Below are 57,671 nucleotides of genomic sequence, written 5' to 3'. Positions count from 1 at the left end.
TTTTCCACCACTGCACTTGCAGGCCACTGACAACTGCCTCCAATCGTCTGATAAGCACGTTGCAGAGCCATCTTACGGGGAAGCTGGTTAATCGACGGATTTTGCGGATCAGCATTCTGTACCGTATTCATCACAGACTGCCCGATGAACAGAGGGCGATTTTCCGAATGCTTGGCCCACCACTTTACCAAAGTCTCATAATCGGCAGCCGGATGACCTATCTGCCAGTATATTTGGGGGATATTATAATCAATCCAACCTTCTCGCGCCCATAGTAACACATCTGCATACAGATCATCATAATTCTGCAAACCGTTGGTCTTACTGCCCAACGGATCATTCTTTTCATTGCGATAAATACCAAAAGGACTAATACCGAACTTCACCCAGGGTTTCAGTCCACGAATAGTTTCGTGTATCTTCTTGATCAATATATTCACATTACTGCGACGCCAATCTGCTTTATTAGCAAAACCGCCACCAAAACGTGCAAAACTGGCATCATCCGGGAAGTCTGTCCCTTTGATTGGATAAGGATAGAAATAATCGTCCATGTGAATAGCATCCACGTCATAACGGGATACAATATCAGTTATCACTTTACAGATATGATTACGGCTCTCGGGCAAAGCCGGATCAAAATAAATCTGATTACCATACGTCACAAACCATTCGGGATGTTCCCTGTAAACATGAGTCGGAGCAAGTTCATTCTTCAATGAGGTTTTTACCCGGTAAGGATTTATCCAGGCATGAAACTCCATGTTCCGTTTATGACATTCTTCAATCATAAACTGCATCGGATCCCAAAAAGGTTCGGGCATCTTACCTTGCACACCAGTCAAATAACGGCTCCATGGTTCATATTGGGATGCGTAGAGCGCATCCGCCTCAGGACGTACTTGAAAGATGATGGCATTAATACCCGCTCCCTGTAAAGAATTTAACTGGTTTATCAATGTTTGTTTCAAGGTCTCAGTTGGTATACCACGAAACTGTCCATTCACTGCCTGAATCCAGGCAGCACGAAATTCACGTTTAGGATATGCAGATGGTATTTGCACTTGTGCAAAAATTCCTCCTGCCATCATCAACAAGAGGAATAAACATAAAAGGAATTTTACTTTCATTTTTCAGTTACAACTTTATACTTATAATTTATATTCTGTTTCTTCTCTCATTGGCCATTCCAAAACAAAACGGCAACCCTTCCGGTAAGTCTCATCCAGATAAACTCGTCCACCAACCATATCCATAATTTCCTGTACTATGGCAAGTCCCAGTCCTGTACCTCTAATAAAAGTATCCACCTTATAGAAACGTTCAAAAATACGTTTCTTATTCTCCGGCTTGATGCCGATACCTGTATCTTCTACAATGATATCCAACACCCCGCGAACTTTATCTTGTTTACAAGAGACACGGATATAACCTTCATTTGTAAACTTCACAGCATTATCCAGTAGTGCCATCATCACAAGTTTCAACCAGGGACGAACGGTATAAATAGTAAAAGTCTCCGATGAAGGAATACATTCTAATATAACCTCCTCTTTCAGAACCGGATGAAGTAAAGTAGCACATTCTTGACAACATATACTGATATCCACCTCTTCCCGTGACCTATCCAATACCAATGAATCCATATCCGCCATAGTAAGAATATTCTCTATCAACCCCAACAGATAAGTATTATTGTTCTCTACCTGAGCGGCATATTCTTTCTTTTCGTCCTCCTCCACCTCGTCTTCAGCCAGCAAAGTAGAAAAACCTACAATAGAATTCAAAGGTGTACGTATCTCGTGAGTAATATGTTGAATAAACGAGCTTTTCACTTTACTCATCTTTTTCACCGCCTTATGTGCTGCATCCAATTTACGGTTCATCGAAAGAGTACGGATATACAAATAACTTATCACCAACAATAGTATCAATACCACACTTCCGGCTATCAAAGCAATTGTCAGTTTATCTTTATTCAATTTGGCACTCAATTCCAACTTCTCCATCTTCAGCTTGTCTACCTCAAATTTGGCTGTATATTTACTCAACAGTTCATCTTGTTCTGCTTTTCGTACAGAATCATTGACTTGGGCATATTCGGTATAACTTTGATATGCCTTACGATAATCTCCCAACTGCGCTTGCAATTCAGCTTTCATCCTATGATTGTAAGGATAGCAAATACCCAAAGAATGTTGGTAGGCCATTAGAGAATCAACATAAGCAATATTGCCCTTTAAGTCACCTAAAATACGACAACACATTATTTTATATGCAAACCATGCTTCAGGGATCGTACTTTCCGGATTTTGACGGTAAAAATTATCTGTTTCTTTGATATAAGGCTCAGCGGCTATTTTCCCTCTACTTGCCAACATACAGATTACACGGAACTCACTAAAACGCAAATGTAAAGAAGGATCTATTTTCTGCTTTTCCTGTCTCAGCTTTGTTTCCAGTTGCTCCAACTTATTCAGATATATTTCGCCTTCGACATACTCGTTACGTGAAAGATAAGTCTGGATAATGTTGAGCAATACCACATAGACATCTCTATAATACTTGCCTTCTTCAAAATGCTTCAGCGCATAATTATAGTATTCTATACAAACTTCCACATTATTGGCAAATATCCGGTGATTATATCCGATACACATTTCACTGCATGCCAACCCATATTTGCTTTTAGCCTGTTCAGCATCTTGATGTAAACGGGCAGTTTCGGCAATAGCCTCTTCCTGCATACCTTTTTCTGTTACACGCTGAATATACTGGCGCCAGTACATATAACGCATATCCGGCTTGTTATACCTCGTACACCAATCCATATACTCATAAGTCGCCTCTTTTAAGCTGTCAATATCTCCCAAACGATAATAGTGTGATATCAGATTATCATAAGCCGCCTCCATTTGAGTTGTATCATTCAGTTCCCGGGCTATTTCCATCCATTGGGCATTCAGGGCAGGCAACCGGCTGTTTCCCAATAAACCTTGCGCACTGTCCGCCAGAATTTTCATTTCCTTAGGAAGATCAACGGCCTTTAAAGCCCAAGGAGACAGTCCCAGCATCAGCACAATAATAAACCGTTTTACGGCAGCTTTTATCATTTCAGATTGTAGATTAAGTGTATGATGCGAAAATAACGTTTTTATTTAAGGTAAATTTGCAGATATCAGAAAGTATAACAAATCTTAACCTTGCCGGAAATGCCCCCTGCTTTTGTCCTTTTTCTCCGTTTTTTTATAATCCGAACGTGCCATGGCCGTATTTGCTCCGTGTCCATAGCATTGGGCTGGGTATGAACCAAGTATGGGGCAGATAGGTAGTGGGGATGAAAATGGTTTAAATGTCTACTTTATCTGGAGCGCTTCGCCACAGCGGATATTCTTCAGCCACTGTTTTTTATACAAGAATATATAATAAAGGTTTATCGCTATTTCTTCGTCAAGAAAGCTACCGTGGTAGTTGAAAAGAAAGTGCCGGTCGTTATGGTCGAAAAGGATCAGGCTCGTATTTATCAGTTGGAAGATGATTTGCGGTTTGATACAGGGTCAGGTGTGTTGAGCCGAAAGGATACTTGTGTGAAACTGACTTCAATGCCGGCAAAATTGCTACAGGGTTTCTTGGAGGCAGAAAAACGCAGATTATCTGTCAATGAGATTATTGAGCTATTATGGTCTGAGGATGCGGTGGACATCGCAAGGGTATATACTATTATAAAAAGACTTCGTAAAGACTTAATTACTATTTCTGATTGGAAGATAATGAATGAAAATGGCAGTTATCAGTTAAAAATCCCCATTCCATCGAAGAATAGAGCGATAATTGGAGTTTTAGAGTATAGCCTGACAAAGCCTGACAAATGTGTATTTTGCGCAATGTCAGACTTTGTCAGGCTTTTTATTGGGTGGTTTCTTTTCCTGTAACTTTGTATCAACTTCTTAGGAACAAAATTATTAATCATAGAAAACTTGGAAAGTATGAAAAAGAAAATTTTATTTATCGGGATCTTTTTGATTGCAGCCATTGCGGCTTCTTTTCTTTTCAATTCAAAGAAGGATTGTTTGGAGAGTTTGGTGCTGAAAATATAGATGCTTTGGCATCAGGTGAATGGGACAAACCTGCTCACTATGTGGGAACCGGTACTGTAGATTGCCCTTCAACCCATGTTAAGGTGTATTTCGTAGCAAGACACTACAGTCTCGATCAGAGCATGTATGGATAAAATTGAATATTAATGTAGATGAAGAGGAACGGACGGCGAACGTCTTGTTGATGCATTGCGTGCCGTCCGTTCCATAACCCACCAAGAAAGGAGGTCGTGGCAAAGATATAAAATAAAATTGAAATCGGAATGTATTTTCTGCCATTTCGATAGATATGGCGAAAAAAAAGTTCTCCAAGATTCTTTAATCTTGTCTCTTGCACGCAAGCACTATGCTTGTGATATATCATAAAAAGATTAATCTTATACTAATAAAAAATAGAAATAGTATGAAGAAAATGAATAATTATAAAGAGGTATATGTAAGTAATCTTTTGTAGTTATTTTTGCAATGAGTATATCTCCTGGTATGCTCATTGCAGATAAATTTGTTAATAATATTGTATAATGAAAAAAAAAAACAAAAGAAAATAGTTTCTTGTTTATACTACTATTTATATGCATCTTGGGAGCGTGTAAGAATGAAAAGCCTCATTCAGTATTGGATTTATTTTCGGAATCCCGGTTATTATCTCAAAAGAAGAGTAATATTCCGGATGATTCTTTGGCTGTGATAGAAGGATTGGTTTGTGATGAGGAAAATTTGATTGTTTATGATCTTCATTCAGGTGAAAGTTATACCCTGTTTGATAAAAATACGGGAGCATATATTACTCGCTTTGGGACTATAGGACAGGGGCCTGATGAAATAGCAAAATATTAGATTATGGTATAAATGTTTATAATGCTTCTGATGATGCTTTTAATATGTATACCAAGTATTTGGCTAATCAAGGAGATTTAGTTATGCAGCCCGGAAAGAATGTGTTTGCTTACTCTGTCAACTTTTCCTCTAATTTAGATATTGTCGAAATAGTTGGTCAGAAAATCAAATTGATAAAATCATTAAGATTTGCTGATCCGCTATATAAGCCCATGTCAGATGGAATATATCAAAGTGTGGACTTAACGGAAAATAGCAGCGTGGGTTATATAAATCTTAGTGCTACATCCAAGTATATATATGCATTGTATTCGGATAAAAAGTTTTTTGAAAAAGGACGAAAATCTAATGTGATATTGGTTTTTGATTGGGATGGTAATGCCATACAAAAGTATATTTTAGATACCGATGCTTATTATATTGCAGTCGATGATACTAATCAAACTGTGTATGCCGCAGTGAAAAATGCAGAGGGTGGATGGAGCATAGTAAACTATGCTATCTGATTTTGATATATCCGTCACAGCGGATGTTTTTCATCCGCTGTGACAAAGACGTAAGTTCTTGACACTTTGAATTTCCCGCGTTCCGAGAATAGCGTATTTCCACCCGTTGACAGGTGTGAGTGGAAATATGCCAACGGAAAACGGTATCTTCCTCATGGATAGCGGAATACAGAAATATATACAACTCAAATAGACGGGACATAGCCGGTTTTCCATGTAAAAACACCCTTTCCCCGGCAAAAAAAGGATACTCTCAGGAGAAATGTTCATCTTTCCCGGAAGGGAAGTTAACATCCATCACGCCGGAAGTTAACATCCCTCGCATAGGTAGTTAATATCCTTCATGTGGGAAGTTAACATCCCTCCCTCGGAAAGTATAAAAATCAGTGGATATTCGATAAAAACACGGCATATTTATGCTTTTAACCGTGCGCTTTTGTTTTTTCAGAAAGTGATCATATCAGCAAAACGGGTAATTTAGAGACAGAAAGCACCTAAAAAGGAGTATTTTAAAATCAATTTGACAGATTGAAGATGACACATCTTTTCCTAAATTCCAATAAAACTACTTACACCTCATTTCTATTTCAACAAAAAAATCAGTAAATTTGCGGTTTAAAGCGTATTGTATAAGAATTATGGCTGAACAGAAATCTATCATCATAAAAGGAGCTCGCGTCAATAACCTCAAGAATATCGATGTAGAGATTCCCCGTAATAAATTAGTCGTCATCACCGGGTTGTCCGGTTCCGGTAAATCATCACTTGCATTCGATACTCTTTATGCCGAAGGGCAACGCCGTTATGTGGAAAGTCTCAGCAGCTACGCACGCCAGTTTTTGGGACGTATGAGTAAGCCGGAGTGCGACTTTATCAAAGGTATCCCGCCGGCAATTGCCATTGAACAGAAAGTAAGTAGCCGTAATCCACGCTCTACCGTAGGTACTTCTACTGAAATTTATGAGTATCTGCGTTTGCTCTATGCGCGTGTAGGACGTACATTCAGCCCCATCAGCGGGCAAGAGGTAAAAAAGCATTCCGCAGAAGATATCGTGAACTGTATGCTGGAACATCCTGAAGGAACGCGCTACACTGTGCTCACCCCTATTCTGCTTCACGAAGGACGCACGATGAAACAACAGCTGGAGATAGACATGAAACAGGGGTTCAACCGTCTGGAAGTGAACGGAGAAATGATCCGCATCGACGAATATACCCCGGAAGAAGGAGATACCGTCTTCCTGTTGGTAGACCGTATGACCGCTTCCCGGGAAAAAGACGCAATCAGCCGTTTGACGGACTCCGCGGAAACCGCCATGTATGAGGGAGACGGATCTTGCCTGCTACGTTTTTACCAAACGGACGGGTCTACCTGCCTCTACCGCTTCAGCACTAAGTTCGAGGCGGACGGCATCACTTTTGAAGAACCTAACGACCAGATGTTTTCTTTCAATTCTCCGATTGGCGCTTGTCCGGAATGTGAAGGTTTCGGCCGCGTTATCGGTATTGACGAACATCTTGTCATCCCCAACCGTTCACTCTCCGTTTACGATGGTGCCGTGGTTTGCTGGCGAGGAGAGAAAATGGGTGAATGGAAAGATATGGTGATACGTGGCGCGGAGAAAGCCGGTTTCCCTATTTTTACGCCTTACTATCAACTGACTGATGAGCAAAGACGGATGTTATGGGAAGGCACCCGTTATTTTGAAGGTATCAACGCTTTCTTCAAAATGCTACAGGAAAACCAGTATAAGATACAATACCGCGTGATGCTGGCCCGCTATCGTGGCAAAACACTTTGCCCCACGTGTCACGGTACCCGTCTGAAACCGGAAGCCGGTTATGTCAAAGTAGGAGGACGCAATATTTCGGAATTGGTAGACCTGCCTATCACCGAACTGAAGTTATTCTTCGACAACCTGAAACTGGATAAGCATGATACTGATATCGCCCGTCGCATCCTGACGGAAATCAACAGTCGTATCCGTTTCCTTTTGGACGTAGGACTGGGATATCTTACGCTCAACCGCCTCAGCAATTCACTATCCGGTGGTGAAAGTCAGCGTATCAACTTAGCTACCTCTTTAGGCAGTAGCCTGGTAGGTAGTCTCTATATTTTGGACGAACCGAGTATCGGTCTGCACAGCCGGGATACCGACAAGTTGATACATGTGTTGCGCCAGCTTCAACAATTGGGTAATACGGTAGTTGTAGTAGAACATGATGAAGAAATTATTCGTGCGGCAGACTACATCATTGATATAGGTCCTAAAGCCGGTCGCCTGGGTGGAGAAGTGGTATACCAGGGAGATATGAAAGATATTCAAAAAGGTAGTGACAGCTACACCGTCCGCTATCTTCTGGGTGAAGAAACTATTCCAATTCCGGAAAGCCGCCGTCCGTGGAACCAATATATAGAAATAACAGGTGCCCGCGAAAACAACCTGAAAGGAGTAAATGTACGTTTCCCACTCAACGTGATGACCGTTGTTACAGGTGTATCCGGTTCCGGAAAGAGCACGTTGGTACGCGACATTTTCTATCGTGCCTTGAAACGTGAATTGGATGAATGTAGCGACCGCCCCGGTGAATTTGCCTCTATCAGCGGTAACTTACAGAACCTGCGCAATGTGGAGTTCGTAGATCAAAATCCCATCGGAAAGTCGTCACGTTCCAACCCTGTAACCTACATCAAGGCATACGAGGAAATTCGCAAGCTATGGGCCGAACAACCGCTTGCGAAACAAATGGGCTATACTGCCGGGCACTTCAGCTTCAACAGCGAAGGCGGACGTTGCGAAGAATGCAAGGGAGAAGGTACCATCACCGTAGAAATGCAATTTATGGCAGACCTTGTTCTGGAATGTGAATCTTGCCACGGAAAACGCTTTAAAGCCGATACGCTGGAAGTAAAATTCCATGATGCCAATATTTACGATGTTCTTGAAATGACCGTCAACCAAGCCATTGAGTTCTTCAGCATGCATGGACAAAAAAAGATTGTAAAGCGTTTGCAACCACTACAGGATGTAGGATTAGGCTACATCAAACTCGGCCAGTCCTCCTCTACCCTTTCCGGTGGTGAGAACCAGCGTGTGAAACTGGCTTATTATCTCAGTATTGAAAAAGCAGATCCTACTCTATTCATTTTTGATGAACCGACTACCGGACTACATTTCCATGATATCCGTAAACTACTTGAAGCTTTCGATGCCCTAATACGCCGTGGTCATTCCATTGTCATTATTGAGCACAATTTGGATGTAGTGAAATGTGCCGACTACGTCATAGATCTTGGTCCCGAAGGTGGTGACAAGGGGGGTAACATTGTAACTGTGGGTACTCCGGAAGAAGTGGCGGAATGTGCGGCAAGCTATACGGGGCAGTTCTTGAAAGAAAAGTTACGGGAGAATGATAATTTATCGGTATAATGACGGAACAAGGCTTCCATTCGTGTGAGTATTTTATTTCACCACAAAGGTCACAGAGAGCTCAAAATTCAAATCCTTTTTTTCTTCACGAAAACCTGTGTGAGTCTGCGTTTGAATAAAATCCATCAGTGACCTCTGTGATGAAATAAATTTTCATTTATTCATCAGAAATAGAATCCAAATCCTACCTTCAATCCCAATACGGAACGATCCTTATTAATATCCCAATAAACAGCCGGTTCAATGGTTACTGTACGCGTGAGAAAGAAAGCATAACCAGCTTCCATACCGAATCCAAAAAGAGTTCTGTCACCTCCATCCCAATCATAACGATTCAGATTGACGTCAGCACCCAGATAAATACCTATTTTATCAAAGTAATAACGACCGCCTACACCAAGGGTATAAACATCCTTTCGCAAATCTCCTTGATTCCAACCTGCACCGGCTTTTACCAATAAGGCAACATTATCCATCAAAAATGCACCGCCATTGGCCTCAATACCGAAACTAACCTTGTCCGCTTCCGTATTGTATGAAAGGTTAAGGCCGGTTACAGAAGGATTTACAAACCATTTTCCTTTTTCAAATTGTGCCTGGACAGCCATTGTGGCAACAAGCAGACAAATAAGTAATGCAAGTCTTTTCATCTTGTTTTTATTTTTAAGTAAATAATTATCATTTCATTCTATTTTTATCCTCCTCACAACGCTTTCGTTGCAAATCTTCCTTTTTACGGAGTACCAACCACAGTACCAATACAATTACGTACGATACAGCTACAGTCACATATTTCTCCGTATTGCTGATTTCCGTATTACGGGGCAAGAAGTAGGCAGCGGTTGCAGTAACATAGATAAGTAAAGCTAAAGTCAGGCCGGTTGATTTCTTAATCTTCTTCATTACCAAAGTTTTTTAGTCGTTTTAAAATACCAAATCTTAAACCAAATAGCGGCTACCAATGCTGCAAAGATAGCGACAAAAGGAGCAACATGCAGTTGCATGCCAAATCCTTCGGGAGCAACGCAGATATACGTCGTACAAACAGCCGTCATAAAAAGAGCCGGTAAATAAGTTACATAAAAATAATGTCCCTTTCTCTCACGCACAAGATATACCGTAATAGCCCACAATGTAAAAACGGACAATGTCTGATTGGCCCATGCAAAATAGCGCCATATCGTTTGAAAGCCATCCGAATCACGCAAATTATAGAGTAACAATCCCACTGCTACAGCAAACATCGGAATACAAATATACAAACGTCTCCGCATTGACTTTTGTTCTAATCCCAGAAAGTCAGCTACAATGAGACGTGCCGAACGAAATGCCGTATCTCCGCTGGTAATCGGTGCAGCCACTACACCCAATATGGCAAGTACACCACCGAATGTCCCCAACCATCCCTTACTGATATCAAATACCACTATCGACGCATCGGTTATTCCCATCCCCTCCTTATGGAAGAAATAAGTTGCGACAGTTGCCCATATAAGAGCTACGATACCTTCTGTAATCATAGCACCGTAGAAGATAGGACGTCCATAACGTTCACTGGTCATGCAACGTGCCATCAGCGGACTTTGCGTAGCATGGAAACCAGAAATGGCCCCACAAGCAATCGTGATAAACATCATCGGGAAGATAGGATTGGAAGCTGCTTTCGGATGCGTATTCTGTAATCCGTCCCATATTTCGGGCAGTGCAGGATGATATACATAAAGCATCACCAGTATTCCTACCGCCATAAATATCAAGGCTATGGCAAACAATGGATAAACCTTACCGATGATTTTATCAACGGGAAGTAATGTAGCCATTATATAATAAACAAATATAACTATTATCCAGAATGTGTTATCCAAAGCACCCGGAGTTAATTTGGCAAGTAATCCCGCTGGAGAAGCCACAAAAACCGCACCCACCAACATCATCAAAATAACAGTGAAACCGCGCATCACTTGTTTGGTGGGCAACCCCAGATAACGTCCGATAATTTCGGGAAGACTCTCTCCACCATGACGGAGAGAAAGCATACCTCCCAGATAATCGTGTACCGCTCCCGCAAAAATAGAACCAAATACAATCCAAAGGTAAGAAGCCGTTCCGAACATAGCTCCCATAATGGCACCGAATATAGGGCCGACTCCGGCGATATTAAGGAACTGTATCATAAATATTTTCCAGGTAGGCAGAGGCATGTAGTCCACTCCATCGGCCTTAGTCAGAGCAGGAGTTTTACGGTCGTCAGGACCAAAGACGCGTTCGATAAAATGTCCATAAATGAAGTAGCCCGCAATTAATGTCAACAGGCAAAGCGTAAATGTAATCATGGCGTGTTAGTCTTTTTAATGCACGCAAATGTAACAGTTTCCAAGCAAACATCACAAAATTATCAAGTGTTTTGCTTAACTTCGCCGCTAAATATAACAGAAATAAAGAAAAAAGGAAGACTATCCATGAAACGTATCTGTATTCCACTTATATATATATGTGTACTATTATTACCCCTATCATCTCTTGTCGCCCAGCCTCCCAAACACGAAGTCCGCGCTGCCTGGGTCACCGCCGTTTATGGGCTTGACTGGCCACAAACCCGTGCCACCTCTCCCGCTTCCATCCGCAAACAACAAGACGAGCTGATTGAAATCCTCGACAAGTTGAAAGCCGCCAACTTCAATACGGTACTGTTTCAGACCCGTACCCGTGGCGATGTTCTATATAAATCCGCTATCGAACCCTATAACCCGATATTGACAGGAACAACAGGAGGTAATCCCGGTTACGACCCTCTCGCTTTCGCCGTAACCGAATGCCATAAACGAGGATTGGAATGTCACGCCTGGATGGTAACCATCCCTTTAGGTAACCGTAAGCATGTGGCCGCTCTTGGCAAACAATCCGTCACCAAACGTAAACCTGCCATTTGTGTACCTTATAAACGTGAATATTTCCTCAATCCCGGCCATCCGCAAACAAAAGAATATCTAATGAGCCTCGTCCGTGAGGTGGTTGAACGTTACGATGTGGATGGTGTACACTTCGACTACCTTCGTTATCCCGAAAACGCCTCACGTTTCCCGGACAGTTATGACTATAAAAAGCGTAGTAACGGCCGCAGCCTTGCCCAATGGCGGAGAGACAACATCACCGACATTGTCCGATACATCTACAAAGGCGTAAAAGCGCTGAAGCCTTGGGTGAAGGTCAGTACCTGTCCCGTTGGTAAATATCGTGACACCTCTCGTTACTCTTCCCGTGGCTGGAATTCTTTCAATACTGTCTATCAGGATGTACAAGGTTGGCTTGGTGAAGGTATCCAAGACCAAATTTATCCCATGATGTACTTCCGTGGTAACGGTTTCTATCCCTTCGCCCTCGACTGGCAGGAACAGAGCAATAACCGGCACATTATCCCCGGTCTCGGCATCTATTTCCTTGATCCTGCCGAAGGCAACTGGACAGTAGACGAAATAGAGCGCCAGATTCATTTTATCCGTGCCCACAGACTGGCTGGAGAAGGTCACTACCGCGTAAAATACCTGATGAATAATACGCAAGAGATCTACGACATTCTGGAAGAAAATTATTATGCTGCCCCCGCCCTGCAACCTGCCATGCCGTGGATTGACAACATCCCTCCCACTTCCCCCACTCATCTCAGTGTGGAAAAGCAATCCGAAGGGTATACCCTTTTACGCTGGCAACCTTCTACCGACAATGATAAACGAAATGCACCGTTTTACGTTGTCTATGGTTCGGACACCTATCCCGTAGATACTTCCAATCCTGAGAATATTTTAGCGCAGCGGGTAGCAGGTACCGAATATATATACGCCCCGATACGGCCTTGGACTGCCAAAAAATATTTTGCGGTAACGGCCATAGACAGATGCGGAAACGAAAGTGAAGCCATCCAATGAGTTCTACCGCTTCCTCCGTGAGTGGAACCGGTTTCCATCACGACAGAGAAACCCGGCGCTTATAATGGCAAACCTTTTAGACTATCTACATTCGCGCCATTACCTCCACAAATGCCCGATAACGGCTCTTTGGGGTGATTGGTACCAATGGCAGATATCCGGAAACCAGTTTACCAGCTTCCACTACCATCGGGAATTCGCGCATGTCCTGTTCGTGTTGTGCCCGTAACGCTTCATTGGTAGGGAAATATTCGATATTGAAACGCCCTGTATTACCGGGTAACACGAAGTTATCGTAGAAAAGGCGGGAGACAACCCCCATATTCATTCGCATATTTATTTCAACACAAGGATAAATGACGTACCTGCGTCCGCTATTCCTGCGGCATACCATCATGTCTACACCCAAATAACCGGTATAAAAATCACCATAAGCGGTTGCCAAGTTACTTTGCAAGCATTCGCGGATACGTATCAATTCCGTGAGGGGAATATATTGCTCGATCCACTCCTCCACCCACTTATCCGAAACGAGGACATTACCTGCATAGGCACCTCGTCCGTTGGTGGAAAACAAGGAGTAACCCGCAAAAAGAACTTTTCCATACCCGTCGGAATAAAATTCGATGGCAAAATCCTCCACCTTATCATATATAGGTTCTGCCACAAGATACCCTTGCTCTTTTATAACCCGTTCGCACCAATCGGACAAGTTCTTGGTGAAACCACAACGGCACCAATTCAAACCTTTGCCGCTACCGGACCAAGGAGCTTTAAACAGACAAGTATGCATTTCTTTTACCACCTCCCTGCAACTTACCATCGTCTCGATAAGATAATGCCTGCCGCAAGTATATTCGGGATAATTGCGCCTTACGATTTCTGTCAGCCAGATACATTGAAGACGGGAAGAGAGCAACCGGTATTCTGCAAGAAACCGCAAGGTGGGAAGTTTCCGTTCCAATACTCCTCCTTTCAGTAGATACTTGCGCAGAGCAGGGTTCCATCCCCACGGCATAATCTGCGCCTCGGTATAATCGGGCAACTCAGGTTCCGTGACCAGTTGTACCTGCAACGGAAAATATTCTTTCATTCGTTTCAGGAAATCCATATTATAAGCAGAAGGTGCCAATACCGCACTGCCGGGCTGGGCATACCACATCGGCAGTAATGCCAAATCTTGTATCATGCGGCGGGCAGATGCCGGAGCCATGTAGTTTTCTTCGTTACTGGCCAACGCAAGATCGGAATCGGGATTGAAAAGATATAGTTTCATTAATTAGAGTTCGTTATCATTAAAGACTACAAACTTACAGAGAAAAAGGACAGGATACAAAATATATAAAACTTAACTATGAAAAATATATTTTGCTATCTCTACTTTGCAAATCTATAAAAAAGGTGTATATTTGTCGCCCGATAAACCGAATTTAAAAGCATGGAAGCATTTTACCGAACACACGCTTATCTGGTAGAGCATACGAATGCCCCTGTCCGTCGTGACCTCATGGATGAGATTGACTGGAATGACCGGCTCATCGGTATCAAAGGTACTCGAGGCGTAGGTAAAACTACTTTCTTATTGCAATATGCCAAAGAGAAATTCGGTACTGACCGTTCTTGTCTCTTCATCAACATGAATAATTTCTATTTTTCCGGGCACAGTATTGTGGATTTCGCCTATGAATTCCAGCGTCGTGGCGGAAAGGTTTTGTTGATAGATCAAGTTTTCAAGCATCCTGACTGGAGCAAGGAGTTACGTCTGTGTTACGATCGTTTTCCGAATCTTAAAATTGTATTTACCGGTTCGTCGGTAATGCGGTTGAAAGAGGAAAATCTGGAATTACGCGATATTGTGAAGAGCTATAATCTGCGTGGTTTCTCTTTCCGCGAATATCTGAACTTGCAGACAGGCATGAAATTCCACGCTTACTCTTTGGAGGAGATATTAAGCAACCACGAACAGATAGCTAAAGGTATCCTCTCGAAAGTACGTCCTTTGGAATATTTGCAAGATTATATGCATCACGGGTTCTACCCCTTCTTTCTTGAAAAGCGTAATTTCTCGGAAAATTTATTGAAGACAATGAACATGATGGTAGAGGTAGATATCTTACTCATTAAACAAATTGAGCTGAAATACCTCTCAAAAATAAAGAAATTGTTATATTTGCTTGCCGTAGATGGGCCGAAAGCTCCGAACGTAAGCCAATTGGCAAACGATATACAGACTTCCCGCGCTACGGTGATGAACTATATCAAGTATTTGGCAGACGCGCGGCTCATTAATATGGTCTATCCGAAGGGTGAAGAATTCCCCAAGAAACCATCCAAAATAATGATGCACAACTCCAATCTGATGTACTCCATCTATCCCGTAAAAGTGGAAGAGCAGGATGTGCTGGATACATTCTTTGTAAATACTTTGTGGAAAGATCATAAGGTGAACAAGGGTGACAAGAACATTTCCTTTATGGTGGATGAAGTGATGCCTTTCAAAATTTGTCCAGAAGGAATAAAAATAAAAAACAATCCGGGAGTGACCTATGCACTGCATAAAGCGGAGATAGGCCGGGGAAATCAAATTCCACTCTGGTTGTTTGGTTTTCTATATTAAATTCGAGAGATTTTTTTATTTAATAAATTCAATTTAGTTATGACTAAACAGAAGAAATTCATTACTTGTGATGGTAACCAGGCTGCTGCGCATATCTCGTATATGTTCTCTGAAGTAGCTGCTATCTACCCCATCACTCCCTCTTCTACGATGGCTGAATACGTAGACGAATGGGCTGCCGCAGGTCGCAAAAACATCTTCGGCGAAACAGTATTGGTACAGGAAATGCAGTCTGAAGCTGGTGCAGCCGGCGCTGTTCACGGTTCTCTGCAGGCGGGCGCGTTGACTACTACGTACACTGCTTCACAAGGTTTGTTGCTGATGATCCCTAACATGTACAAGATTGCCGGTGAATTCCTGCCTTGTGTATTCCATGTATCTGCGCGTACGCTGGCAAGTCACGCACTATGTATCTTCGGTGACCACCAAGATGTAATGTCCACACGTCAGACCGGTTTTGCCATGTTGGCAGAAGGTTCTGTACAAGAAGTTATGGACTTGGCAGGTGTAGCCCATCTGGCTACTATTAAGAGTCGCGTACCGTTCGTCAACTTCTTTGACGGTTTCCGCACTTCTCATGAAATCCAAAAGATCGAAATGTTGGAAAATGAAGATCTCGCTCCGCTGATTGATCAGGAAGCTTTGGCTGAATTCCGTGCCCGCGCATTGAATCCGATGAATCCTGTTGCTCGCGGTATGGCCGAAAATCCTGACCATTTCTTCCAGCACCGCGAATCATGTAACAACTTCTATGAAGCAGTACCAGCTATTGTAGAAGAATATATGAATGAGATTTCTAAAATTACAGGTCGTAAATACGGTTTGTTCGACTACTATGGCGCAGAAGACGCAGAACGTGTCATCATCGCTATGGGTTCTGTAACAGAAGCTGCCCGTGAGGCTATCGACTACCTTGTAGCTAATGGTGAAAAGGTTGGTTTGGTTGCAGTTCACTTGTACCGCCCATTCTCCGCTAAGCACTTCCTCGCTGCTGTACCTAAGACAGCCAAGAAGATTGCCGTACTTGACCGTACGAAAGAACCGGGTGCCAACGGTGAGCCTTTATATCTTGACGTAAAAGACTGCTTCTACGGTGCAGCAGATGCTCCGGTTATCGTAGGCGGTCGTTACGGTTTGGGTTCTAAGGATACGACTCCTGCCCAAATCATCGCCGTTTACAAGAATTTGGCTATGCCGATGCCTAAAAACCACTTCACTATCGGTATCGTAGATGACGTTACTTTCACTTCTCTGCCCCAGGAAGAAGAAATCGCATTGGGTGGTGAAGGTATGTTCGAAGCTAAGTTCTACGGTCTGGGTGCTGACGGTACGGTAGGTGCCAACAAGAACTCAGTGAAGATTATCGGTGACAATACCGACAAGCACTGCCAGGCTTACTTCTCATACGACTCCAAAAAATCAGGTGGTTTCACTTGTTCTCACTTGCGTTTCGGTGATACTCCGATTCGTTCTACATATCTGGTAAACACTCCGAACTTCGTGGCATGCCATGTTCAGGCTTACCTGCACATGTATGACGTAACCCGTGGTTTGCGTAAGAATGGTTCGTTCTTGCTAAACACTATCTGGGAAGGCGAAGAGTTGGCTAAGAATCTGCCTAACAAAGTGAAGAAATACTTTGCACAGAATAATATCTCTGTTTACTATATCAACGCAACTCAGATTGCACAGGAAATCGGTTTGGGTAACCGTACCAATACAATCCTCCAATCTGCATTTTTCCGTATCACAGGCGTAATCCCTGTAGAACAAGCTGTTGAGCAGATGAAGAAATTCATCGTTAAGTCTTACGGAAAGAAGGGTGAAGACGTAGTCAACAAGAACTATGCTGCCGTAGACCGTGGTGGTGAATACAAGACTTTGACTGTTGATCCGGCTTGGGCTAACCTGAGTGACGACGCCAAAGCTGAAAACAACGATCCGGCATTCATCAACGAAGTAGTTCGTCCTATTAATGCACAAGACGGTGACTTGTTGAAAGTATCTGCATTCAAGGGTATCGAAGACGGTACTTGGTATCAGGGAACTGCAAAATATGAAAAACGTGGTGTAGCAGCTTTCGTTCCAGAATGGAATCCGGAGAACTGTATCCAATGTAACAAATGTGCTTACGTTTGTCCTCACGCTTCTATCCGTCCGTTTGTACTCGATGCTGAAGAACAAAAAGGCGCTAACTTCACTCAGTTGAAAGCTGTTGGTAAAGCATTCGATGGCATGACATTCCGTATGCAAGTAGACGTTCTTGACTGTTTGGGCTGCGGTAACTGTGCCGATGTTTGTCCGGGTAATCCGAAGAAGGGGGGTAAGGCTTTGACCATGAAGCATCTTGAAAGCCAATTGGCTGAAGCTGCCAACTGGACTTACTGCGTAGAGAATGTAAAGAGCAAACAACATCTGGTTGACATTAAAGCTAACGTGAAGAATTCTCAGTTCGCTACTCCGTTGTTTGAATTCTCCGGTGCCTGCTCAGGTTGTGGTGAGACTCCGTATGTAAAATTGATTTCTCAATTGTTCGGTGACCGTGAAATGGTTGCTAACGCTACCGGATGTTCTTCTATCTACTCTGGTTCAGTACCTTCTACTCCTTATACAAAGAACGAAAAGGGTCATGGTCCTGCATGGGCAAACTCTTTGTTTGAAGACTTCTGCGAATTTGGTTTAGGTATGGAGCTTGCTAATGAAAAAATGCGTGCACGTATCGTGAAAGTTATGCAAGAGGCTATCGCAGCCGATTGTACTCCGGCAGAAGCAAAAACTCTGTTCAGCGAATGGATCGAAAACATGTACGATGCCGATAAAACCAAGGAATTAGCTGAAAAGATCATTCCTTTGGTTGAAGCAGGTAAGGACAAATGCAACCATTGCAAGCAAATCTCCGAATTGTCTCAATATCTTGTTAAACGCAGCCAGTGGATCATCGGTGGTGACGGTGCTTCTTACGATATCGGTTACGGTGGTCTCGACCATGTAATTGCCAGTGGTAAGGATGTCAACATCTTGGTTCTGGATACTGAAGTTTATTCTAACACAGGCGGTCAATCTTCTAAGGCTACTCCGGTAGGTGCTATCGCTAAGTTTGCTGCTGCCGGTAAGCGTGTACGTAAGAAAGACCTCGGTTTGATGGCTACTACTTACGGTTATGTATACGTTGCCCAGATTGCAATGGGTGCTGACCAAGCTCAGACATTGAAAGCTATCCGTGAAGCAGAAGCTTATCCCGGTCCGTCACTCATCATCGCTTACGCCCCCTGTATCAACCACGGTTTGAAACAAGGTATGGGTAAGAGCCAAGCTGAGGAAGAAAAGGCTGTTAAATGTGGCTATTGGCACTTGTGGCGTTATAACCCGGCTTTGGAAGCAGAAGGCAAGAATCCGTTCACGCTGGATAGCAAAGAGCCGGATTGGAGCGGCTTCCAAGACTTCTTGAAAGGTGAGGTTCGTTATGCTTCTGTAATGAAACAATATCCACAGGAAGCTGATGAACTGTTCAAGGCTGCTGAAGAGAACGCTAAATGGCGTTATAATAGCTATAAGCGTCTGTCTAAAGAAAATTGGGGCGCTGAAGTTTCCGAATAATTTTAAATTCTGAAATAATAAACTAAAATAGAGGCTGTTCCGTGAACCGGATACAGCCTTTATTTGTTTTGAGAAACAAAAACAACGAATGTTATGATAGGATTTATCATTTGGATTATCGGTGTAATACTGACAATCAAAGCAGCCATGGAAATGTGGCAATGGAAAGATATTGCTGCCGAGAAAAAAATAGTAGCAATCATACTCATAATCTTAACCAGCTGGATAGGCTTGGCCGTGTATTACTTCTGGGGCAAAGAGAATTTGCCGCAAATGCTGAAATAGTGTCCTATATAGTTAGACATTATCAACAGATTTGGAATTCCGCCGCACAGGCATACCCCTCTTCGTAAAGATCGGTCAGCTTGCGGATATCCCGCTCAATACGGTCTACAATAACCGGTTTTTGCGGCCGGATCACGGTGATCTCACCTGCATCCTCCATGCGTTCCACCAAATCCAGCTGCGCATTATAGACACGGCTACGCATATTGATGGCTGCACGCAAACGGGGATATTGGCGATAAATAAAAGGGGGTACTTTAGTTCCCTGGATGTCCTTCCGGTAACCACGGTTACGGGTCAGTACTACAACATTACGGGTATAACCATCCTGCCGGGCACGCATCAGGGGAATACTGTCTACAATCCCCCCATCCAGCATAGGAATGCCATCTACATAGACAATGGGGCAAACAAACGGCAAACTACTCGAAGCCCGGACAATATCAATCACACGATCTTTATTTCGTTTTTCCTCAAAATAATTTGCTTCACCGGTCAGGCAATTGGTAGTCACCATAACGTAACGTTCGGGACAATTGAAATAAGCTTCATAATCATAGGGCAAAATATGTTCGGGAAACTTCCGAAACAGCAAGTCAAAATCCATGATGTTCCGTTTCTTCAGAAGATACTTCAGACCTATGTAATTATACTTCTCCAACAAATCTATATTACTGTATTTGGCACGTCCACGCTGGCCGGACAGATACGAAAGTCCGTTACATGCTCCGGCACTTACACCAATGGTATAAGGAAACCGGACACCCCGATCCATAAAATTGTCCAGCACACCACAAGTGAAGACGCCACGCATACCGCCGCCTTCAAGAACAAGTCCGCTCAAATTGTCTATTTGTATAGTTTTCATCATACAGTGTGGGAATTAACGCCCCAAAGATAGCTTTTGTTTACGATATTCTGCCTATATTTGCGGTCACAACTAATAAATCAAAAATATTTTAATCATGATGAAAAAATCGATATTAATTGTCGCAATGGGATTGTTGAGCCTGCACACAACAGCTCAAGACACTCTGAAAGAAGAGGGATTTGTCTTTACAACCGTCAAAGAAAATCCTATCACCTCCATCAAGAACCAGAATCGTGCCGGTACATGCTGGTGCTACTCCGGGCTGGCGTTCATCGAGTCCGAGCTGCTCCGTATGGGCAAGGGAGAGTATGATTTGTCCGAAATGTATATCGTACACAATACTTACCTGGACCGTGCCGACAAGGCAGTACGCACACACGGCGACATTTCCTTTTCTCAAGGCGGTTCATTCTACGACGTGATATACGGCATGAAAACTTTCGGGCTGGTACCCGAAGAGGAAATGCGTCCGGGAGTAATGTATGGTGATACCCTGAGCAACCACACCGAGCTGTCTGCCGTGGCCGATGCCGTAGTGGCAGCCATCGCCAAAGGAAAACTCCGTAGCTTGCAGACCGACAAAGATAAAAACCCGCTTTGGAAAAAGGCCGTTACCGCCATCCATGACATCTACCTGGGTCAACGTCCCGAGAAGTTCACCTATCAAGGTAAAGAATATACCCCGCAATCTTTCTATGAATCTACCGGACTGAACGCCGATGATTATATCTCACTGACTTCTTATACCCATCATCCGTTCTATCAGCCGTTCGTACTGGAAATTCAAGACAACTGGCGTTGGGGACTTTCCTATAACCTGCCCATTGACGAGCTGATGCAGGTATTTGACAATGCAATCAACAACGGCTACACCATTGCCTGGGGTGCCGACGTAAGCGAACAAGGCTTTACCCGCGACGGTATAGCCGTGATGCCCGATGCAGAAAAAGTACAGGAGTTGAGCGGTTCGGACATGGCACACTGGCTGAAAATGAAACCCGAAGAGAAGAAGTTGAACAGCAAACCGCAACCACAGAAATGGTGTACCCAAGAAGAACGCCAAGAGGGTTACGACAACTGGGAAACAACCGACGACCACGGTATGCTGATTTATGGTATAGCTAAGGACCAGGCAGGTAACGAATACTACATGGTAAAGAATTCCTGGGGCAAAGCCGGCAAGTATGAAGGACTGTGGTATGCCTCCAAAGCGTTTGCACGCTACAAAACGATGAACATCGTTGTACACAAAGACGCGCTGCCTAAAGATATAAAGAAAAAACTGGGCTTGAAATAAAGACCTGACATAAAGAGCAATACTTACCGAAGCATCTCTTCTCCCGATATCAAGAGAAGAAATGCTTCGGTTTTATTTATATCACCGGCCGGAACGTAATGAATAAATAAAATTTCCGAAAAAAATACTCCGAAAAGCATTGCCGCTTCTTTATAATACTTAACTTTGTGTTTTAATAATTCTAAAAATTGCCGTAATGAGCCACTCACGCAACAAAACAAACTACACCGGCGTATATATTCCTCTCCCACTGCCTTGCAGCCGGAAAAGAGCTTTTACCCCCCCCCCGCATTTGTAAACATTATTAACCTTACAATACTTGCAGTCCCGTGCTGCGAGCGAAGTTTCCGCCCGTAAAGTAAGCCACAAGCCTACTCTACGGGCGGCAATCGTAGTATCCCTCCTGCCAACAATAGCTTAGGAACACCAGGCACCGTAATCAATTAATCAATATTTTATACTACTATGAGATTGAAGAGTTATCTATTAACGGCACTCACGGCAATACTCCTTGCCGGGTGCAACTGCGACCACACCGACCTGTGGAAGAAAATCAACAGCAACGCCGACCGCATCAAGGCGCTCGAAAAGTGGCAGGAAGAGGTGAACAGCAACCTTGCCTCCCTGCAACAACTGCTCAGTACCACGGACTACATCACCGGCGTCACGCCCGTCACCCAAAGCGGCGTACAGGTGGGCTACACCATCCAGTTCCTGCACACCGCCCCCATCACCATTTATAACGGTGAAAAAGGAGAAAGCGGCGCGCAAGGCGAAAAGGGCGAAGCGGGAAGCACCCCCAAAATCAGCGTCGCGCAGCAAGCGGACGGCAACTGGTACTGGACGCTGAACGGCGAACCGCTGAAAGACGAAGCGGGAAATGCCATACAGGCCAACGGCACACAGGGAGAGCAAGGAGAACCGGGCACTTCCGCCCCCGCCCCGCAGATACTTCTGGGCAGCAGCCTGCCCACAGGCATCACCATCAAGACCGACGGCGGAGCAAAGAACGACGATGCCTGGTACCTGAGCGTAGACAACAAAGTGACGTGGTATCGCATCAACGGAACAGACGGTGCAGACGGTGACGTCCTCTTCGCCAAGAACGGCGTGGACTATACCACCAGTACGGACTACGTCACCTTCACCCTGGCGGACAACACGCCGGACGACCCCGCAGACAACCCCACCCTGCGCATCCCCCTCTATAAAGGCATAGGCATCACCCTGACCTTGCAAGGCTCCGCCACCGCCCTCGACCTGACGCAACCGCTGAACGTGATACAGGGCAACGTGCTGACTTATACCCTGACCGGCAGCGACGCCAGTGTAATGCAAAACGACCTGACCGTGAGCGCACTGATGGCGGATGGCGAAGGATGGACGGCAAAAGCAGACCGCGCAACGAAAACCATCACCCTATCCAGTACCTACACCACCCTCTCGGCAACGCTGGTAGTGATGCTGACGGACAACAAAGACTTCAGCCGCAGCTACACGCTCCCGGTGAAATTCGCGTTCGAGGGAAAGGGCACGGCGGCAGAACCTTACCTGCTGGCCACTGCACAAGCACTAAAAGGGCTTGCTACAATAGTGAACGCGAAACAAAACTATGAGGGCAGCCACTTCAAAATGACGCGGGACATCGACCTTGCCGATGTATGTGGCAAGGATTTGAATGACGGCGCGGGGATTGACTGGACACCGATAGGATATGCCGATTATGATAATGATATTTACGCAAGCTTTGAAGGCACCTTCGATGGCGACGGACACACCATCAGCGGGCTATACATCAACGGAGTATCGAAAGGAAAAAACGCCCAAGCCCTGTTCAGCTATATCGGGCCAAACGCCACGGTGAAGAACTTTACCCTGAAGGGGGAAGTATCGGGATATAAATACATAAGCGGTATCGCGGCAGGCAACAGAGGAACTATCAGCGGATGTACCAACCAATGTATTGTATTAGCGAATTCTGCTACAGAAGAAGGAGAAGATGCAGGCTATGCAGGCGGCATCACCGGAGAGAATGACGGAACCATCATCGACTGCCACAACGAAGCAAAGATAACAGCTACCGGTAATTATAGCTCCCCGATAGGCGGCATAACGGGAAGTAATTACGATGAAGGTATCATCATCAACTGTACCAATTCGGCAACCATACTATCGGAAGGCGAAAGTGATGCTAACGATGGATATGCAGGAGGTATTTCGGGAAAAAACAATAATACCATCACCGGATGTACCAACACAGGAAATGTGACGGGAATTGGATGCGTCGGCGGCATTACAGCAGAGACAAAAGGTGATATCATCTCCGGATGCATCAATACAGGAGACATTACAGGAAAATATACGGTAGGCGGTATCACCGGAAGTTATATGTACGGAAGCCTCATCGCCTGCTACAACACCGGCAACGTGGCGACTACCGGCAGCAGCTACGCAGGCGGCATCGTAGGCACTACCCAAAAAGAGATCACCGCTTGCTACAGCACAGGCAACGTCAACGGTCCCTCGGGAGCCTCTTTGGGAGGTGCCATCGGATCACGCGACGGCGGAGAGCAATCCACCTGCTACTGGGGCATCCCGGGCGGTTCGTCCCTCAATGGGATTGGCTACGACAACGACAGCAGTAATCCCCCTGTAAAAGTAGACGGCAGCACCGTGCAATGGACGGCAGGCAGCGGCGCCGACAACGCCCTCGCCACCATGAACGCCGCCATCGACACATGGAACGCCAATCAAACGGACACCTCCCTGAAGTGCAACTATAAGTACGAAGCCAATTCCGACGCAGCCACCGGCGCCCGGACACCGCTCGTGCTCAAAGCCGTCACCACCCCATAACCGGGCTGCGGAAAACGGATCGCCACGGAGCAAAAAACGGATGAACACCCGGAAAGCGGTTTCATCCATGACAGCGTGAAGATCAAAACGAAAATCCTCCGGGATAAACATTCATAACGCCGGCTTCTGCAAGGTTGATTTTTATCCCTTTGCAGAAGCCGACGTTCATTGGGTATTCTCCTTTCTATCAAGACACGAAGTGACAAATGTCCTCCACAATCTGTGGAACCGTCAGACGGTTCTTTTTCAGTTGTTCACTCACCTTATAACGATCCATGAACTCCTTCTTCACACCATAATTCAACACCTTCATATCCGAAGCTCCATAGTAGCGGGCAATCTTCTCCCCGAAACCACCGTCCAGTACGCCGTCTTCAAGAGTGATGACCAGTGTATGGTCACGTTTCAGGTCATTGAGCAAAGCCTCATCCACCCCGGTAATGTAACGGGGATTGATAAGTGTGGCATCAATGCCGTTCTCCTCCTTGAGACGGGCAACCACCGCCTCGCCCAACTGGTAGAAGGAACCAAGCCCCAATACAGCCACCTTGCTACCGCGGTGCGACACCTCGTAACGGTTCAATATCCTACCGTAATCTTTTTCCGGCTCGATATTCCTGCGGATAACCCCATTGGCAGGTACACGGATGGCAACCGGATGTTCCGTCTGGCGAATTCCCCACTCCAACATCGCCAGATACTCTTCGCGGCAGGTGGGTGCCAGATAAACCATATTAGGGATATTGCCGATAACAGGGATATCAAAGAGACAAAGGTGAGTGACGTCGTTCATGCTCGACAAACTTCCCCAGAAAACAAGTATCAACGCGGGATTATTGTTGATACAAAGATCTTGCGACAACTGGTCGTAGGCACGCTGGATGAAGGTACTGTAAACCCCGAACACAGGTTTTCCACCTCCTGCGGCAATGGCGGAAGACATGGCGACCGCCTGTTCTTCGGCGATACCCATATCCAAAAACTGTTTGCCAGCTTCTTTGCGCCGTTCGGCCGTGAAGCCAAACACGGTAGGCGTACCCGCTGTAATGCCTACCAGAGCCGGGTCTTTCTTCATTTCTTGCAAAAGATAGGTGGCAGTGAGGTCGGCATAATCTTCTTCCTCATCCAAACCTACGGTCGGATTTCCGGTTTCAAGGTTAAACGGAATACTGTAATGAAAACGTTCTTGCTGCTCCTCTGCCAGACGGTATCCCTTACCCTTCAAGGTATTGATATGCACCACGACGGGATGGTCTATATCCTTCACCCGACGGAAGGCTTCCAGCAGTTGCTTCACGTCATTACCGTCTTTCACATAGAAATAGTCGTAACCCATCGCCTTGAAATAGTTGCAGGGAGCTTGTCCGTCTGTCCGGCGCAGCAGCTGCAGGTTGCGGTAAAGTCCGCCGTGGTTCTCGGCAATGGACATCTGGTTATCGTTGACAATGACAATGAGATTCGAACCCAACTCGGCTCCCACATTCAACCCTTCGAATGCCTCACCTCCGCTCAGGGAACCATCACCGATGACGGCAATCACGTTCCCCCACTCTCCTTTCAGGTCACGCGCCTTGGCAAGTCCGGTGGCAAGGCTGACAGAGGTCGACGTATGACCGATGACAAAGAAATCATGTTCGCTTTCCGACGGTTCGGTATATCCCGATACGTCATCGTACTTAGCAGCATTAATAAAGGCTTCTTTACGTCCGGTCAATATTTTATGTGCATAACTCTGGTGCGAAACGTCATAAACAATCTTATCGATAGGCGAAGAGAACACATAATGCAAAGCTACCGTAGCTTCTACCATTCCCAAGTTGGGACCTACATGTCCGCCATGTGCGCTCAGTTTGTCCAATAATATTCGGCGGACTTCTCCGCTCAATGTTTCCAGCTCATCAACTTGAAGCGTCTTCAAGTCAGCAGGGTTATTTATTCTTTCAATATACATACTTTATGGTTTTAAGTTATTTTTCAATTCCGGGTTATTAATATTAATGTCCGAATTCTACTTTTGTTTGGATATCTTGTTCGTTTTGAACAGATACTCCATCTTTTTCATCTATTGTTTTTGTAATGTCTCTATCCGTTTGCGTAATGCCACAAGAGCACTTGCGGCATCCTCCACACCTTCTACCGATTGTTCCAAAGGACAAAGGCCATCTCTTTTCCGGTTCAATATCCGGTGAACCAGTATCGTGTAGCTCGTCGTGATACCGTTTTTGTTCAGAAACTCTATAGCATCTTCACTCATCAGTTCGCCATGTACATGCTTCACCTTGCCACAAATGGCTATGGCAGCCGCCGCACGCCCTATGACTTTATCTACCAAGACTGCATCGGACATCGCCTCCCTATGCTCATCGTACATCACCAATAGCGGACTGACACCATGTCCTCGCTCCTGTCCGTAAATGGTATCATTCTTTATCAATATACACTCGGCCTTGCCATCCTGAATCAGTTTTCTGGCTTCTTCCACCTTTGATTGCGCCATCAGTCCGGTAGTGCATAAAAAGGGAAGGACAAGGAGCCATACATATTTATATATCCGTTTCATTGTATAACCATTCTTTTTAATCATCAATTGACACCAATTCATACTCCATACTTCCTAAACCTATCGCTGCCGCATACTCCACAGTATGCGTTCCATGAAGTTCTTTAATGCGATTTATCAATGGCTGATTATTGTCTCCCTCGGTGGGCTTTACGTTGAAAACGAGGTCGAGACAAGCCTGATCGAGTGCTACGGGATCTGTAGAGGCAAGAATACCGATATCTTTCATTTCAGGAGCGTGCGGGTGGGCATCGCAGTCACAGTCGATGGAAAGGTTGTTCATTACATTTATATATAGGATTTTGTCTCCGAAGTAATCATGTACAGCTTGGGCAGCAGCCGCCATGGACTCAAGAAAATGGTCTTGTTCGGGCAGATTTCCCCAAAGTTCACCCGGTTTCGTGGTTTTACCCGCTGTATGGATATAGGCTTTTCCGTTGGCAGAAGCTACCCCGATGGACTGGTTCTTGAGTACTCCACCGAAACCACCCATGGCGTGCCCCTTGAAGTGCGCCAGATTAATCATAAAATCATAGTTGCTGATGTGTGAACCTACAATGTCATATTTGATATGTGTTGTATCCTTGACCGGAATGTTGATTTCACCCTCGGAATCCATGATGTCAACATCGGCAATTTCAAAGAAACCGTGATCGCGTGCCGCCTGAAGATGTTCGGCGGTAGTGGAACGTTTACCTCCGTATGCCGTGTTGCACTCTACAATCGTTCCTTTTACTTTCTGTACCAAATTCTTGATAAGAGCAGGTTGCAGGAAATTGTGTCCTCCCGGTTCCCCGGTACTGATTTTCACAGCAACACGTCCTTCGGCGGGACGTCCCAGCGCTTCATAAACCTTTACCAACGCTTCGGGTGTGATTTCCCTTGTCATATATACTTTGGGAATAACTGTTTCGGAAATTGAAACTGAGTCGGCAGCCATTTCCGTATTCCCATTCTTTTTGCCTCCGCAAGCCGATAAGCTGACGCAAGCAAGCATTGTAGAAAAGACTAAAAACTTTCTCATAATCATAATTATTATTTTTCTTTTTGTTATATAGTTGCTATTTACGATTGAAATCGTTTGCAAAAGTACCGGGATTTCCAATGCCTGTCGGTAGATATATTACGGTAATTTTTACCAATATTACAGGATGGCAAATAAACTCTATATCGATAGATTACTTCTTACTTACAAACATTTATCAGTCACCGTGAAGAAAACCAGTGTACCCCTTCCTCTTTGCGCAAAATCCCTCAACTTGTGCATTTTTCATCCCTTTTTCTTGTCAAACCCAACTCTTTGCGTAAATTTGCACGCTGATAGTTAACCGGATAATTTCAGTAGCAAGATTCTACTACTCCTATTCCCGGCACTGACCTGACGAAATACTAATACTAATAATTATATAGCATGAGTTTGAAAATTGTTGTATTGGCAAAACAAGTTCCCGACACACGTAATGTCGGGAAAGATGCCATGAAAGCCGACGGAACCATTAACCGTGCGGCACTCCCTGCCATCTTCAACCCCGAAGACCTGAACGCCCTTGAGCAAGCTCTCCGACTGAAAGATGAACATCCGGGTTCTACCGTGACGATCCTGACCATGGGACCGGGACGCGCAGCCGAAATTATTCGTGAAGGACTTTATCGTGGCGCCGATAACGGTTATCTGTTGACCGACCGCGCCTTTGCCGGTGCAGATACGTTGGCTACCTCGTATGCTCTCGCCACTGCCATCAAGAAAATCGGTGATTATGATATTATCATCGGTGGCCGCCAGGCTATCGATGGTGACACGGCACAGGTAGGTCCGCAGGTTGCCGAGAAATTGGGGTTGACACAGGTTACATACGCGGAAGAAATTCTGAATGTAGACGAAGCCTCCAAGAAGATTACCGTGAAACGTCATATTGACGGTGGCGTAGAAACAGTAGAGGCTCCTCTGCCTATCGTTATTACCGTTAACGGAAGTGCCGCTCCTTGCCGTCCGCGCAATGCCAAACTGGTACAGAAATACAAACGTGCCCTCGGTGCACAAGAAAAAGCCGCCATCACCAAAGAAGGCGCCGCACTGGCTTATGCAGAACTTTATGAGAAATATCCTTATCTGAACATTACGGAATGGAGTGTAGCCGACGTAAACGGTGACCTTCCTCAATGTGGTCTGAGCGGTTCGCCTACCAAGGTAAAAACCATTCAGAATATTTCATTCCAAGCCAAAGAAAGCAAGACACTGACAGGCAGCGACCGGGATGTAGAAGATTTGATTGTTGAACTGTTAGCTAACCACACGATAGGATAAGATTATGAATAATGTATTTGTATATTTAGAGATAGAAGGTACTACAGTTGCCGATGTCAGTCTCGAACTCCTGACCAAAGGTCGTAAATTAGCTAATCAGTTGGGTTGCCAGCTGGAAGCTGTGGCTGCCGGAAGTAATCTGGCAGGTATTGAAAAACAAGTAATCCCTTTCGGCGTTGACAAACTCCATGTTTTCGACGCTCCGGGTCTATTCCCCTATACTTCTCTTCCCCACTCTTCTGTACTCATCAACCTGTTTAAGGAAGAAAAACCGCAAATCTGCCTGATGGGCGCCACTGTTATCGGCCGCGACCTCGGTCCGCGCGTTTCTTCGGCACTGACCAGTGGATTGACCGCCGACTGTACGGCTCTTGAAATCGGTGAACACGAAGACAAGAAAGAAGGTAAAGTATATGAAAACCTGTTATACCAAATCCGTCCCGCATTCGGTGGCAACATCGTGGCTACGATTGTAAATCCCGAACATCGCCCGCAAATGGCGACTGTACGCGAGGGTGTGATGAAGAAAGAAATTCTCGATGCCAACTATAAAGGTGAAGTCATCAGACACGACGTTGCCAAGTATGTTCTCGAAACAGACTATGTAGTGAAAGTCATTGACCGTCATGTAGAAAAAGCCAAACACAATTTGAAAGGTGCCCCTATCGTCATTGCCGGTGGTTACGGCATGGGGAGCAAGGAAGGGTTCAATATGCTGTTCGAACTGGCTAAGGAACTTCATGCCGAGGTAGGTGCCAGCCGCGCCGCTGTTGATGCAGGCTTCGCAGACCACGACCGCCAGATAGGTCAGACAGGTGTTACGGTTCGTCCCAAACTTTATATCGCTTGCGGTATCAGCGGACAAATTCAGCACATTGCCGGTATGCAAGAGAGTGGTATCATCATCTCTATCAACAATGACGAGAATGCTCCTATCAATACTATTGCCGATTACGTAATCAATGGTACGGTTGAAGAAGTAATTCCGAAGATGATCAAGTATTACAAACAGAACAGTAAGTAAGGAAACTATGGCTAATTTTTATACAGAAATTCCGGAACTCAAGTTCCATTTAAACAATCCGATGATGGAGCGCATCTGCGAACTGAAAGAACGCGGATATGCAGATAAAGATAAGTTTGACTATGCCCCGCAGGACTATACGGACGCAATAGACTCTTATGACAAAGTGCTGGAAATTACCGGTGAAATTACCGGAGAGATTATAGCTCCCAACGCAGAAGGTGTAGACGAAGAAGGTCCCCACTGTGCCAATGGCCGTGTAGAATATGCCAGTGGTACAAAGCAGAACCTCGATGCCATGGTAAAAGCCGGATTGAACGGTATGACCATGCCACGCCGTTTCGGTGGGCTGAACTTCCCGATTACCCCGTACACCATGTGTGCGGAAATCGTTGCAGCAGCCGATGCCGGCTTTGGTAATATCTGGTCATTGCAAGACTGTATCGAAACGCTTTATGAATTTGGTAACGAAGACCAACATAGCCGTTTCATCCCGCGTATTTGTGCCGGAGAAACCATGTCTATGGACTTGACGGAACCGGATGCAGGTTCCGACCTCCAAAGTGTTATGTTGAAAGCTACCTTCGACGAAGAAAACAACTGTTGGCGTCTGAACGGTGTAAAGCGTTTCATCACTAATGGTGATGCTGACTTGCACCTCGTATTGGCACGTTCTGAAGAAGGGACAAAAGATGGCCGTGGTCTTTCCATGTTCATCTATGACAAACGCGAAGGTGGTGTAAACGTTCGCCGTATTGAAAACAAGTTAGGTATCCACGGTTCACCTACTTGCGAACTGGTTTATAAGAATGCCAAAGCTGAACTCTGCGGTGACCGTAAGCTCGGTTTGATTAAATATGTAATGGCACTGATGAACGGTGCACGTTTAGGCATCGCCGCCCAGTCGGTTGGTTTGAGTCAGGCCGCCTACAATGAAGGTTTGGCATATGCAAAAGACCGTAAGCAGTTCGGTAAAGCAATCATTGAGTTCCCAGCCGTATACGACATGCTGGCTATCATGAAAGCCAAGTTGGATGCCGGTCGTGCATTGCTATACCAGACCTCACGTTATGTAGACATTTACAAAGCCCTGGATGATATTGCCCGCGAACGTAAACTAACCCCGGAAGAACGTCAGGAACAAAAGAAATATGCCAAACTGGCTGACTCTTTCACTCCGCTGGCTAAAGGTATGAACTCCGAATATGCCAATCAGAATGCATACGACAGTATCCAAATACATGGCGGTTCCGGTTTCATGTTGGAATATGCATGCCAACGTATCTACCGTGATGCACGTATCACGAGTATTTACGAAGGTACTACCCAGTTACAGACAGTAGCCGCCATCCGCTATGTAACGAATGGTTCTTATACCGCCACCTTACGTGATTATGAGCAAATATCTTGCAGCGCAGAAATGCAGCCGTTGATGGAGCGTATAAAAGAAATGACCAACAAGTTCGATGCTTGCAACAATGCCGTAAAGGAAAGCGGTAATCAAGAACTGCTGGATTTCGTTTCACGCCGTCTTTACGAAATGGCTGCCGTATGCGTAATGTCTCATTTACTGATTCAAGATGCAACAAAGGCTCCCGAACTGTTTTCTAAGTCTGCTCTTGTTTATGTAAATTATGCAGAAGCAGAAATAGAAAAGCACTTCAATTTTATCCGTAAGTTCAGAGCTGAAGAACTGGAAAGCTATCATAAATAAACAATAGATACTCTCACAAAAAAACGTTCCATCCTTCAAAAGAAGGATGGAACGTTTTTTTTATCTATTTATTCTCAATCAGAAATCCTCAAACAACCTCAACCTGTTATGTAAGGAGTGTATCTCACGCTGCATTTCCTCCATACGTTCCAGTAAATGATGGATGGCATCGATGCCTTCCATATTAATGGATAAATCATAATACATGCGGCTGTAGCGTTCCACATCCGGCAATTGGGAAAACAACAAATAACGTTCTCCATTCTCCGCCTGAATATCTATCAGACCACTTTCCTGCAGCATTTCAATGAACGAGGGCTCTATGTGGCACTTGTCACAATACTCACTGATTATAATTAATTCGCTTTGCATAACTCGTTCTCCTTTTTTAGTTCATACTTTGAATTTTACGGAACATCTCTTTCTGTTGTTCCGTCAGGTTCGTTGGCAACTTCACAGAATAAGTCACAATTAAATCACCAAACTGTCCTTCTTTCTTATATATAGGGAAACCCTTCCCTTTCAGACGAACTTTCGTTCCACCTTGTGTTTCAGGTTTCACCTTCAACTTCACTTGACCTTCCAACGTATTCACCAACTTTTCACCCCCCAGAAGTGCCGTATAAAGGTCAACATCCACATCTACATATAAATCGTCGCCCAAACGTTTGAATACAGGATCGTCTGCAATCATAAAAGTGATGTACAAGTCTCCCGCAGGTCCTCCGTTAATACCTTCACCACCATAACCTTTCAACTTGATGACCTGCCCATTAGCCACACCTGCCGGTATAGTAATACGGACTTTTTTTCCGTTCACCGTCAATATTTGTTTATGGGTTTGAGCAGCATCCCGAAGTGACAGGCTTAGTTCTGCATTAAAGTCTTGCCCTCGAAAACCGGAATTTGTACCACCTCCACCACGAGTTCTGTGTCCAAACATATGCTCAAAAAAGTCAGAGAAACCTTCGGCATTGCTACCCGAGAATTCCTGCCCGTCCGATGAGTACCAATACGTACCACTTCCATCCGTACCGAAACCTGCTCCATCAAAACCGCCTCCACTAAATCCTCCGAAGCCTCTTGCACCGGCTTGTTGCCGTGCCTTCTTTTGTGCTTCAAACTCATCAGCATGTTTCCAATGTTCACCATATTCGTCATATTTCTTCCGCTTTTCAGGATCACTCAGCACTTCGTTTGCCTCGTTGATGGTCTGAAATTTATCCTTAGCCGTAGAGTCATTAGGGTTCAAGTCAGGATGATATTTGCGAGCCAATTTACGGAACGCCTTTTTGATGTCATCCTGAGATGCCGTTCTGTCCACTCCAAGAACTTGATAATAATCAATATAAGCCATAGTTTATAAGTTTTGTTTCTATATATACAAAAACAAATAACACACCAAACCAAAGTTTGATGTGCTAAAATAAGTAAACGATAATTAATTGAACGAGGAACTACGATAAACTTTCTCTTACCGATTGCAATAAATGTTCAATATCCTCGGGAGTTGTATCAAAAGAAGTCACAAAACGTATTTCATTTGCCTCCTCATTCCAAAAATAAAAGAAATAAGATTTGAATAATCGTTCAATAGCAGGACGAGGCAGGGTAAGAAACAACTGGTTACTTTCCATCGACTGCGTAAAACGAACGCCGGGTAATTTCTTCAAGCCATCATACAGTACTTTCGCCATTACATTGGCATGTAAAGCATTCTTCAACCAAAGTTCATCTGTCAAATAAGCAGTAAACTGACACGACAAGTAACGTAATTTAGAGGCAAGCTGAGCAGACTGCTTACGGATAAAACAAGCTTCTTTCTTTAAAATCGGATTGAAGACGATAACGCTCTCACCTACCATCAAACCGTTCTTCGTTCCTCCAAAACTAAGTACATCAATTCCACAATCCACTGTCAACTCTTTAAGACCAAGGTTTAATGCTGCACAAGCATTCGCCAAGCGAGCACCATCCATATGGACATACATACCATATAAATGTGCCAGTTCAGTAAGAGCACGAAGTTCTTCTGGCTTATAGATAGTACCCATTTCAGTACATTGGGAGATATAAATAACTCCCGGTTGCGAATGATGTTGCTCACCGAAATGACATAAATAAGGACGAATTAATTCAGGAGTAAGTTTACCATCAGAAGTGACTATAGGACGTATCTGACAACCTGTCATGCGAGCAGGCGAGCCACACTCGTCCACATAAATATGTGCAGTCTCGGCACATATAATGGAATTGAAAGGACGCGTACAGAGTTGTAGGGCTACTGCATTGCTGCCTGTTCCATTGAATACAAACAACGGCTCACAATCGGAAGTAAATACTTCCTTGATTTTACGGATAGCTTCTTCTGTCCAAGGATCATCACCATAACCTACAGCATGGTCCTGATTTGCCCGGTTCAAAGCCTCCATTACCAAAGGATGTACGCCGGAATTATTGTCTGATGCAAAACTTCTCATTGTCGTTTTTTTTTATTTTATTGAAAAAGGATACACAAAGGAAATAATATTCTACAACATGAGAAAACAAAGAGATACAGATTTTATAGAAAGAGACACAAATTTCACAATCTACCCAAAATTCCTTCCGTATTGCAAAATCCGCGTCTCTCCAAAACTTAATTTAATCGGTTCTCCTTATCCGATATATACGTTTACTCCCAGTGAGACATAAAGTTCATCATCTTCCTGATAAAGCTCAATCTTATTCTCACGGGCAAGCCAACCAATGGCTGCTCCCAATTCTTTGTCCTTCAATCCGGACTTTCTTTTCAAGGTACCATAACTCCATTTGGCATAATCGCTGAGCAATTGCCAAATTTTACCGGCATTCAGCCCAATTTCGTCTTTGTTCATTTTACTTTCCAAATTAAAAAAGGTTAATAGTTGTTGATCAAGTTATCTCCATGAAATATAAAGATACCGTTTTAAAGTTGGATAACACTAAAATCAAACAAAAGATATAGGATTTAATTACTTTTGTAACAGTTTTGTAATTTTACACGATTTATATTGACATATATCAAGGAAAAGAGAATAAAAAAACTGCGGTGTCTCTATAAGATACCGCAGTCACTTTATTTAATTCAGAAATCAGGGAAAAAACAATTATTACATCATTCCACCCATACCTCCCATTCCAGGAGCGCCCATCGGCATTTCAGGTTTGTCTTCTTTCTTTTCTACAATCACACATTCAGTAGTCAAGAACATACCTGCAATAGAAGCTGCATTTTCAAGAGCCACACGAGTCACTTTGGCAGGATCTACTACACCGGCCGCATGCAGATTTTCATAAACATCAGTACGGGCGTTATATCCGAAATCAGCTTTACCTTCACGTACTTTCTGTACGACAACAGCACCCTCTTTACCGGCATTGGCAACAATCTGACGTAACGGTTCCTCAATGGCACGTTTAATGATATCAATACCTGTAGTCTCATCAGCATTTTCACCTTGCAAACCTTCAAGAGCATCCAATGCACGAATATAGGCCACACCACCACCTGCAACAATACCTTCTTCAATAGCAGCACGCGTTGCACGCAAAGCATCGTCTACGCGATCTTTCTTTTCCTTCATTTCAACTTCAGAAGCCGCACCTACATAAAGAACAGCCACACCACCAGACAACTTAGCCAGACGTTCCTGCAACTTTTCCTTATCATAATCGGATTTAGTAGCAGCTATTTGGGCTTTGATTTGTTCGCAACGTTCCTTGATATTTTCTTTAGCACCAGCACCGTTTACGATGGTTGTGTTATCTTTAGAAACAGTGACTTTATCGGCAGTACCCAACATTTCAATAGTTGCCTGTTCCAATTTCAAGCCTTTTTCTTCGCTAATAACAACACCACCAGTCAATACCGCAATATCTTCCAACATTTCTTTACGACGGTCGCCAAAACCCGGAGCCTTCACAGCACAAATCTTCAACTGAGAACGCAGACGATTTACAACCAATGTAGTCAAGGCCTCGCTATCTACATCTTCCGCAATTACTAACAGAGGACGCCCTGTCTGCACAGCCGGTTCAAGGATAGGCAAGAAATCTTTCAGATTAGAAATTTTTTTGTCGTAAATCAAAATGTACGGCTTTTCCATTTCGCACTCCATCTTCTCCGTATTGGTTACGAAATAAGCAGAGAGATAACCACGATCGAACTGCATACCCTCCACTACACCAATTGTAGTATCAGTACCTTTAGCTTCCTCAATAGTGATAACACCATCCTTAGAAACTTTACGCATTGCATCTGCAATCAACTTACCGATAACCGGATCATTGTTGGCAGATACAGAAGCAACCTGTTCAATCTTATCGTAATTGTCACCTACCTTTTCGGCCTGACTCTTTATAGATTCTACCACTTTGGCAACAGCCTTATCAATACCACGTTTGATATCCATTGGGCTTGCACCGGCGGTTACATTCTTCAAGCCTTCGGCTACAATAGCCTGAGCTAATACAGTAGCAGTTGTTGTACCGTCACCAGCATCGTCGCCTGTCTTGGAAGCAACCTCCTTTACAAGCTGCGCACCGGTATTTTGGTATGCATCAGCCAATTCAACCTCTTTGGCAACCGTCACACCATCCTTTGTAATGTGGGGAGCACCAAATTTCTTCTCGATAATTACGTTACGTCCTTTAGGGCCAAGAGTTACTTTTACTGCATTTGCCAATGTATCGATCCCTTTCTTCAATTGGTCACGGGCATCGATATTAAATAATATTTCTTTTGCCATAATGTTTATCTATTTACTAATAATGAATACTAATTACAAATTATCCCAAAACAGCGAGCACATCACTTTGACGCATAATGAGGTATTTAGTTCCTTCAACTTCCAGTTCTGTTCCGGCATATTTACCGTACAGTACAGTATCACCAACCTTCAACACCATTTCTTCATCTTTTGTTCCGTTGCCTACTGCAATAACTTCACCCTTTAATGGCTTTTCTTTTGCTGTATCAGGAATAATGATACCGCCAATTGTCTTTTCTTCTGCAGGTGCAGGGAGTATCAACACTCTGTCTGCCAATGGTTTAATGTTCATAGTTTTTTTGCTTTAATATGTTATACATTATACATGTTATAGTAATTTTGCTTTAAATAAGCGATAAAGGACTTACGAAAACTATGCCAAAATGGAAAACTGTTTGTTTGGCAGATAAATACTGACAAAATGGCAAAGGATAAGACAAATATAGGAAAATCCGAAAAATAGAAGAAAAATTCAATCAGGCTTTTTCAAGAAAACCTACAGATAATCTGCCAACCGATAACGGCCTTTTTTCTGTGTTGTTTTTCTATACTGAATCACCTGCTGAGGACAAGCATGTACACAAGCCATGCAATGAATACATTGATTTCCCCACATCGGATGTCCGTCTACCTGCCTGATATTCTCCACCGGACAAACCTTATCACATATTCCACAAGATATGCATCCCTCATCTACATGAAATCCCTTGTGATTGATTGTAAAACGAACAAATAATGGATTTATGATATATGTTTTAAGCCATGCGGCACCACCCTCATTCACTTTCCACACCTTTTTCTGTTCGAGCACAGCCGCTGCAACGGAAACAATCATCTGCCGTGCATTCTCTATCTTTTTACGACAAAGTTCATCATCATCGAGATTAAACATCGGAATATACGTATTGGGCATAGCAACAGACCAAGCAGCATCCAAAGGGAAATGCTTTGCCAGGCGATTCATCCCCTTCCCCATATCATCACCACACGTACATATCGCATAACGATATTGGCAATGAGGAAACTGAAGATTTGATAAGAAACCAATAATTACACGTGGCACATACCATGCATGTACCGGAAAAACAATACCGACCTTTTCTTCGTTTATCAAATCTTCAGGTAATACTTCCTGTTTCAAACAGTCGGCAATATTAATTATTGTATCGTTTGTAGCCTCTGCCAGTTGTTGGGCAACCCAACGAGAATTTCCAGTTCCGGTAAAATAGAGTATCATGCATTAGAATTATGTATATGAAAAATATTACAGTTACTTTTAATCCAGTAACTCCTCAATCGAATAACTCTCCCAGAACGTTTTTGTAGAATGTACCAGCGAACTACCCATGTAAAGTAGAAACAGCAATGCTATGACAATCATCAAAAAACTGACGAGGGCATTGTGCTTTTCTTGTTTGTATTCAATGGAAACCATAAGAACCTCCTTTTTTATTGTCATTGCAAAAATAGGAGTAAGATTTTACATTTATCCTACACAAGTAGAACAAAAAAATATCGTTCGTCCTATTTTGTGCCATAAATATACAAAAAAAGGAGCTATTTTGTGCTCCTTTTTAAATGTATTTCATTTTTTATTAACTCAGTTCGCTAATCAACTGCTCGGGAGAGACAAGTTTCTGTTCACCGGTCTCCATGTTCTTCAACGTAACCTTTCCTTCATTCATCTCATTCTCACCCACTAAAGCAACAAACGGAATAGTTTTAGAATTGGCATATCCCATCTGCTTCTTCATTTTACTGGAATCAGGAAAGATTTCAGCGCGGATACCTGCAGCACGTACCTGTGCAAGCACTTTCATGGAGAAAGCAGCTTCTTTATCACCAAAATTGATAAACAAGAGTTGTGTACCGTTTACAGCTTCTTTAGGATACAGGTCAAGTTGATTCAACACATCGAAGATACGATCGGCACCAAAAGAAATACCGACACCGCTAACACCAGCCATACCGAATACGCCAGTCAGATTATCGTAACGACCTCCGCCGGTGATACTTCCAATTTGTACATCGAGCGCTTTTACTTCAAAAATGGCACCGGTGTAGTAGTTCAAGCCACGGGCCAGAGTCAAATCAAGTTCCAATTCATTTTTCAGCCCAAGGTTCTTCAAGGTAGAAAGAATAAATTCACTTTCTTCCACCCCCTTCAAACCTATTTCACTGTTGGCAAGTACCTGCTTTAAAGTAACAAGTTTCTCTTCGTTACTACCACTCAACAGGATGATTGGTTGTAACTTGGCAATGGCCTCATCACTGATACCTTTCTCCTGCAATTCGGCATTGACATTATCTAAGCCAATTTTATCCAGTTTGTCAATGGCTACAGTAATATCTACAATCTTATCTGATTCACCGATAATCTCGGCAATGCCACTCAATATCTTACGATTATTAATCTTGATACAAACACGAATACCGAAACGTGTAAACACGCTATCCACAATTTGCATCAACTCTACTTCGTTCAACAAAGAGTCACTACCCACAACATCGGCATCACACTGATAAAACTCACGGTAACGTCCTTTCTGCGGACGGTCGGCACGCCAAACGGGCTGTATCTGATAACGTTTGAAAGGAAACGTTATTTCATCACGATGCATCACTACATAGCGGGCGAAAGGTACAGTGAGATCATAACGCAAACCTTTCTCACAGAACTTACCAGCAAGTTTAGCAGCATTACGGCTCAACAATTCTTCATCAGTCAGACCGGAGAAATAATCACCGGAATTCTGTATCTTAAACAGTAACTTATCACCTTCATCACCGTATTTCCCCATCAAAGTAGTAAGCATTTCCATTGAAGGTGTCTCTATCTGCTGGAAACCATAAAGATGATATACATCACGAATTATATTAAATATATAGTTACGTTTCGCCATTTCAACAGGCGAAAAGTCACGAGTTCCTTTCGGAATACTAGGTTTTGCTGCCATATTCGGTTCAATTATTTTTTAAATCGGTCGACAAAGTTACGGTAATTTCTTGATTAAGAAAAGAGAATATTTACCTTTGTACAATCACTCTTGTACAAAAACAAGCAAAAGTCAACTTTAAACGATACATTTATGAAAAAAATTAATCTTAATTCTGCTCACTATTACTATGTGGTATCAGTTTTAAATGAGTACAATTTACCCGTAACGATGAATTTGAGAAAAAAGAAAATATCCCAAGCAAGCAAATAATCAAAAACTTCAATGACAAATAGTCCTGGCAGTCACCATATCAGGAATAAGAAAACAGACCATCCATTTGAGTCAAATGGATGGTCTGTTTTTCCTCTCTACACATAGACAAAACTTAGTCTCTGCGTCCCAGAAAAATCATAATATAATAAATCAGGGTTGCCAAAGAGCCCAAAGCAGCTACCACATACGTATAAGCGGCAGAACGAAGCGCATCCTCGGCCTGAGCATGGTTATAAGAATTGGTAATACCCGAATTGTTCAACCATACCAATGCACGCTTACTTGCATTAATTTCCACAGGTAAGGTGATGAAACTGAACAAGGTAGTCATTGCAAACAAGATGATACCAGCAAGCAACAACTGCGGAAAGGTATTCAGCATCAAGATACCCGCCAATAAAATCCACGTCATAATGTTAGAAGCAAATGATACCACCGGCACCAACTTGCTACGCATCGTGAGCGGAGCGTATGCACGTGCATGCTGAACAGCATGTCCACATTCGTGGGCAGCAACCGCAGCAGCCATGATACTATTACTTTCGTATACACCCTCACTTAAATTCACTGTCTTATTGGCTGGATTGTAATGGTCTGTCAGGTGTCCCGGAGTATGTGTTACAGTAACATCATAAATTCCATTGTCATGCAACATCTTCAATGCTACATCACGGCCAGTCATTCCGTTACCTGTAGGAATTTTAGAGTATTTCTTGAATTTATTTTGCAGATTCATCTGCACTAACCAACTGATAACGGCTATACCAATAAAGATAATCCATTGCATTCCTATCATTCCTGTTGTCATAATCTTCTTCTTTTAAATAAATAAATAAATTGTGTCGTTTGTAATAGTATAACAAATTGTTTGCCAAAAATAAAGGGAAACCGTGAGCATTCCCACAGTTTCCCTCATCTTTTAGGAAGAATTAAAAAATTATGAGTAGTTTATTTATTCTCCGGTATAACGTTCAATAGTCTGTTCACGGTCAGGACCTACTGATACTATCTTGATAGGAACACCCAGTTGCTCTTCCAGGAAAGACAAGTAAGCATTGAATTCCTCTGGAAACTCATCTTCACTCTGCATCTTTGTCATATCAGTCTGCCAACCCGGTAATTCTACGTAAACCGGTTCAACACCGTCAGTTATATCGTAGGGAAAGTATTCAATTTCTTTCCCATTTACTTTATAAGCCACACAAGCTTTGATCGTTTCAAAAGAATCAAGTACATCACTCTTCATCATTATCAGTTTGGTAACTCCATCTATCATAACGGCATACTTTAATGCCACCAAGTCAATCCATCCGCAACGGCGCTTACGTCCGGTTACCGAACCGAATTCGTGTCCCAATGTACAAATTTGATCACCTGTCTCGTCAAACAACTCAGTCGGAAAAGGACCTGCACCTACACGTGTACAGTATGCCTTAAAGATACCATATACTTCGCCAATCTTATTAGGAGCTACCCCCAAACCTGTACAAGCGCCTGCACAAATCGTATTGGAAGAAGTCACGAACGGATAAGATCCGAAATCGATATCGAGCATTGTGCCTTGCGCACCCTCGCACAATACAGACTTACCGGAAGCTAACAAACCGTTTATTTCGTGTTCACTGTCCACCAATTGAAACTGCTTCAGGTATTCAATACCTTCAAACCAGGCTTTTTCAAGTTCCGTCAAATCATATTCATAGTTCATACTCTTCAGAATTTGCTCGTGACGTGCCTTGGCAGCCGCATATTTCTTATCAAAGTCATGCAAAATATCTCCCACTCGCACACCGTTACGACTCACCTTGTCAGTATAAGTGGGGCCGATACCCTTACCAGTAGTTCCTACTTTAGCATCTCCCTTAGCGGCTTCATAAGCAGCATCCAAAATACGATGAGTCGGCAATATAAGATGTGCTTTCTTGGAAATATGCAAACGTTCCTTCAAATTGTGACCTGTTGCTTCCAGTGCTTCAGCTTCTCCTTTAAAGAGAGCAGGATCAAGTACCACACCATTACCGATAATATTTACCTTGTCACCTTGGAAAATTCCCGAAGGAATCGAACGAAGTACGTACTTCTGGCCTTCAAACTCCAATGTATGACCAGCATTGGGTCCTCCCTGAAAACGAGCCACAACATCGTATCTTGGAGTTAATACATCAACGACTTTGCCTTTACCCTCGTCGCCCCATTGTAATCCTAATAGAATGTCTACTTTCATTTTTCTTTCTTATGGTTATTATTCTTCATTTTCCTCTTATTGACCCGGTCGCATTTACTACACAATCCATACATATACAATGAATAGTGTGTCAGGTTAAAGCGACTCAACTTAGTATTCCCAATGGCATGTTGCAACTCCTCGTTCTGAAACTCAGTAACCTTACCACACTGCGTACAGATCTGATGATGGTGTGTATCGCGGTTATAACTTTTTTCATATTGAGAGGAATTCCCAAACTGGTGTTTGATGACCAGACGAGCATTGATAAGAAGTATTATAGTATTGTAAAGTGTAGCACGACTCACACGAAAATTTTCCTGATCCGCCATCAGTGAATAGAGCGTGTCAATATCAAAATGACCGTCTATGGAATAAATAGTATCAAGTATGGCATAACGTTCGGGAGTCTTGCGATGCCCGTTCGCATTGAGATACTCAGTGAATATCTGCCTAACTGTATCTTTCACATTCTGACTTTCCATTTAGCGGCACAGTTTTTTACAGCCAACAAAGTTAAACCTTTTTTGTGGAAAGCAAGCAAAAAACAAGAAATAAATGTGGCAATGTGATACTGGCACATTTCTCACAAATTGACTTCTTCCCTCACCATATCATAAAGCAGCAGTTCGGCTTCAGAAGAAGAATTTTTCATTTCCTCTACTCTTCGGCAAACCAGAAAAGCATTTTCTTCACTGTGTTGCATAAAGCGACGAACAGCAACCATAACTGCATTACGTACATGATAGGAACCAGACAAAAAAGCGGTAACTGCCTGGTCAAGAAATTCATTCTCAACACGTTGGTTCATATCTCCTTTCTTCATCAGCAGACGGGCAATAGTGAGAAATCCACATATTTGCACATATTTCCTCTCATCTGCGATCCATTGAAGGGACTTGGCAGGAGCATATGGCAAGTTTTGAAAAAGGTTCATACAGGTTAGTTCCGCAATCTCAACATTATGGATATCTTCCACCCATATATCAGCTATCTCCTGAAAGAAACTATCTATCGGTTGAAGTAATGCTGCCATAATTTTACATTCACGAATATCTTCTTTCCAAAGAGCTTGTGCCAAAGCATGATCTTTCTCAAAACCAGTGGCAATACTCTTGATGCGGGGAAGTTCCACACCGAAATTCAGCTTGTATACTAACCCTTTTTCACGCATACTTTGAGAAACAACTCCGTTCATAGAGAGACGAAGTTGTTTTTTTATTTCTTTGAGTTGTTCTTGTAATTCCATAAATGGGAGTTTAACAAAACCTCGCTTAAACGTGATAAGATGATAGGACATAATTGTAAAGTATTACTCTGACAACAAGATCGCACATATTTAGAAAAGCAATTACACGGCAACATATTCCCTTATCACATTATCACTTTACTACTTTCCAATTATCATTCAATTATTTATCGATGGTAACACAGAATAGTCCTTACTGTAACGCAACATCTGTTCAGTATAACCTTCTTCATAAGTTACTTTGACATCAATAATCTCACCCTTATCATTCTTCACCGCTTCATACTTAGGATTGACAAACCCTTTATAAGGAGCCAGGTTCAGCTTCTTGTAACGTTCCAGAATTTCTGCATGTAACACAGGATCTACCTTCACTGCGTATGTTTCCACTAAATCACGGGCAGCTACAAAATCGCCGGTAGACTTGATACGCTGTATCTCAGCAAGTAATTCACCAAACAAACTACGGAGCTTCCCATAATCATTTACTACCACATACGTCTTTCCATCTCTTTTCACCAATTCCACCACTTTATCGGCAGCACCTTTTTCGAACACCCAACGGGCTATGAGCTGACGATTACGCATGTGAGCTTCTTCCACAGTATTCCCCGGTTCAATGCGTACAAGCTGTGTCATTAAACCGTTCATCAAATACGTATAGTATTCAGCCTTATAAGCATCTACATTCGGAATCAGCCCCAATTCCACCAGTTTTGGATCAGCTACATAGTAAAGTCCAAACAAATCGGCACGTGCCTCTTCAATAGTAGAACCATAAGCTTTCAAAGCATCAGGGTCAACACCCGGAAGCAATTTACCAGAACCGTGTCCTAAACATTCGTGCAAGTCTGTATGCAGTTCACCTGTGAGGTCAGCATACTTATCAATCAGTTGCAATTCAGCATCGCTATACACAAATTCTTCGTTAAAGCCATTCCCATGAGCAGCTTTATTATAGGCATCCGTAATATTTCCGATAGTCACTGATTTAGAGCCGTGCTGGCTACGTATCCAGTTCGCATTAGGCAGGTTGATGCCAATGGCTGTAGCCGGATATAAATCCCCCGCCAAAATAACAGCTGTAATCACTTTAGCGGAAACTCCTTTTACCTTTTCTTTTTTAAACTGTTTTTCAACAGGTGAATTATCTTCAAACCACTGTGCATTGTTGCTGATCAGCTCTGTACGGTGGGTGGCATCCAAATCTTTAAAGTTCACCAAACTCTCCCAACTGGCTTTCATGCCAAGCGGATCACCATAACTCTCGGTAAAACCATTAACAAAATCAACGCGCGAATTCAAATCCTTCACCCAAAGGATAGCGTATTCATCAAACGCTTTTAAATCGCCGGTTTCATAAAACTCGACTAATTTGGTTATAACAGCTTTCTGTTCAGGAGTCTCAGCAACACCTTCCGCCTTCTTCAACCAATATACAATCTTCTCAATAGCCGGACTGTAAAGGCCGCCCACTTTCCATACTTTCTCTTGAATTTTACCGTCTTTCTTCACCAAACGGCTATTCATTCCATAAGAGATTGGCGTCTCTTCCTTCGGGTCTTTCATCGCACCATAAAAAGCTTCAGCTTCTTTCTGAGTGACACCATCATAATAGTTTCCAGCAGAAGTCAAAACCAAATCTTCACCGACTGCCTGATTTACGCGTTTCGGCATCACTTGAGGATCAAAGATTACGGGAAAGATTTCATCACAAAGCTGCTCCACCGTCTGCCCTTCGTCAAGCGGCAATGTAGAGGTATCTACACTTTGTAAAACTTGTTTAAAGAATTCGGGAGAAAATCCCGGCACAAACTTCTCACTACCATAATGATGATGAATGCCATTGGAGAACCATACCCGTTTCAAATACACTTCCATTGCCTTAAAGTCAGGTATATTCTTGTCACCAGTATATCCGATATAAACAGCTTCAAGCATCCGACGAATTCTCAAATTATATTTTCCGTTTTGGTCAAAAAGTATATCACGTCCCTGTAAGGCAGCTTCCGTAAGGTAATAAACCAATTTTTTTTGTTTGAGGGATAAGTCCTCGAAGCCTGGTACGCAATAACGTAAAATCTGTAAGTCTGCAAATTGTTCCACTGTATAATCAAATTTGTCTGCCTCGGCAGAATTTTTCGGTACTCCACCACAAGCTGTCAACAAAGACAAGGCGGCTACCATAAAAATTAGTTGTTTTTTCATGTGTCGGGGAGGATGTAATTAGTATTAAAATGATAAAAGGAAGTACTTCAGAACACATATTCCGAAATATTTCCTTTCATACATTTAACTTCACAACATTATTTCTTCAGAGCATGTCTTTTACGGTATCCGTTAGGAGTTTCTCCTACATATTTGTAAAATGCAGCATAAAAAGATTGACGATTGGCAAAACCAACCATCGTACTGATTTCTTCCACATTTTTGTCAGCATATCTCTTATCTGTCAATAAATGTAAAGCATCTTTCACTCTATATTCATTCAACAGACAAGAATAATTCATACCAAAACGGGAATTTACAACAGCTGACAAATAACGGGTATTGGTCTGTAACTCTTTAGCCAAATCCTTTGCTGAATAATTGGGATCTCTGTACTTCTTCTGCATTACAACAATATTCATGATATTGTCATACAATTCATCTGCCAATTCCGGACGGATCAATGATCGGTAGGCAGCCTTTTTTTCTTTTTTCTCACGCAGGTTATAGGGACGCTTCTTCGAAGCTTCTTCCTGTGCTTTGTTTTCTAAATCACTCATTGAATTAACTGGTTAGGGTTTTTGTTCACAAATGGAATATTTAAAGGATTTTCCTTTAGATTTTACAAAAGTCTGACATTTTTTTTTAATACGCAACTTTTCCCGTACATATTTTCAATATATAAACAACGAAAAAGATTGAAAGAAAGTGGCTTCTATCAATTAATAAGATTATTTAACTTATTACAGTAGAATTATTCTATCAAATCAACACACATCACATCTTGTATCATATACAATAATTAATGTACCTTTGCCGAGAGAAATATACTATTATCAATTATGTTACAAACCCTCAAGACTTATTTCGGTTACGACAATTTCCGCCCGCTCCAGGAAGATATCATCTGCCATCTTCTAAACCGTAAAGACGCACTTGTCCTAATGCCTACAGGCGGTGGAAAATCCATCTGTTACCAGTTGCCTGCCATGTTATGTGAGGGTACTGCAGTAGTGGTTTCTCCACTAATTTCTCTGATGAAAGACCAAGTTGAAACACTTTGTGCCAACGGCATTGTTGCCGGTGCACTAAACAGCACCAATGATGAAACAGAAAACGCCGCTCTACGTCGTGCGTGTATGGAAGGTAAGCTGAAGTTACTATATATTTCTCCCGAGAAATTGATAGCCGAAGCAAACCATTTACTGAGGGATATGCAGATATCACTGTTTGCCGTTGATGAAGCACACTGTATCTCACAATGGGGGCACGATTTCCGTCCAGAATATACACAACTCGGAATACTACATGATCAGTTTCCTCATGTTCCTATCATCGCACTGACAGCAACAGCAGATAAAATAACCCGCGAAGACATAATTAAACAACTTCACCTAAACCACCCCCGTATATTTATATCCTCTTTTGATCGTCCAAATCTCAGTCTCACTGTAAAACGAGGGTATCAACAGAAAGAAAAAACTAAGATAATTATTGACTTTATAGCCAGACATCCCGGAACAAACGGCATAATTTATTGTATGAGCCGTAGCAATACGGAAAAAATTGCACAAATATTACAAAAACAAGGTATCCGTACTACCATCTACCACGCCGGCCTGTCACCAACCAAACGGGATGAAGCTCAGAATGATTTTATCAATGACCGTGTACAAGTAATATGTGCCACCATCGCCTTCGGTATGGGAATAGATAAAAGTAATGTCCGATGGATAATTCATTACAATTTACCCAAAAGTATTGAAAGTTTCTATCAAGAGATAGGCCGTGCCGGACGTGACGGACTTCCCAGTGACACTCTCCTATTTTACTCATTGGCAGACCTGATTTTGCTGACAAAGTTTGCTACTGAAAGTGGTCGGAAAAGTATCAATTTAGAAAAATTGCAACGCATGCAGCAATATGCAGAATCGGATATCTGCCGTCGCCGAATTTTATTGAGCTATTTCGGAGAGACAGTCGACCATGACTGCGGTAACTGTGATATATGCAAAAATCCTCCCAAACGCTTTGACGGAACTATCATCGTACAGAAAGCTTTAAGTGCCATTGCGCGTACAGAGCAACAAATAAGTACTGGTGTTCTGGTAGATATACTAAGAGGGAATATGACTCCTGATGTCATAGGAAAAGGATATCATAATCTAAAAACCTTTGCAGCCGGACGTGAAATTCCTGCTCGTGACTGGCATGATTATCTGTTACAAATGTTACAAATAGGATACTTCGAAATAGCTTATAATGAGAATAACCATTTAAAAATCACACCAATTGGAAACGATGTACTATTTGGAAGGACAAGTGCAGAACTTGTTGTCATCCGCCGGGAGAAAGTGATTGAAACTCCACGAGGACATAAACGAAAAACAACGATTTCCTCTAAAGAACTGCCTTTTAACTTGTCGAATACAGAAAACGAAGATTTGTTGGAAGCGTTGCGTGCACTCCGTAAAAGATTGGCTGACCAAGAAGCGTTGCCTGCCTATATCGTCTTGTCTGATAAAGTATTACATTTGCTCAGCACTTCCCGTCCAACCACTATCGAAGAATTTGGAAATATCAGTGGAATTGGAGAATATAAGAAAAAGAAATATGGAAAGGATTTTATCAATCTGATACAGAAATTCGTATGATATCCGTTAAAAATCAAGTGAAAGGAAGAAGATTTATAACATTCGTACATTCCGGACAAAACCGATTGCATTGGTTTATACTCATAGACAGAAATGTCAACAAAAAGAGTAAATACAATATCTGTAATAAAGCATATTCCTATTTACATTTCAAAAGTAACGTCCGTAATTCTGCATGAGGCACCCCCAGTGATATGGCCTTTTCAAAGTCACGCTTGGCTAGCTCTTTTTTCTTCAAGGAAAGATAAATCTCCCCTCTTATCAAATAGGCTTCAGCTTGCGATGCATCCAAACGAATAGCTTCTTCCAAGTCCATCAACGCCAAATCGGCATGGTTCAAATCCTTCTCTACTCCGGCACGGGCAATATATAATATTGCACTTTGAGAGTTTGTATCTTGTGACGTATCCGTTTTTCCGGCAATCATGCCGTCCAGAATAGTAAGTGCGGCTTCATATTTACCTTCCTTCTGTTCCAGAGTAGCCAACCCTAAACGACCATTATAACTTCCAGGATTTAGTTTCAAGAGACGTACGTAATCTGCACGCGCCATTTCATAATCACGCTGCCGCATATAGATGTAAGCACGCATCAACAAGGCTTCTTCATTATCCTTCTCTATATCCAGCGCCAACGAATAGTCCACACGAGCTAAATCATTCTTACCCAGCTCCATATATATTGCCGCACGGTTCAGCAGGATGGGTACAGTACGTGGAGCAATATTCAAGGCTAAAGAATAGGACTCCAGCGCCTGTTCATATTTTCGCTGTTGACGCTGTATTGTTCCAAGATTGGAGAAGAGTAAAGCATTATGAGGATTAGCGGGATCTAATTTCAGAGCTTCACGGATATAGGTTTCCGCCTGTGTCAAACTGTCCTGGTCCGTACAGGTTATAGCACGTTCACAAAGCTCCCCGTATGTCTGCGAATACGCAGAAGCCACCATTATTCCTGCTAACAGGAAAGAAAAAATAAATTTCTTCATAGGCATGTTTATCAATCCAAAGGATAGGTATCAAAAGCAAATAACTCGGTTGAAAGATATCTTTCTCCCGTATCGGGCAACAAGGCAACAATCATTTTGTTTGCAAACTCTGAACGATCTGCCAACAGTCTTGCCGCATAAACCGCTGCACCGGAAGATATTCCCGCAAGAAGTCCTTCGGTTAACGAAAGTTCGCGTCCAGTGCGAATGGCTTCATCATCAGGTACGGGAATAACCTCATCCACCAACGAAGCATCGTAAATGGCGGGAACAAAATTCGCTCCGATACCCTGAATACGATGCGCCGCCGCCTCTCCTCCTTCAAGAACAGGCGATGCTGCAGGTTCTACTGCTACAATATAAATATCAGGATTGTGCTTCTTCAATGCTGCTGCAACTCCACATATCGTACCACCCGTACCTACCCCGGCTACAAATACATCTACCTTTCCATCGGTATCTTCCCAGATTTCCTCACCAGTGGTAAGTGCATGGATACGTGCATTAGAAGGGTTCTCAAATTGTTGCAAAATGACGGAACCGGGTATTTCATCCCTTAGTTCCTTCGCTTTGGATATAGAACCGGCCATGCCAGCAAGGCCATCTGTCAACACTATTTCCGCCCCCAAAGCTTTCAACAGGTTACGCCGCTCGACACTCATCGTTTCGGGCATAGTCAATATAAGATGATATCCCTTGATAGTAGCCACCATTGCAAGTCCCACACCTGTATTTCCGCTGGTCGGTTCTATAATCGTGGCACCGGGTTTCAAGACTCCACGCATTTCAGCGTCTTCAATCATGGCAAGTGCCACACGGTCTTTTACACTGCCCGCCGGATTGAAAGCTTCCAACTTGGCTATCACGTTTGTTGTCAGTCCGTACTTACGGCCGTATCCGGCCAATTCCATCAACGGTGTATGCCCGATGAGTTCCGTCAGATTATTTGCTATTTTTGCCATAATTATCCTTTTTATAAAAGAGACCACATCAAGATTTCTTGATGCAGTCTCGCAAAGTTAGGAAAAATCTGAGTGTTCCTTTATTTCCTTAATAAAGATTAGCGCTTTATATAATCCACAATCCACATACCAACTTCTTTGGTACCGTACTTAATGCCACCTTCCACCTGAATTTCCGGTGTACGCACATTAGCATCAAGTGAAGCATCCACTGCCTTACGTATAAGGGCGCCTTCTTCTTTCAGGTCAAAATACTCAAACAACATGGCCACGGAAAGTATTTGTGCCAACGGGTTCGCTATGTTCAATCCCTTGGCTTGAGGCCATGAACCATGAATAGGTTCAAATACTGGAGTACTCTCACCGGTGGAAGCTGACGGAAGCAATCCCATAGAGCCACTGATACAAGAACCCTCATCAGTCAAAATATCTCCGAACGTGTTTTCCGTAACCATCACATCGAAGAATTTCGGTTCCTGAATCATCTTCATGGCGGCATTATCCACAAACATATAATCGGTAGTTACTTCTGGATAGTCGGGAGCCATTTCTTGAGCTATCTGTCTCCAAAGTCGGGAAGATGCAAGCACATTGGCTTTGTCTACCACAGTCAGATGTTTATTACGTTTCATGGCATATTCAAAACCGACTTTCAGGATACGTTCAATCTCGGGGCGGGTGTACATATTGGTATCGTAAGCCTTATCATTGTCCTGATATTTTTCACCAAAATACATACCACCGGTAAGTTCGCGGATACAGAGAAAATCAGCACCGTCTACCAAGTCCGCACGAAGCGGCGATTTATGAAGCAAACATTTAAAAGTTTGTACCGGACGGATATTTGCAAACAAACCCAGTTTCTTGCGCATAGCCAGCAAACCCTGTTCCGGACGCACTGTAGCAGTAGGGTTATTATCAAATTTCGGATCGCCTACGGCAGAGAAGAGTACGGCATCTGCATCCTTACAAACCTGATAGGTTGTTTCGGGAAATGGATCACCCACCTTATCAATAGCATCTGCGCCACAGATAGCGTACTCATAGTTCACTTTGTGTCCGAACTTCTCACAAACAGCCGTCATCACATCTACACCTACGGCTGAAATCTCAGGGCCGATACCATCACCAGCCAATACTGCAATTTTAAAATCCATAATGGTTTATTCCTTTTTTAATTCATTTTCTATTTTATCTTTCATTGCTTTATTCTTACGGCGAATACGGTCACCAAACACAAAACCGGCAGTAAGCATAAGCGTCCATATCACATCTAAAAGATTGACAAGCTGTGCATCGCTACCATACCAGTGTAAAAAAACACGAAACATAAATATTACACAAGCAAAAAACAGATAGCTTGCATTAGGTTTCCTTACAAAATAATCTTTCACTGTTTTATAAGTCATGATTAATATTTCATTTACCGTATTCCCCCTCAATTATATTCAGCATCTTCACCGTCGCCTTGATGGCAGCTTCCGTCTGATCGGCATCCAATCCACGTGTACGAAACACCTTGTCCTCAAAACTCCAGGTGATGACCGTTTGCACAAAAGCATCAGTACGTCCGCCGGGAGGGATGGAGACTGCATAGTTCGTCAACATCGGAAACTTACGCCCCAAAGTTATTTTATATATCTTACGTAGCGCACGAACAAAAGCGTCATATTGACCGTCTCCACTAGAACTTTCCTCATATTCTTTACCGTTGATTTCAATTTTTAGCGTTGCCATAGGCTTCAGCCCGTATGCCAAGTTCACAATATAACTTTTCAGTTTTACCCGCTCATCCATCACACCATGTTTCAAAACATCAGAAACAATATAGGGTAAGTCTTCTTGTGTCACCAATTCTTTCTTATCGCCCAATTCGATGATACGCTCGGTAACCTTACGCATAGCATCCTCATCAAGCTGTAACCCCAAATCTTCCAGATTTTTACGGATATTTGCCTTGCCACTGTTTTTACCCAAAGCATATTCCCGCTTACGTCCGAAACGTTCGGGGAGCAGGTCATTACAGTAAAGATTGCTCTTGTTATCACCATCAGCATGTACGCCTGCCACCTGCGTAAACACATTCTCACCCACAATCGGTTTATTGGCAGGAATAACGATGCCCGAATAAGATTCTACCACACGGCTCACATCGTTCAGGCGGTTTTCATCGATATTAGTGATCGCGTTGAAATGATCTTTGAGAATAGCCTGTACACTGGCAAGTGGGGCATTCCCGGCACGTTCGCCCAAACCGTTGATAGTGGTATGCAAACCTTTACAACCGCTCAACACAGCAGCAAGCACATTACTCACAGCAAGGTCATAATCATTGTGTGCATGGAAATCAAAATGCGCTTGCGGATAACGTTTCACCATCTTCCGCATGAACCCGATGACTTGCAAAGGGTTCAGAATACCCAACGTATCGGGTAACATATAACGTTTGATATTAGTCTGAACCAGCGCATCCATCAACAGAAAGACATATTCCGGCGAGTCTTTCATACCGTTACTCCAGTCTTCAAGATAGATATTTACTTCCATGTCTTGTTCGTTGGCATAGTCCACCACCGCCAAGATGTCTTTAATATGTTCCTCGGGAGTCTTTTTCAACTGACAGTTGCAATGCTTCAATGAACCTTTGCACAACAGGTTGATGACACGGCATCCGGTAGCATGTATCCAGTCTACCGAAGTGCGTCCGTCCACAAAACCGAGTACTTCTACCTTCGGCAGCATATTGCGGCGTGCAGCCCAGTCACATATCATCCTGACCGCATCAAACTCACCTTCGGATACCCGTGCAGAAGCTACTTCCACCCGATCTACTTTCAACTCTTCCAGTAACAGACGGGCAATCATCAGCTTCTCATGAGGTACAAAAGATACTCCGCTGGTTTGTTCACCATCGCGAAGCGTGGTATCCATGATTTCTATCTTCGGATGGTTATGCTTCATTTTTCTTCTCCCAAGTTTCTATCTTATCTTTGTTTTCCAGTAGAAAATCAATATCGTCCAATCCATTCATCAGACAATGTTTCTTATAGGCATTGATTTCAAAATATTCTTTCTTGCCTGTAGCCTTATTAGTAATGGTTTGTTCAGGCAAATTCACTTCTACCTCTGTTTTAGGGTCGGCAGCAATAGAATCAAACAGTTCTTTCAGGAACAGCTCACTTACTACGACGGGAAGAACAAAATTGTTCAGTTCATTATTTTTATGAATATCAGCGAAAAAACTGGATACTACTACACGAAAGCCATATCCGGCTATCGCCCATGCAGCATGTTCACGACTGGACCCCGAACCGAAGTTCTTTCCAGCTACAAGAATTTGCCCGTTATAAGCAGGATTATTCAATACGAATTTTTTATTTAATGAACCATCCGGATTATAACGCCAGTCACGGAACAGGTTATCACCGAAGAATTTTTCTTCGCGGGTAGTTGCTTTCAAAAAACGTGCAGGAATTATCTGGTCAGTATCCACATTCTCCAAAGGAAGAGGGACACAAGTACTGGTGATAATATCAAATTTCTGTTTCATTGTTTTTATCATTAAATTGTTTTGTAAATGGGATTTTGAGTGTGCAATCCCCCAATCATCATTCAATCAATTCCCTTGGATCCGTAATTACTCCCGTCACAGCAGCCGCAGCAGCCACCAGCGGGCTGGCCAGCAACGTGCGTGAGCCAGGCCCTTGACGTCCTTCAAAGTTACGATTACTGGTAGACACCGCATATTTACCGCTGGGCACTTTATCATCGTTCATAGCCAGACAAGCCGAACAACCCGGTTGGCGGATAGCAAAGCCCGCATCTTCCAGTATCTTATCCAGACCTTCTTCACGGATTTGCGCATCCACCATCCATGAACCCGGAACCAGCCATGCCACTACTCCTTCTGCTTTCTTACGACCTTTTACAACAGAAGCAAAAGCACGGAAGTCTTCAATACGACCATTTGTACAGGCTCCCAGAAACACATAGTCAATCTTCTTGCCCAATAACGATTCACCCGGTTGGAAACCCATATAATTCATAGATTTCATAAAAGAGGCTTTTGCAGCTTCTCCCATAGCCTCAGTAGTGGGAATATGTTGAGTGACTCCCATACCCATGCCCGGATTGGTACCGTATGTAATCATCGGCTCAATATCTGCGGCATCAAAGCGAACTTCTTTATCAAACACCGCATCGTCGTTGCTCTTCAATGTTTTCCAATAAGCCAATGCTTTGTCCCATGCTTCACCGGCCGGAGCATATTCACGTCCTTTTATATAAGCAAAAGTCTTTTCATCGGGAGCAACCATACCGCCACGGGCGCCCATTTCTATACTCAGATTGCACAGCGTCAGACGTCCCTCCATTGTCAGGTCACGGACTGCTTCTCCGGCATACTCCACAAAATATCCCGTAGCACCACTTGTTGTCATTTTAGACATCATATACAGTGCCATATCTTTCGCCGTCACTCCTTTCCCCAACTTACCGTCAACGGTAATGCGCATCGTCATCGGACGTGTCTGAAGAATACATTGTGAAGCCATTACCATCTCCACCTCGCTCGTGCCGATACCGAAAGCCACCGCTCCCATCGCACCGTGAGTAGAAGTATGCGAATCACCGCACACAATTGTCATACCCGGCAAAGTCAAAGCACGTTCCGGACCCACCACATGGATAATTCCATTTCTCTTATCCATCATACCGAAATGCTCCAAACCGAAGTCCTCGGCATTCTTAGCCAAAGTATCGACTTGTGTTTTCGAGATAGGGTCTTCAATGGGTTTATCCTGGTCGTGTGTCGGCGTATTATGGTCGGGCATACAGAATATCTTTTCCGGACGGAAACATTTGATTCCGCGTGTACGCAATCCGGCAAAAGCCTGCGGGCTCGTTACCTCATGACAATAAAGACGGTCTATGTAAAGTTGCGTGGGACCATCTTTCACTTTTTGTACCACGTGTGCATCCCAGATTTTATCAAATAATGTATTCATCAGAACGATTATTAGTTAATTATTAATTATGAAATATATAAGGCATAAATTAAGATTACCACTCTATCACTTATCACCTTATCACTCCCTCTTTGCCTCACATCTTAAATTTGTTGATACAGTCGATATAAGCTTCTACCGATGCAGCAATAATATCGGTATTGGCGCCAAAACCATAGTAGATACGATTATCATATTCTACCTGCATGTGTACCTTACCCATATCATCACTACCCTTGCTGATAGCCTGTATAGTGAATTCCTTCAGTGTCATGTGACGGTCGATGATTTTCTTCAGGGCTTTAATAGCCGCATCTACGGGACCGTTTCCACTGGCAGCGGCTTCAAACTTCTCACCGGAGATATTCAGTCCTATACTGGCTACGGAACGTACACCCACACCACTGGTTACCTGCAAATATTCCAATTTGATACGGTGATCCTGGGTACGGTCGGCACCTGCCAAGACCAGGATATCATCGTCATTGATATCTTTCTTTTTATCGGCAAGTTTCAAAAAATCTTCATATACTTTATCTAATTTATCCTGCTCCAAATTTACACCGAGTATCTGTAAACGGTTCTTCAGTGCAGCACGTCCACTACGTGCTGTCAATACAATCGAATTATCATCAATACCCACATCATGAGGATCAATAATTTCATAAGTCTGTACATTCTTCAATACACCATCCTGATGAATGCCCGACGAATGCGCAAAAGCATTACGGCCTACAATAGCCTTATTGGGCTGCACCGGCATATTCATCAAACTGGATACCATACGGCTGGTCGGATAAATCTTCTGTGTATTGATATTAGTCTCAATATCAATATCTTTATGGCATTTGATAATCATGGCAATCTCTTCAAGAGAAGTATTACCGGCACGTTCACCGATACCGTTGACAGTAACTTCCACCTGACGGGCACCATTCAACACACCTGCCATGGTGTTGGCAGTAGCCATACCCAAGTCATTGTGGCAGTGAGTGGAAATCACGGCATTGTGAATACCGTTCACATTCTCCATCAAATACTTGATTTTAGCCCCATACTCTGCCGGCAAACAATATCCTGTCGTATCAGGGATATTCACTACCGTAGCTCCGGCTTTGATAACCGCCTCAATCACACGTGCCAAATATTCATTATCCGTACGTCCTGCGTCTTCGGCATAGAATTCCACGTCATCCACAAATCTGCGGGCGTATTTCACGGCAGCAACGGCACGCTCTATAATCTCTTCACGATTGGAATTGAATTTATACTTAATGTGCGAATCAGAAGTCCCGATACCGGTATGAATACGCTTATGCTTGGCAAATTGCAAAGCCTCTGCCGCCACATCAATATCTTTCTGCACGGCACGTGTCAAGGCACATATCGTAGGCCATGTCACTGCTTTAGAGATTTCAATTACCGAATTGAAATCTCCCGGACTTGAAATCGGAAATCCTGCTTCTATCACATCCACTCCCAGAGCTTCCAATTGTTTGGCTACCTGAATTTTTTCTACTGTATTCAACTGGCATCCCGGAACCTGTTCGCCATCACGAAGCGTTGTGTCGAAAATAAATAACTTGTCACTCATTGCATCTTATATTTATGATTTATATTTCATTAAAAAAGCCTTTCACACCAGGAAGTGAGAAAGGCTTTCGTATATCGTTTCATATCACATATATTTACGCACAGCACTCACTTCCACTAAACTTTGCCAGTAGAATAATAATACCACACAGTAGAATATATGTAAAATTCCGAATCATCTTATCTTTTTATTTTTAACGATACAAAGGTAGATATTATTTTGTAGTGCACAAACAAATTCGTTACTTTTTTTGCTAAATAAATATCATTTTATAAGCTAACATTCATTTATCACTCTAATATATCACAAAAATAGGCGTACCTTTCAGTACACCTATCCTCTATGTCTCAGTACAATAAAAGTCCTGAATTACTTCTTGTCACAAGCTGCTTTTTCGCAAGGTTTGTCACACTTAGCGCCATCACAAGCAGCCTTCGGGCAAGCAGCAGAGTCAGCAGCTTGGCAACAAGTCTTGGCAGAATCACATACTTGTTCTGTTTTTGCTGTACAACATGAATCAGCAGTTGCATCGGTAGCTTCAGCAGCTTTTTTGTTACCACAGGATGTTACTGCGAAAGAAAATGCCACCGCTACAGCAGCCAATAAAACTTTAGTTTTCATACTTCAATTTGCTTTAAACGTTGATAAAAAAATTAGTTCGGGAACAAAGATAGTAAATTATCGCTTATAAACACAAAAAGCCCCCACATCTTTCGACATGGAGGCTTTCCTCTAAGACGGCGACTACCTACTCTCCCACTGTTACGCAGTACCATCGGCGTGACCGGGCTTAACTTCTCTGTTCGGAATGGGAAGAGGTGGAACCCCGGTGCTATAGTCACCTGAATAAGGCAGACATGATGT

The 57,671-nt window shown here is 43.2% G+C and carries 49 protein-coding genes, 1 rRNA gene and 1 pseudogene (1 of these 51 running past the window's edge); 16 read left to right on the top strand and 35 right to left on the bottom strand.

Annotation, left to right across the window (positions count from 1 at the left end):
- Both C1A09_RS13130 and C1A09_RS13125 read right to left on the bottom strand, forming a co-directional pair.
- Positions 1-1,130: the 5' portion of a glycoside hydrolase family 10-like protein gene (locus C1A09_RS13130; protein WP_101544947.1), read on the bottom strand. Its footprint begins 382 nt before the window's first position; only the first 1,130 of its 1,512 coding nucleotides appear in the window; it begins with the start codon at positions 1,128-1,130; the stop codon falls past the left edge of the window.
- A gap of 21 nt (positions 1,131-1,151) precedes the next feature.
- Positions 1,152-3,113, bottom strand: coding sequence for a sensor histidine kinase (locus tag C1A09_RS13125; RefSeq protein ID WP_101544945.1), 1,962 nt, complete (start codon positions 3,111-3,113; stop codon positions 1,152-1,154).
- Positions 3,114-3,494: 381 nt separating this feature from the next.
- Here C1A09_RS13125 and C1A09_RS13120 point away from each other — a divergent pair, with 381 nt between their 5' ends.
- The 5 genes from C1A09_RS13120 to uvrA all read left to right on the top strand — a co-directional run bounded on the left by C1A09_RS13120 (position 3,495) and on the right by uvrA (position 8,871).
- Complete coding sequence (locus C1A09_RS13120) at positions 3,495-3,932, top strand: winged helix-turn-helix domain-containing protein (protein WP_145998992.1); 438 nt, start codon at positions 3,495-3,497, stop codon at positions 3,930-3,932.
- Positions 3,914-4,231: a hypothetical protein gene (locus C1A09_RS16390; protein ID WP_219618398.1), complete on the top strand. Its 318-nt coding sequence runs from the start codon at positions 3,914-3,916 to the stop codon at positions 4,229-4,231. Before C1A09_RS13120 ends, C1A09_RS16390 begins: the two co-directional genes overlap by 19 nt.
- A gap of 481 nt (positions 4,232-4,712) precedes the next feature.
- Positions 4,713-4,934, top strand: coding sequence for a hypothetical protein (locus tag C1A09_RS16580; protein WP_245875034.1), 222 nt, complete (start codon positions 4,713-4,715; stop codon positions 4,932-4,934).
- Between the two features lie 59 nt (positions 4,935-4,993).
- Positions 4,994-5,440: a BF3164 family lipoprotein gene (locus C1A09_RS16575; protein WP_245875032.1), complete on the top strand. Its 447-nt coding sequence runs from the start codon at positions 4,994-4,996 to the stop codon at positions 5,438-5,440.
- A gap of 638 nt (positions 5,441-6,078) precedes the next feature.
- The gene (gene uvrA, locus C1A09_RS13105; protein ID WP_101544935.1) at positions 6,079-8,871 is read left to right on the top strand and encodes an excinuclease ABC subunit UvrA; all 2,793 of its coding nucleotides are present in this window, start codon (positions 6,079-6,081) and stop codon (positions 8,869-8,871) included.
- A gap of 164 nt (positions 8,872-9,035) precedes the next feature.
- Here the strand turns inward: uvrA and C1A09_RS13100 are convergent, their stop codons facing one another.
- From C1A09_RS13100 to C1A09_RS13090, 3 genes are read right to left on the bottom strand one after another with little or no spacing between them, the layout of a single operon-like run.
- Positions 9,036-9,521, bottom strand: coding sequence for a putative outer membrane beta-barrel protein (locus C1A09_RS13100; RefSeq protein WP_101544932.1), 486 nt, complete (start codon positions 9,519-9,521; stop codon positions 9,036-9,038).
- Positions 9,522-9,549: 28 nt separating this feature from the next.
- Entirely contained in the window at positions 9,550-9,774 is a 225-nt protein-coding gene (locus tag C1A09_RS13095; protein WP_101544930.1) for a hypothetical protein, read from the bottom strand.
- Complete coding sequence (locus tag C1A09_RS13090) at positions 9,774-11,204, bottom strand: carbon starvation CstA family protein (protein ID WP_101544927.1); 1,431 nt, start codon at positions 11,202-11,204, stop codon at positions 9,774-9,776. Before C1A09_RS13090 ends, C1A09_RS13095 begins: the two co-directional genes overlap by 1 nt.
- 126 nt (positions 11,205-11,330) lie before the next feature.
- On the opposite strand from C1A09_RS13090, the gene C1A09_RS13085 reads away from it, so the two are divergent.
- Positions 11,331-12,794, top strand: coding sequence for a glycoside hydrolase family 10-like protein (locus tag C1A09_RS13085; protein WP_101545130.1), 1,464 nt, complete (start codon positions 11,331-11,333; stop codon positions 12,792-12,794).
- An 85-nt stretch (positions 12,795-12,879) separates the two neighbouring features.
- Here the strand turns inward: C1A09_RS13085 and C1A09_RS13080 are convergent, their stop codons facing one another.
- The gene (locus tag C1A09_RS13080; protein ID WP_101544925.1) at positions 12,880-14,070 is read right to left on the bottom strand and encodes a hypothetical protein; all 1,191 of its coding nucleotides are present in this window, start codon (positions 14,068-14,070) and stop codon (positions 12,880-12,882) included.
- A 162-nt stretch (positions 14,071-14,232) separates the two neighbouring features.
- On the opposite strand from C1A09_RS13080, the gene C1A09_RS13075 reads away from it, so the two are divergent.
- From C1A09_RS13075 to C1A09_RS13065, 3 genes are all read left to right on the top strand, one after another.
- Positions 14,233-15,411, top strand: a complete 1,179-nt coding sequence (locus tag C1A09_RS13075; RefSeq protein WP_101544923.1) for an ATP-binding protein — start codon at positions 14,233-14,235, stop codon at positions 15,409-15,411.
- A 39-nt stretch (positions 15,412-15,450) separates the two neighbouring features.
- A complete protein-coding gene (gene nifJ, locus C1A09_RS13070; RefSeq protein WP_101544921.1) occupies positions 15,451-19,008 on the top strand; it encodes a pyruvate:ferredoxin (flavodoxin) oxidoreductase in 3,558 nt (1,185 codons plus the stop codon).
- Between the two features lie 93 nt (positions 19,009-19,101).
- On the top strand, positions 19,102-19,293 hold the full coding sequence (locus C1A09_RS13065; protein ID WP_101544919.1) for a hypothetical protein: 192 nt from the start codon (positions 19,102-19,104) through the stop codon (positions 19,291-19,293).
- Positions 19,294-19,315: 22 nt separating this feature from the next.
- Here the strand turns inward: C1A09_RS13065 and C1A09_RS13060 are convergent, their stop codons facing one another.
- The gene (locus C1A09_RS13060) at positions 19,316-20,164 is read right to left on the bottom strand and encodes a patatin-like phospholipase family protein (RefSeq protein WP_180949227.1); all 849 of its coding nucleotides are present in this window, start codon (positions 20,162-20,164) and stop codon (positions 19,316-19,318) included.
- A gap of 97 nt (positions 20,165-20,261) precedes the next feature.
- Here C1A09_RS13060 and C1A09_RS13055 point away from each other — a divergent pair, with 97 nt between their 5' ends.
- The 3 genes and pseudogenes from C1A09_RS13055 (at position 20,262) to C1A09_RS16565 (ending at position 24,317) form a co-directional block, all read left to right on the top strand.
- A complete protein-coding gene (locus tag C1A09_RS13055; RefSeq protein WP_101545122.1) occupies positions 20,262-21,461 on the top strand; it encodes a C1 family peptidase in 1,200 nt (399 codons plus the stop codon).
- 465 nt (positions 21,462-21,926) lie between these two features.
- Positions 21,927-22,319 (top strand): annotated as a pseudogene (locus C1A09_RS16770) (PL29 family lyase N-terminal domain-containing protein); the annotation flags it as partial.
- A gap of 603 nt (positions 22,320-22,922) precedes the next feature.
- A complete protein-coding gene (locus C1A09_RS16565) occupies positions 22,923-24,317 on the top strand; it encodes a hypothetical protein (RefSeq protein ID WP_245875031.1) in 1,395 nt (464 codons plus the stop codon).
- Positions 24,318-24,504: 187 nt separating this feature from the next.
- Here C1A09_RS16565 and C1A09_RS13040 read toward each other — a convergent pair whose 3' ends face one another.
- The 3 genes from C1A09_RS13040 to C1A09_RS13030 form a co-directional block, all read right to left on the bottom strand.
- A complete protein-coding gene (locus tag C1A09_RS13040; RefSeq protein WP_101544912.1) occupies positions 24,505-26,268 on the bottom strand; it encodes a 1-deoxy-D-xylulose-5-phosphate synthase in 1,764 nt (587 codons plus the stop codon).
- 111 nt (positions 26,269-26,379) lie between these two features.
- Positions 26,380-26,877: a DUF1893 domain-containing protein gene (locus tag C1A09_RS13035; protein WP_158557842.1), complete on the bottom strand. Its 498-nt coding sequence runs from the start codon at positions 26,875-26,877 to the stop codon at positions 26,380-26,382.
- Between the two features lie 16 nt (positions 26,878-26,893).
- The gene (locus tag C1A09_RS13030) at positions 26,894-27,817 is read right to left on the bottom strand and encodes a DUF362 domain-containing protein (RefSeq protein WP_233519910.1); all 924 of its coding nucleotides are present in this window, start codon (positions 27,815-27,817) and stop codon (positions 26,894-26,896) included.
- Positions 27,818-28,288: 471 nt separating this feature from the next.
- On the opposite strand from C1A09_RS13030, the gene C1A09_RS13025 reads away from it, so the two are divergent.
- Genes C1A09_RS13025 through C1A09_RS13015 form a run of 3 tightly spaced genes read left to right on the top strand, consistent with a single transcriptional unit; the run spans position 28,289 to position 31,920 of the window.
- Positions 28,289-29,182, top strand: coding sequence for an electron transfer flavoprotein subunit beta/FixA family protein (locus C1A09_RS13025; RefSeq protein WP_101544906.1), 894 nt, complete (start codon positions 28,289-28,291; stop codon positions 29,180-29,182).
- A 4-nt stretch (positions 29,183-29,186) separates the two neighbouring features.
- On the top strand, positions 29,187-30,206 hold the full coding sequence (locus C1A09_RS13020) for an electron transfer flavoprotein subunit alpha/FixB family protein (protein WP_101544903.1): 1,020 nt from the start codon (positions 29,187-29,189) through the stop codon (positions 30,204-30,206).
- Positions 30,207-30,213: 7 nt separating this feature from the next.
- Positions 30,214-31,920: an acyl-CoA dehydrogenase family protein gene (locus tag C1A09_RS13015; RefSeq protein WP_101544901.1), complete on the top strand. Its 1,707-nt coding sequence runs from the start codon at positions 30,214-30,216 to the stop codon at positions 31,918-31,920.
- 78 nt (positions 31,921-31,998) lie between these two features.
- On the opposite strand, the gene C1A09_RS13010 is transcribed toward C1A09_RS13015, so the two are convergent.
- From C1A09_RS13010 to C1A09_RS12940, 15 genes are all read right to left on the bottom strand, one after another.
- Positions 31,999-32,292, bottom strand: coding sequence for a chaperone modulator CbpM (locus C1A09_RS13010; protein ID WP_101544898.1), 294 nt, complete (start codon positions 32,290-32,292; stop codon positions 31,999-32,001).
- Positions 32,293-32,308: 16 nt separating this feature from the next.
- A complete protein-coding gene (locus tag C1A09_RS13005; protein ID WP_101544896.1) occupies positions 32,309-33,277 on the bottom strand; it encodes a J domain-containing protein in 969 nt (322 codons plus the stop codon).
- A 100-nt stretch (positions 33,278-33,377) separates the two neighbouring features.
- Positions 33,378-34,400 (bottom strand): threonine aldolase family protein, encoded by a 1,023-nt coding sequence (locus tag C1A09_RS13000; protein ID WP_101544894.1) that lies wholly within the window; start codon positions 34,398-34,400, stop codon positions 33,378-33,380.
- 177 nt (positions 34,401-34,577) lie between these two features.
- Entirely contained in the window at positions 34,578-34,796 is a 219-nt protein-coding gene (locus C1A09_RS12995) for a winged helix-turn-helix domain-containing protein (protein ID WP_101544892.1), read from the bottom strand.
- A 255-nt stretch (positions 34,797-35,051) separates the two neighbouring features.
- Entirely contained in the window at positions 35,052-36,689 is a 1,638-nt protein-coding gene (groL, locus tag C1A09_RS12990) for a chaperonin GroEL (protein WP_101544889.1), read from the bottom strand.
- Between the two features lie 40 nt (positions 36,690-36,729).
- Entirely contained in the window at positions 36,730-37,002 is a 273-nt protein-coding gene (locus tag C1A09_RS12985; protein WP_004290132.1) for a co-chaperone GroES, read from the bottom strand.
- 204 nt (positions 37,003-37,206) lie between these two features.
- A complete protein-coding gene (locus tag C1A09_RS12980; protein ID WP_101544887.1) occupies positions 37,207-37,947 on the bottom strand; it encodes an EFR1 family ferrodoxin in 741 nt (246 codons plus the stop codon).
- A 39-nt stretch (positions 37,948-37,986) separates the two neighbouring features.
- A complete protein-coding gene (locus C1A09_RS16385) occupies positions 37,987-38,145 on the bottom strand; it encodes a hypothetical protein (protein WP_180949226.1) in 159 nt (52 codons plus the stop codon).
- Between the two features lie 160 nt (positions 38,146-38,305).
- The gene (hisS, locus tag C1A09_RS12970) at positions 38,306-39,667 is read right to left on the bottom strand and encodes a histidine--tRNA ligase (RefSeq protein ID WP_101544882.1); all 1,362 of its coding nucleotides are present in this window, start codon (positions 39,665-39,667) and stop codon (positions 38,306-38,308) included.
- Between the two features lie 367 nt (positions 39,668-40,034).
- Positions 40,035-40,730: a zinc metallopeptidase gene (locus C1A09_RS12965; protein ID WP_101544879.1), complete on the bottom strand. Its 696-nt coding sequence runs from the start codon at positions 40,728-40,730 to the stop codon at positions 40,035-40,037.
- A gap of 144 nt (positions 40,731-40,874) precedes the next feature.
- Entirely contained in the window at positions 40,875-42,146 is a 1,272-nt protein-coding gene (locus C1A09_RS12960) for an adenylosuccinate synthase (RefSeq protein ID WP_101544875.1), read from the bottom strand.
- Complete coding sequence (locus C1A09_RS12955; RefSeq protein ID WP_101544873.1) at positions 42,143-42,631, bottom strand: Fur family transcriptional regulator; 489 nt, start codon at positions 42,629-42,631, stop codon at positions 42,143-42,145. The genes C1A09_RS12960 and C1A09_RS12955 overlap by 4 nt, the downstream gene beginning before the upstream one ends.
- A gap of 101 nt (positions 42,632-42,732) precedes the next feature.
- Entirely contained in the window at positions 42,733-43,395 is a 663-nt protein-coding gene (locus C1A09_RS12950) for a DNA alkylation repair protein (RefSeq protein ID WP_101544871.1), read from the bottom strand.
- Positions 43,396-43,554: 159 nt separating this feature from the next.
- Positions 43,555-45,603, bottom strand: a complete 2,049-nt coding sequence (locus C1A09_RS12945; protein WP_101544869.1) for a dipeptidyl-peptidase 3 family protein — start codon at positions 45,601-45,603, stop codon at positions 43,555-43,557.
- Positions 45,604-45,701: 98 nt separating this feature from the next.
- Complete coding sequence (locus C1A09_RS12940) at positions 45,702-46,163, bottom strand: helix-turn-helix domain-containing protein (RefSeq protein WP_101544867.1); 462 nt, start codon at positions 46,161-46,163, stop codon at positions 45,702-45,704.
- Between the two features lie 282 nt (positions 46,164-46,445).
- On the opposite strand from C1A09_RS12940, the gene recQ reads away from it, so the two are divergent.
- Positions 46,446-48,257: a DNA helicase RecQ gene (gene recQ, locus C1A09_RS12935; protein ID WP_101544864.1), complete on the top strand. Its 1,812-nt coding sequence runs from the start codon at positions 46,446-46,448 to the stop codon at positions 48,255-48,257.
- Positions 48,258-48,396: 139 nt separating this feature from the next.
- On the opposite strand, the gene C1A09_RS12930 is transcribed toward recQ, so the two are convergent.
- The 10 genes from C1A09_RS12930 to rrf all read right to left on the bottom strand — a co-directional run bounded on the left by C1A09_RS12930 (position 48,397) and on the right by rrf (position 57,653).
- Positions 48,397-49,245, bottom strand: a complete 849-nt coding sequence (locus tag C1A09_RS12930; protein WP_101545119.1) for a tetratricopeptide repeat protein — start codon at positions 49,243-49,245, stop codon at positions 48,397-48,399.
- 11 nt (positions 49,246-49,256) lie between these two features.
- Positions 49,257-50,207 (bottom strand): cysteine synthase A, encoded by a 951-nt coding sequence (gene cysK, locus C1A09_RS12925; RefSeq protein ID WP_101544862.1) that lies wholly within the window; start codon positions 50,205-50,207, stop codon positions 49,257-49,259.
- 98 nt (positions 50,208-50,305) lie between these two features.
- The gene (gene leuB, locus C1A09_RS12920) at positions 50,306-51,364 is read right to left on the bottom strand and encodes a 3-isopropylmalate dehydrogenase (RefSeq protein WP_101544857.1); all 1,059 of its coding nucleotides are present in this window, start codon (positions 51,362-51,364) and stop codon (positions 50,306-50,308) included.
- Between the two features lie 6 nt (positions 51,365-51,370).
- Positions 51,371-51,616, bottom strand: a complete 246-nt coding sequence (locus C1A09_RS12915) for a hypothetical protein (RefSeq protein WP_101544854.1) — start codon at positions 51,614-51,616, stop codon at positions 51,371-51,373.
- 10 nt (positions 51,617-51,626) lie between these two features.
- A complete protein-coding gene (locus tag C1A09_RS12910) occupies positions 51,627-53,168 on the bottom strand; it encodes a hydroxymethylglutaryl-CoA lyase-like TIM-barrel protein (protein WP_101544852.1) in 1,542 nt (513 codons plus the stop codon).
- Entirely contained in the window at positions 53,158-53,757 is a 600-nt protein-coding gene (gene leuD, locus C1A09_RS12905) for a 3-isopropylmalate dehydratase small subunit (protein WP_101544849.1), read from the bottom strand. Before leuD ends, C1A09_RS12910 begins: the two co-directional genes overlap by 11 nt.
- A 58-nt stretch (positions 53,758-53,815) precedes the next feature.
- Positions 53,816-55,213, bottom strand: a complete 1,398-nt coding sequence (leuC, locus tag C1A09_RS12900) for a 3-isopropylmalate dehydratase large subunit (RefSeq protein ID WP_101544846.1) — start codon at positions 55,211-55,213, stop codon at positions 53,816-53,818.
- Positions 55,214-55,310: 97 nt separating this feature from the next.
- Complete coding sequence (locus tag C1A09_RS12895; RefSeq protein WP_101544844.1) at positions 55,311-56,807, bottom strand: 2-isopropylmalate synthase; 1,497 nt, start codon at positions 56,805-56,807, stop codon at positions 55,311-55,313.
- A gap of 369 nt (positions 56,808-57,176) precedes the next feature.
- The gene (locus C1A09_RS12890) at positions 57,177-57,428 is read right to left on the bottom strand and encodes a hypothetical protein (protein ID WP_101544841.1); all 252 of its coding nucleotides are present in this window, start codon (positions 57,426-57,428) and stop codon (positions 57,177-57,179) included.
- Between the two features lie 114 nt (positions 57,429-57,542).
- A 5S ribosomal RNA gene (gene rrf / locus C1A09_RS12885) occupies positions 57,543-57,653 on the bottom strand.
- Between the last annotated feature and the right edge of the window lie 18 nt (positions 57,654-57,671).

Origin of the sequence: Bacteroides cutis (genome assembly GCF_900241005.1) — a bacterium.
Taxonomy (GTDB): Bacteria; Bacteroidota; Bacteroidia; order Bacteroidales; family Bacteroidaceae; genus Bacteroides; species Bacteroides cutis.
The sequence above is the reverse complement of the archived record's forward strand: the minus strand, read 5'-3'. Positions and strand labels throughout refer to the sequence as shown.

Excerpts from the sequence above, each read along its gene's own strand:
- C1A09_RS13085 (WP_101545130.1), top strand. The coding sequence starts at position 11,331 with ATGAAACGTATCTGTATTCCACTTATATATATATGTGTACTATTATTA.
- C1A09_RS12890 (WP_101544841.1), bottom strand. The coding sequence starts at position 57,428 with ATGAAAACTAAAGTTTTATTGGCTGCTGTAGCGGTGGCATTTTCTTTC.
- C1A09_RS12985 (WP_004290132.1), bottom strand. The coding sequence starts at position 37,002 with ATGAACATTAAACCATTGGCAGACAGAGTGTTGATACTCCCTGCACCT.
- C1A09_RS13025 (WP_101544906.1), top strand. The coding sequence starts at position 28,289 with ATGAGTTTGAAAATTGTTGTATTGGCAAAACAAGTTCCCGACACACGT.
- C1A09_RS12940 (WP_101544867.1), bottom strand. The coding sequence starts at position 46,163 with ATGAGTGATTTAGAAAACAAAGCACAGGAAGAAGCTTCGAAGAAGCGT.
- recQ (WP_101544864.1), top strand. The coding sequence starts at position 46,446 with ATGTTACAAACCCTCAAGACTTATTTCGGTTACGACAATTTCCGCCCG.
- leuD (WP_101544849.1), bottom strand. The coding sequence starts at position 53,757 with ATGAAACAGAAATTTGATATTATCACCAGTACTTGTGTCCCTCTTCCT.
- C1A09_RS13060 (WP_180949227.1), bottom strand. The coding sequence starts at position 20,164 with ATGATGAAAACTATACAAATAGACAATTTGAGCGGACTTGTTCTTGAA.
- C1A09_RS13010 (WP_101544898.1), bottom strand. The coding sequence starts at position 32,292 with ATGCAAAGCGAATTAATTATAATCAGTGAGTATTGTGACAAGTGCCAC.
- C1A09_RS13125 (WP_101544945.1), bottom strand. The coding sequence starts at position 3,113 with ATGATAAAAGCTGCCGTAAAACGGTTTATTATTGTGCTGATGCTGGGA.
- C1A09_RS13030 (WP_233519910.1), bottom strand. The coding sequence starts at position 27,817 with ATGGCTGCCGACTCAGTTTCAATTTCCGAAACAGTTATTCCCAAAGTA.
- C1A09_RS12915 (WP_101544854.1), bottom strand. The coding sequence starts at position 51,616 with ATGACTTATAAAACAGTGAAAGATTATTTTGTAAGGAAACCTAATGCA.
- C1A09_RS16385 (WP_180949226.1), bottom strand. The coding sequence starts at position 38,145 with ATGGTTTCCATTGAATACAAACAAGAAAAGCACAATGCCCTCGTCAGT.
- C1A09_RS13015 (WP_101544901.1), top strand. The coding sequence starts at position 30,214 with ATGGCTAATTTTTATACAGAAATTCCGGAACTCAAGTTCCATTTAAAC.
- C1A09_RS13065 (WP_101544919.1), top strand. The coding sequence starts at position 19,102 with ATGATAGGATTTATCATTTGGATTATCGGTGTAATACTGACAATCAAA.
- C1A09_RS13080 (WP_101544925.1), bottom strand. The coding sequence starts at position 14,070 with ATGAAACTATATCTTTTCAATCCCGATTCCGATCTTGCGTTGGCCAGT.
- leuC (WP_101544846.1), bottom strand. The coding sequence starts at position 55,213 with ATGAATACATTATTTGATAAAATCTGGGATGCACACGTGGTACAAAAA.
- C1A09_RS13075 (WP_101544923.1), top strand. The coding sequence starts at position 14,233 with ATGGAAGCATTTTACCGAACACACGCTTATCTGGTAGAGCATACGAAT.
- C1A09_RS12955 (WP_101544873.1), bottom strand. The coding sequence starts at position 42,631 with ATGGAAAGTCAGAATGTGAAAGATACAGTTAGGCAGATATTCACTGAG.
- C1A09_RS13095 (WP_101544930.1), bottom strand. The coding sequence starts at position 9,774 with ATGAAGAAGATTAAGAAATCAACCGGCCTGACTTTAGCTTTACTTATC.
- groL (WP_101544889.1), bottom strand. The coding sequence starts at position 36,689 with ATGGCAAAAGAAATATTATTTAATATCGATGCCCGTGACCAATTGAAG.
- C1A09_RS12930 (WP_101545119.1), bottom strand. The coding sequence starts at position 49,245 with ATGAAGAAATTTATTTTTTCTTTCCTGTTAGCAGGAATAATGGTGGCT.
- leuB (WP_101544857.1), bottom strand. The coding sequence starts at position 51,364 with ATGGATTTTAAAATTGCAGTATTGGCTGGTGATGGTATCGGCCCTGAG.
- C1A09_RS13120 (WP_145998992.1), top strand. The coding sequence starts at position 3,495 with ATGGTCGAAAAGGATCAGGCTCGTATTTATCAGTTGGAAGATGATTTG.
- C1A09_RS13020 (WP_101544903.1), top strand. The coding sequence starts at position 29,187 with ATGAATAATGTATTTGTATATTTAGAGATAGAAGGTACTACAGTTGCC.
- C1A09_RS13005 (WP_101544896.1), bottom strand. The coding sequence starts at position 33,277 with ATGGCTTATATTGATTATTATCAAGTTCTTGGAGTGGACAGAACGGCA.
- C1A09_RS16565 (WP_245875031.1), top strand. The coding sequence starts at position 22,923 with ATGCTGACGGACAACAAAGACTTCAGCCGCAGCTACACGCTCCCGGTG.
- C1A09_RS13100 (WP_101544932.1), bottom strand. The coding sequence starts at position 9,521 with ATGAAAAGACTTGCATTACTTATTTGTCTGCTTGTTGCCACAATGGCT.
- C1A09_RS13055 (WP_101545122.1), top strand. The coding sequence starts at position 20,262 with ATGAAAAAATCGATATTAATTGTCGCAATGGGATTGTTGAGCCTGCAC.
- C1A09_RS13040 (WP_101544912.1), bottom strand. The coding sequence starts at position 26,268 with ATGTATATTGAAAGAATAAATAACCCTGCTGACTTGAAGACGCTTCAA.
- hisS (WP_101544882.1), bottom strand. The coding sequence starts at position 39,667 with ATGGCAGCAAAACCTAGTATTCCGAAAGGAACTCGTGACTTTTCGCCT.
- C1A09_RS12895 (WP_101544844.1), bottom strand. The coding sequence starts at position 56,807 with ATGAGTGACAAGTTATTTATTTTCGACACAACGCTTCGTGATGGCGAA.
- C1A09_RS12965 (WP_101544879.1), bottom strand. The coding sequence starts at position 40,730 with ATGACAACAGGAATGATAGGAATGCAATGGATTATCTTTATTGGTATA.
- C1A09_RS13090 (WP_101544927.1), bottom strand. The coding sequence starts at position 11,204 with ATGATTACATTTACGCTTTGCCTGTTGACATTAATTGCGGGCTACTTC.
- uvrA (WP_101544935.1), top strand. The coding sequence starts at position 6,079 with ATGGCTGAACAGAAATCTATCATCATAAAAGGAGCTCGCGTCAATAAC.
- C1A09_RS12945 (WP_101544869.1), bottom strand. The coding sequence starts at position 45,603 with ATGAAAAAACAACTAATTTTTATGGTAGCCGCCTTGTCTTTGTTGACA.
- cysK (WP_101544862.1), bottom strand. The coding sequence starts at position 50,207 with ATGGCAAAAATAGCAAATAATCTGACGGAACTCATCGGGCATACACCG.
- C1A09_RS12950 (WP_101544871.1), bottom strand. The coding sequence starts at position 43,395 with ATGGAATTACAAGAACAACTCAAAGAAATAAAAAAACAACTTCGTCTC.
- nifJ (WP_101544921.1), top strand. The coding sequence starts at position 15,451 with ATGACTAAACAGAAGAAATTCATTACTTGTGATGGTAACCAGGCTGCT.
- C1A09_RS12980 (WP_101544887.1), bottom strand. The coding sequence starts at position 37,947 with ATGATACTCTATTTTACCGGAACTGGAAATTCTCGTTGGGTTGCCCAA.
- C1A09_RS12910 (WP_101544852.1), bottom strand. The coding sequence starts at position 53,168 with ATGAAGCATAACCATCCGAAGATAGAAATCATGGATACCACGCTTCGC.
- C1A09_RS13035 (WP_158557842.1), bottom strand. The coding sequence starts at position 26,877 with ATGAAACGGATATATAAATATGTATGGCTCCTTGTCCTTCCCTTTTTA.
- C1A09_RS13000 (WP_101544894.1), bottom strand. The coding sequence starts at position 34,400 with ATGAGAAGTTTTGCATCAGACAATAATTCCGGCGTACATCCTTTGGTA.
- C1A09_RS12995 (WP_101544892.1), bottom strand. The coding sequence starts at position 34,796 with ATGAACAAAGACGAAATTGGGCTGAATGCCGGTAAAATTTGGCAATTG.
- C1A09_RS12960 (WP_101544875.1), bottom strand. The coding sequence starts at position 42,146 with ATGAAAGTAGACATTCTATTAGGATTACAATGGGGCGACGAGGGTAAA.